Origin of the sequence: Bacillus proteolyticus (assembly GCF_001884065.1) — a bacterium.
Classification (GTDB): Bacteria; Bacillota; Bacilli; order Bacillales; family Bacillaceae_G; genus Bacillus_A; species Bacillus_A proteolyticus.
In genome coordinates this window covers 57,672-115,342 of sequence record NZ_MACH01000157.1, presented here as the reverse complement: position 1 = coordinate 115,342, position 57,671 = coordinate 57,672, and the positions used below count along the sequence as shown (strand labels likewise).

General features: G+C 36.4%; 59 protein-coding genes, 1 tRNA gene, 1 other RNA gene, 4 pseudogenes and 1 riboswitch (1 of these 66 only partly in view). Of the genes and pseudogenes, 24 read left to right on the top strand and 41 right to left on the bottom strand.

Annotated elements, in window-relative coordinates; translation table 11 throughout:
- Positions 1-245: 245 nt before the first annotated feature.
- Positions 246-305, top strand: a riboswitch (Fluoride riboswitch).
- A 54-nt stretch (positions 306-359) separates the two neighbouring features.
- Complete coding sequence (gene crcB, locus BAQ49_RS28775; RefSeq protein WP_071748075.1) at positions 360-764, top strand: fluoride efflux transporter CrcB; 405 nt, start codon at positions 360-362, stop codon at positions 762-764.
- Positions 761-1,117, top strand: coding sequence for a fluoride efflux transporter CrcB (crcB, locus tag BAQ49_RS28770; protein WP_071748074.1), 357 nt, complete (start codon positions 761-763; stop codon positions 1,115-1,117). The genes crcB (BAQ49_RS28775) and crcB (BAQ49_RS28770) overlap by 4 nt, the downstream gene beginning before the upstream one ends.
- Positions 1,118-1,149: 32 nt before the next feature.
- Here crcB (BAQ49_RS28770) and BAQ49_RS28765 read toward each other — a convergent pair whose 3' ends face one another.
- From BAQ49_RS28765 to BAQ49_RS28745, 5 genes are all read right to left on the bottom strand, one after another.
- On the bottom strand, positions 1,150-1,389 hold the full coding sequence (locus BAQ49_RS28765) for a DUF3947 family protein (protein WP_071748073.1): 240 nt from the start codon (positions 1,387-1,389) through the stop codon (positions 1,150-1,152).
- 133 nt (positions 1,390-1,522) lie between these two features.
- Positions 1,523-1,732, bottom strand: coding sequence for a DUF3955 domain-containing protein (locus BAQ49_RS28760; protein WP_071748072.1), 210 nt, complete (start codon positions 1,730-1,732; stop codon positions 1,523-1,525).
- A gap of 172 nt (positions 1,733-1,904) precedes the next feature.
- Complete coding sequence (gene speG, locus BAQ49_RS28755; RefSeq protein WP_071748071.1) at positions 1,905-2,420, bottom strand: spermidine N1-acetyltransferase; 516 nt, start codon at positions 2,418-2,420, stop codon at positions 1,905-1,907.
- 142 nt (positions 2,421-2,562) lie between these two features.
- The gene (gene psiE, locus BAQ49_RS28750) at positions 2,563-2,967 is read right to left on the bottom strand and encodes a phosphate-starvation-inducible protein PsiE (RefSeq protein ID WP_071748070.1); all 405 of its coding nucleotides are present in this window, start codon (positions 2,965-2,967) and stop codon (positions 2,563-2,565) included.
- A 52-nt stretch (positions 2,968-3,019) separates the two neighbouring features.
- The gene (locus BAQ49_RS28745) at positions 3,020-3,979 is read right to left on the bottom strand and encodes a nuclease-related domain-containing protein (RefSeq protein WP_071748069.1); all 960 of its coding nucleotides are present in this window, start codon (positions 3,977-3,979) and stop codon (positions 3,020-3,022) included.
- Positions 3,980-4,373: 394 nt separating this feature from the next.
- On the opposite strand from BAQ49_RS28745, the gene BAQ49_RS28740 reads away from it, so the two are divergent.
- From BAQ49_RS28740 to BAQ49_RS28725, 4 genes are all read left to right on the top strand, one after another.
- Positions 4,374-5,339 carry a DUF4822 domain-containing protein gene (locus BAQ49_RS28740; RefSeq protein ID WP_071748068.1) on the top strand — a complete coding sequence of 322 codons (966 nt, stop codon included), beginning with the start codon at positions 4,374-4,376 and terminating at the stop codon, positions 5,337-5,339.
- A 567-nt stretch (positions 5,340-5,906) separates the two neighbouring features.
- Positions 5,907-6,437: an RNA polymerase sigma factor SigX gene (locus BAQ49_RS28735; protein ID WP_071748067.1), complete on the top strand. Its 531-nt coding sequence runs from the start codon at positions 5,907-5,909 to the stop codon at positions 6,435-6,437.
- A gap of 3 nt (positions 6,438-6,440) precedes the next feature.
- Positions 6,441-7,388 carry a DUF4179 domain-containing protein gene (locus BAQ49_RS28730; protein ID WP_071748066.1) on the top strand — a complete coding sequence of 316 codons (948 nt, stop codon included), beginning with the start codon at positions 6,441-6,443 and terminating at the stop codon, positions 7,386-7,388.
- A 319-nt stretch (positions 7,389-7,707) separates the two neighbouring features.
- The gene (locus BAQ49_RS28725; RefSeq protein WP_071748065.1) at positions 7,708-8,070 is read left to right on the top strand and encodes a hypothetical protein; all 363 of its coding nucleotides are present in this window, start codon (positions 7,708-7,710) and stop codon (positions 8,068-8,070) included.
- Between the two features lie 261 nt (positions 8,071-8,331).
- Here the strand turns inward: BAQ49_RS28725 and BAQ49_RS28720 are convergent, their stop codons facing one another.
- Positions 8,332-8,763 (bottom strand): Lrp/AsnC family transcriptional regulator, encoded by a 432-nt coding sequence (locus BAQ49_RS28720; protein ID WP_071748064.1) that lies wholly within the window; start codon positions 8,761-8,763, stop codon positions 8,332-8,334.
- Positions 8,764-8,930: 167 nt separating this feature from the next.
- On the opposite strand from BAQ49_RS28720, the gene BAQ49_RS28715 reads away from it, so the two are divergent.
- The 3 genes from BAQ49_RS28715 to BAQ49_RS28705 all read left to right on the top strand — a co-directional run bounded on the left by BAQ49_RS28715 (position 8,931) and on the right by BAQ49_RS28705 (position 11,401).
- Entirely contained in the window at positions 8,931-9,512 is a 582-nt protein-coding gene (locus BAQ49_RS28715) for a beta-class carbonic anhydrase (protein WP_071748063.1), read from the top strand.
- A 31-nt stretch (positions 9,513-9,543) separates the two neighbouring features.
- Positions 9,544-9,993, top strand: coding sequence for a cyanase (gene cynS / locus BAQ49_RS28710; RefSeq protein WP_071748062.1), 450 nt, complete (start codon positions 9,544-9,546; stop codon positions 9,991-9,993).
- Between the two features lie 127 nt (positions 9,994-10,120).
- Positions 10,121-11,401 (top strand): purine/pyrimidine permease, encoded by a 1,281-nt coding sequence (locus tag BAQ49_RS28705; RefSeq protein WP_071748061.1) that lies wholly within the window; start codon positions 10,121-10,123, stop codon positions 11,399-11,401.
- A 51-nt stretch (positions 11,402-11,452) separates the two neighbouring features.
- Here the strand turns inward: BAQ49_RS28705 and alo are convergent, their stop codons facing one another.
- The 6 genes from alo to BAQ49_RS28675 form a co-directional block, all read right to left on the bottom strand.
- Positions 11,453-12,991, bottom strand: a complete 1,539-nt coding sequence (gene alo, locus BAQ49_RS28700; protein ID WP_071748060.1) for an anthrolysin O/cereolysin O family cholesterol-dependent cytolysin Alo — start codon at positions 12,989-12,991, stop codon at positions 11,453-11,455.
- A 449-nt stretch (positions 12,992-13,440) separates the two neighbouring features.
- Complete coding sequence (locus tag BAQ49_RS28695; protein WP_071748059.1) at positions 13,441-14,193, bottom strand: iron ABC transporter ATP-binding protein; 753 nt, start codon at positions 14,191-14,193, stop codon at positions 13,441-13,443.
- Positions 14,190-15,254: an iron chelate uptake ABC transporter family permease subunit gene (locus tag BAQ49_RS28690; protein ID WP_071748058.1), complete on the bottom strand. Its 1,065-nt coding sequence runs from the start codon at positions 15,252-15,254 to the stop codon at positions 14,190-14,192. Before BAQ49_RS28690 ends, BAQ49_RS28695 begins: the two co-directional genes overlap by 4 nt.
- Positions 15,251-16,267, bottom strand: coding sequence for an ABC transporter permease (locus BAQ49_RS28685; RefSeq protein WP_071748057.1), 1,017 nt, complete (start codon positions 16,265-16,267; stop codon positions 15,251-15,253). The genes BAQ49_RS28690 and BAQ49_RS28685 overlap by 4 nt, the downstream gene beginning before the upstream one ends.
- Positions 16,268-16,286: 19 nt before the next feature.
- Positions 16,287-17,300, bottom strand: coding sequence for a siderophore ABC transporter substrate-binding protein (locus tag BAQ49_RS28680; RefSeq protein ID WP_071748056.1), 1,014 nt, complete (start codon positions 17,298-17,300; stop codon positions 16,287-16,289).
- Between the two features lie 632 nt (positions 17,301-17,932).
- Positions 17,933-18,610 (bottom strand): response regulator transcription factor, encoded by a 678-nt coding sequence (locus BAQ49_RS28675; RefSeq protein WP_071748055.1) that lies wholly within the window; start codon positions 18,608-18,610, stop codon positions 17,933-17,935.
- A 518-nt stretch (positions 18,611-19,128) separates the two neighbouring features.
- On the opposite strand from BAQ49_RS28675, the gene BAQ49_RS33190 reads away from it, so the two are divergent.
- Positions 19,129-19,281: a hypothetical protein gene (locus BAQ49_RS33190; protein ID WP_165616087.1), complete on the top strand. Its 153-nt coding sequence runs from the start codon at positions 19,129-19,131 to the stop codon at positions 19,279-19,281.
- A 206-nt stretch (positions 19,282-19,487) separates the two neighbouring features.
- Here the strand turns inward: BAQ49_RS33190 and BAQ49_RS28665 are convergent, their stop codons facing one another.
- The gene (locus BAQ49_RS28665) at positions 19,488-19,853 is read right to left on the bottom strand and encodes a YxeA family protein (protein WP_071748053.1); all 366 of its coding nucleotides are present in this window, start codon (positions 19,851-19,853) and stop codon (positions 19,488-19,490) included.
- A 273-nt stretch (positions 19,854-20,126) separates the two neighbouring features.
- A pseudogene (locus BAQ49_RS28660) lies at positions 20,127-20,708 on the bottom strand (ATP-binding protein); the annotation flags it as partial.
- On the opposite strand from BAQ49_RS28660, the pseudogene BAQ49_RS28655 reads away from it, so the two are divergent.
- The 5 genes and pseudogenes from BAQ49_RS28655 to BAQ49_RS28630 all read left to right on the top strand — a co-directional run.
- Positions 20,701-20,946, top strand: a pseudogene (locus tag BAQ49_RS28655) (ABC transporter permease); the annotation flags it as partial. The pseudogenes BAQ49_RS28660 and BAQ49_RS28655 overlap by 8 nt on opposite strands.
- A 136-nt stretch (positions 20,947-21,082) precedes the next feature.
- Complete coding sequence (locus BAQ49_RS28650) at positions 21,083-22,240, top strand: hypothetical protein (protein ID WP_071748052.1); 1,158 nt, start codon at positions 21,083-21,085, stop codon at positions 22,238-22,240.
- A 686-nt stretch (positions 22,241-22,926) separates the two neighbouring features.
- Positions 22,927-23,301 carry a YxeA family protein gene (locus BAQ49_RS28645; protein ID WP_071748051.1) on the top strand — a complete coding sequence of 125 codons (375 nt, stop codon included), beginning with the start codon at positions 22,927-22,929 and terminating at the stop codon, positions 23,299-23,301.
- Between the two features lie 566 nt (positions 23,302-23,867).
- On the top strand, positions 23,868-25,343 hold the full coding sequence (zwf, locus tag BAQ49_RS28635; RefSeq protein ID WP_116733517.1) for a glucose-6-phosphate dehydrogenase: 1,476 nt from the start codon (positions 23,868-23,870) through the stop codon (positions 25,341-25,343).
- 28 nt (positions 25,344-25,371) lie between these two features.
- Positions 25,372-25,621: pseudogene (locus BAQ49_RS28630) on the top strand (cyclase family protein); the annotation flags it as partial.
- A 75-nt stretch (positions 25,622-25,696) separates the two neighbouring features.
- On the opposite strand, the gene gndA reads toward BAQ49_RS28630, so the two are convergent.
- The 12 genes and pseudogenes from gndA to BAQ49_RS28570 all read right to left on the bottom strand — a co-directional run bounded on the left by gndA (position 25,697) and on the right by BAQ49_RS28570 (position 38,004).
- A complete protein-coding gene (gndA, locus tag BAQ49_RS28625) occupies positions 25,697-27,106 on the bottom strand; it encodes an NADP-dependent phosphogluconate dehydrogenase (protein ID WP_071748049.1) in 1,410 nt (469 codons plus the stop codon).
- A gap of 208 nt (positions 27,107-27,314) precedes the next feature.
- Positions 27,315-27,640, bottom strand: a pseudogene (locus tag BAQ49_RS28620) (PDZ domain-containing protein); the annotation flags it as partial.
- Positions 27,641-27,939: 299 nt separating this feature from the next.
- Positions 27,940-29,286 carry a gluconate permease GntP gene (gene gntP / locus BAQ49_RS28615; protein ID WP_071748048.1) on the bottom strand — a complete coding sequence of 449 codons (1,347 nt, stop codon included), beginning with the start codon at positions 29,284-29,286 and terminating at the stop codon, positions 27,940-27,942.
- Between the two features lie 115 nt (positions 29,287-29,401).
- The gene (gene gntK, locus BAQ49_RS28610; RefSeq protein ID WP_071748047.1) at positions 29,402-30,937 is read right to left on the bottom strand and encodes a gluconokinase; all 1,536 of its coding nucleotides are present in this window, start codon (positions 30,935-30,937) and stop codon (positions 29,402-29,404) included.
- Positions 30,930-31,661 (bottom strand): GntR family transcriptional regulator, encoded by a 732-nt coding sequence (locus BAQ49_RS28605; RefSeq protein ID WP_071748046.1) that lies wholly within the window; start codon positions 31,659-31,661, stop codon positions 30,930-30,932. Before BAQ49_RS28605 ends, gntK begins: the two co-directional genes overlap by 8 nt.
- A gap of 246 nt (positions 31,662-31,907) precedes the next feature.
- Positions 31,908-32,262: a transfer-messenger RNA gene (gene ssrA / locus BAQ49_RS28600) on the bottom strand.
- A gap of 126 nt (positions 32,263-32,388) precedes the next feature.
- Positions 32,389-32,856 (bottom strand): SsrA-binding protein, encoded by a 468-nt coding sequence (smpB, locus tag BAQ49_RS28595; protein ID WP_001123920.1) that lies wholly within the window; start codon positions 32,854-32,856, stop codon positions 32,389-32,391.
- Positions 32,857-33,069: 213 nt separating this feature from the next.
- Positions 33,070-35,496 (bottom strand): ribonuclease R, encoded by a 2,427-nt coding sequence (gene rnr, locus BAQ49_RS28590; RefSeq protein ID WP_071748045.1) that lies wholly within the window; start codon positions 35,494-35,496, stop codon positions 33,070-33,072.
- Between the two features lie 211 nt (positions 35,497-35,707).
- Complete coding sequence (locus tag BAQ49_RS28585; protein ID WP_165616086.1) at positions 35,708-36,448, bottom strand: alpha/beta hydrolase; 741 nt, start codon at positions 36,446-36,448, stop codon at positions 35,708-35,710.
- Positions 36,449-36,609: 161 nt separating this feature from the next.
- The gene (secG, locus tag BAQ49_RS28580; protein WP_000557262.1) at positions 36,610-36,843 is read right to left on the bottom strand and encodes a preprotein translocase subunit SecG; all 234 of its coding nucleotides are present in this window, start codon (positions 36,841-36,843) and stop codon (positions 36,610-36,612) included.
- A gap of 94 nt (positions 36,844-36,937) precedes the next feature.
- Entirely contained in the window at positions 36,938-37,630 is a 693-nt protein-coding gene (locus tag BAQ49_RS28575) for an LrgB family protein (RefSeq protein ID WP_071748043.1), read from the bottom strand.
- On the bottom strand, positions 37,627-38,004 hold the full coding sequence (locus BAQ49_RS28570) for a CidA/LrgA family holin-like protein (protein ID WP_180237309.1): 378 nt from the start codon (positions 38,002-38,004) through the stop codon (positions 37,627-37,629). Before BAQ49_RS28570 ends, BAQ49_RS28575 begins: the two co-directional genes overlap by 4 nt.
- Positions 38,005-38,279: 275 nt before the next feature.
- On the opposite strand from BAQ49_RS28570, the gene BAQ49_RS28565 reads away from it, so the two are divergent.
- A complete protein-coding gene (locus tag BAQ49_RS28565; protein ID WP_071748041.1) occupies positions 38,280-39,230 on the top strand; it encodes a nucleoside hydrolase in 951 nt (316 codons plus the stop codon).
- A gap of 50 nt (positions 39,231-39,280) precedes the next feature.
- Here BAQ49_RS28565 and eno read toward each other — a convergent pair whose 3' ends face one another.
- The 10 genes from eno to BAQ49_RS28510 all read right to left on the bottom strand — a co-directional run bounded on the left by eno (position 39,281) and on the right by BAQ49_RS28510 (position 49,001).
- Positions 39,281-40,576 carry a phosphopyruvate hydratase gene (gene eno, locus BAQ49_RS28560; RefSeq protein ID WP_002124088.1) on the bottom strand — a complete coding sequence of 432 codons (1,296 nt, stop codon included), beginning with the start codon at positions 40,574-40,576 and terminating at the stop codon, positions 39,281-39,283.
- Between the two features lie 30 nt (positions 40,577-40,606).
- A complete protein-coding gene (gpmI, locus tag BAQ49_RS28555) occupies positions 40,607-42,136 on the bottom strand; it encodes a 2,3-bisphosphoglycerate-independent phosphoglycerate mutase (protein ID WP_071748040.1) in 1,530 nt (509 codons plus the stop codon).
- A complete protein-coding gene (tpiA, locus tag BAQ49_RS28550) occupies positions 42,133-42,888 on the bottom strand; it encodes a triose-phosphate isomerase (protein WP_002174167.1) in 756 nt (251 codons plus the stop codon). The genes gpmI and tpiA overlap by 4 nt, the downstream gene beginning before the upstream one ends.
- A 32-nt stretch (positions 42,889-42,920) precedes the next feature.
- Positions 42,921-44,105 carry a phosphoglycerate kinase gene (locus BAQ49_RS28545; RefSeq protein ID WP_002124084.1) on the bottom strand — a complete coding sequence of 395 codons (1,185 nt, stop codon included), beginning with the start codon at positions 44,103-44,105 and terminating at the stop codon, positions 42,921-42,923.
- Positions 44,106-44,244: 139 nt separating this feature from the next.
- Positions 44,245-45,249, bottom strand: coding sequence for a type I glyceraldehyde-3-phosphate dehydrogenase (gene gap, locus BAQ49_RS28540; RefSeq protein WP_000161237.1), 1,005 nt, complete (start codon positions 45,247-45,249; stop codon positions 44,245-44,247).
- A 27-nt stretch (positions 45,250-45,276) separates the two neighbouring features.
- Positions 45,277-46,305 carry a gapA transcriptional regulator CggR gene (cggR, locus tag BAQ49_RS28535; protein ID WP_071748039.1) on the bottom strand — a complete coding sequence of 343 codons (1,029 nt, stop codon included), beginning with the start codon at positions 46,303-46,305 and terminating at the stop codon, positions 45,277-45,279.
- Between the two features lie 135 nt (positions 46,306-46,440).
- Positions 46,441-46,686: a glutaredoxin family protein gene (locus BAQ49_RS28530; RefSeq protein WP_064476221.1), complete on the bottom strand. Its 246-nt coding sequence runs from the start codon at positions 46,684-46,686 to the stop codon at positions 46,441-46,443.
- 9 nt (positions 46,687-46,695) lie between these two features.
- Positions 46,696-48,003 (bottom strand): RNA polymerase factor sigma-54, encoded by a 1,308-nt coding sequence (rpoN, locus tag BAQ49_RS28525; RefSeq protein WP_071748038.1) that lies wholly within the window; start codon positions 48,001-48,003, stop codon positions 46,696-46,698.
- Between the two features lie 260 nt (positions 48,004-48,263).
- Positions 48,264-48,339: transfer RNA gene (locus BAQ49_RS28520), tRNA-Arg, on the bottom strand.
- Positions 48,340-48,638: 299 nt separating this feature from the next.
- Positions 48,639-49,001, bottom strand: coding sequence for a YxeA family protein (locus BAQ49_RS28510; protein ID WP_071748036.1), 363 nt, complete (start codon positions 48,999-49,001; stop codon positions 48,639-48,641).
- Between the two features lie 205 nt (positions 49,002-49,206).
- Here BAQ49_RS28510 and BAQ49_RS28505 point away from each other — a divergent pair, with 205 nt between their 5' ends.
- The 8 genes from BAQ49_RS28505 to clpP all read left to right on the top strand — a co-directional run bounded on the left by BAQ49_RS28505 (position 49,207) and on the right by clpP (position 53,795).
- Positions 49,207-49,413: a DUF1657 domain-containing protein gene (locus BAQ49_RS28505; protein ID WP_000216167.1), complete on the top strand. Its 207-nt coding sequence runs from the start codon at positions 49,207-49,209 to the stop codon at positions 49,411-49,413.
- Between the two features lie 93 nt (positions 49,414-49,506).
- On the top strand, positions 49,507-49,995 hold the full coding sequence (locus BAQ49_RS28500; protein WP_071748035.1) for a YhcN/YlaJ family sporulation lipoprotein: 489 nt from the start codon (positions 49,507-49,509) through the stop codon (positions 49,993-49,995).
- Between the two features lie 28 nt (positions 49,996-50,023).
- A complete protein-coding gene (gene spoVAC / locus BAQ49_RS28495) occupies positions 50,024-50,500 on the top strand; it encodes a stage V sporulation protein AC (RefSeq protein WP_071748034.1) in 477 nt (158 codons plus the stop codon).
- Positions 50,501-51,517: a stage V sporulation protein AD gene (gene spoVAD / locus BAQ49_RS28490; RefSeq protein WP_071748033.1), complete on the top strand. Its 1,017-nt coding sequence runs from the start codon at positions 50,501-50,503 to the stop codon at positions 51,515-51,517.
- The gene (gene spoVAE / locus BAQ49_RS28485; protein WP_000575919.1) at positions 51,514-51,864 is read left to right on the top strand and encodes a stage V sporulation protein AE; all 351 of its coding nucleotides are present in this window, start codon (positions 51,514-51,516) and stop codon (positions 51,862-51,864) included. Before spoVAD ends, spoVAE begins: the two co-directional genes overlap by 4 nt.
- 11 nt (positions 51,865-51,875) lie before the next feature.
- On the top strand, positions 51,876-52,082 hold the full coding sequence (locus BAQ49_RS28480; protein WP_071748032.1) for a DUF1657 domain-containing protein: 207 nt from the start codon (positions 51,876-51,878) through the stop codon (positions 52,080-52,082).
- Positions 52,083-52,102: 20 nt separating this feature from the next.
- Positions 52,103-52,972, top strand: coding sequence for a DUF421 domain-containing protein (locus BAQ49_RS28475; RefSeq protein WP_071748031.1), 870 nt, complete (start codon positions 52,103-52,105; stop codon positions 52,970-52,972).
- Between the two features lie 241 nt (positions 52,973-53,213).
- Positions 53,214-53,795 (top strand): ATP-dependent Clp endopeptidase proteolytic subunit ClpP, encoded by a 582-nt coding sequence (clpP, locus tag BAQ49_RS28470; protein ID WP_001049163.1) that lies wholly within the window; start codon positions 53,214-53,216, stop codon positions 53,793-53,795.
- Positions 53,796-54,092: 297 nt separating this feature from the next.
- On the opposite strand, the gene BAQ49_RS28465 is transcribed toward clpP, so the two are convergent.
- From BAQ49_RS28465 to BAQ49_RS28445, 5 genes are all read right to left on the bottom strand, one after another.
- Entirely contained in the window at positions 54,093-54,341 is a 249-nt protein-coding gene (locus BAQ49_RS28465; protein WP_071748030.1) for an HPr family phosphocarrier protein, read from the bottom strand.
- A 23-nt stretch (positions 54,342-54,364) separates the two neighbouring features.
- Positions 54,365-55,315, bottom strand: coding sequence for a DNA-binding protein WhiA (whiA, locus tag BAQ49_RS28460; protein ID WP_071748029.1), 951 nt, complete (start codon positions 55,313-55,315; stop codon positions 54,365-54,367).
- 88 nt (positions 55,316-55,403) lie between these two features.
- The gene (locus BAQ49_RS28455) at positions 55,404-56,357 is read right to left on the bottom strand and encodes a gluconeogenesis morphogenetic factor MgfK (protein WP_000712191.1); all 954 of its coding nucleotides are present in this window, start codon (positions 56,355-56,357) and stop codon (positions 55,404-55,406) included.
- Between the two features lie 3 nt (positions 56,358-56,360).
- Positions 56,361-57,242 (bottom strand): RNase adapter RapZ, encoded by an 882-nt coding sequence (gene rapZ, locus BAQ49_RS28450; RefSeq protein ID WP_000138460.1) that lies wholly within the window; start codon positions 57,240-57,242, stop codon positions 56,361-56,363.
- Between the two features lie 20 nt (positions 57,243-57,262).
- Positions 57,263-57,671: the 3' portion of an NUDIX hydrolase gene (locus tag BAQ49_RS28445; RefSeq protein WP_001190080.1), read on the bottom strand. The gene runs 50 nt beyond the window's last position; 409 of the gene's 459 nt are visible here — the last part of the coding sequence; its start codon lies off the right edge, out of view; the stop codon is at positions 57,263-57,265.

Below are 57,671 nucleotides of genomic sequence, written 5' to 3'. Positions count from 1 at the left end.
AAATAAAGATAGATTAAAGACACAAGAAATATTTTACCATAAAGAAAACTTCATATCATTATATTTAGCTAACAAATAATCGATATATCCCTCACTGCAATTATTTTGAAATTCAATCATAGCATTTAAGAAGGCACGACTGTAACGTAATTACACTTTCGGAGAATATAACAAATCCTACTTTCTGAACTTTTCATTAACATATTTATTGGTAATCCAAAATAATATTTAGTACACTGTAAATAGAACTTATAGGCGATGGAGTTCGCCATAACTGCTATGTAGCTAATGACTCCTACCAGTACGACTACTGGTAGGAGTCTATTTTTTTTGAGTAAACTATTAGAGAGGTGAAGAAATTGAAATATATTATTGTTGGCATAGCCGGTATATTAGGAGCTCTTTCCCGTTATTATTTAGGTTTTACTATTGATACACTTTGGCATCATTCATTACCACTTGCTACATTAACGATTAACTTAATTGGCTGTTTCTTACTCGCTTTATTGACCACCTATATCGCCCGGTTAAACGTCTTATCTTCTGAAATTATTACAGGGATTGGAACAGGGTTTATCGGTTCATTTACGACCTTTTCAACATTCAGCGTCGAAACTATACAGTTAATTAATCATTCACATTTTGGTACCGCATTTTTATATGTATCATGCAGTATGCTAGGCGGTCTAATTATGTCTGGACTTAGCTATAAACTTGGAGATTTTTTACTACAAAAACACCTTGAGGAAGGTGAACTATCATGATTAATGCTTTATTAGTAGCAACAGGAGGGTTCTTCGGTGCTATTACACGATTTACAATTAGTAATTGGTTTAAAGAAAGAAATAAAACTTCATTTCCAATTGCTACATTCCTCATTAATATAACAGGAGCATTCTTACTCGGATATATAATTGGAACAGGGATAACTACAAGCTGGCAACTATTATTAGGCACAGGATTTATGGGGGCCTTCACTACATTTTCAACGTTTAAATTAGAATCTGTTCAGCTTTTTAATCATAAAAAATTCGGCATACTACTCCTATACTTAAGTGCTACTTATATAATCGGTATCACATTCGCATTCCTTGGGATGAAATTAGGCGGAATATAAAAAAGAAAGCGACTCTTATCGGTCGCTTTCTTTCATAAAAAGTATGTTGCCCCATATGGAATTGAAGATAAACCAGCTGGATACACATCATAATGTATACTTTGCACAGGAAGCTGTGAATACGACATATACTGATTCTGCATCATTTGCGCTACTTGTGCTTGTTGTTGCATTTGAATAGCCTGATGCACTGCCTGAATTGTCATCTGTGCCCCGGCCAATGTAATAGCTGGACCTACTTGCCTTCCAGTGTAAAAATAATGGTTCATCATTATTCAGCTCACTTTTTATTTTTCTTCCATATCGTATGTTTCTATTTCATAGTAAGTGTTTTATCTCGCTTGGTGAAAGCTAATAATCAGTTGGGAATGAACAAAACCCCCACTGATTAAAGTTTCACTTTATCTATTGCTGTTTTTTCAACTTTGAAGTAACAAATCCAAATAGCGACACACCAATACCACTAAAGAACAGTAAATAACTTATTGGTACTAGGAAAAAGAACGGTTCTACAAGCAAGCCATTTTCCTCCACTTTACTAGTTGCACCTTGTATTAATAAACAAGTAACTCCTAACGATATTAGTACGATAGCTAATAAATATTTATTTTTCATAATATACTCTCCTTTAACTTCACAATTAATTTTTCATATTCCTTCGACTACCATCATAATAAGCCCCACCACATTATAAATCAACAACTTTTTATTGTTTTACAATAAAAAGTTGTTGATTTATATAACAAAACGGCTATAGACAATCATTGTCTATAGCCTCTTCACTCCATTATTTCGATCTAAAATATTCTTTTTGAAACATACACATTCTTATCGCATTATGGTAGTTGCCATCAACGAAGAACTCATCTTGAAGCTCACCTTCCACTATAAATCCGACTTTTTTATAAACGTGTACAGCTTTTTCATTCTCTTTATCGACAACTAAATATATTTTATGCATATTTAATACGGAAAAAGCGTAATCCATCGCTAAACGCGTTGCATCAGCTGCATAACCGTAACCTTGGTAACTCGGATCAATAATAATTTGGAATTCAGTTCTACGGTGAATATAATCGATTTCTACTAATTCGACCAATCCAACCATCTCATTATCTTTCTCAACGATAAATCGGCGCTCGCTTTGATCATGTATATGTTTATCATATAAATCCTGTAGCTCCACAAAGGCCTCATACGGCTCTTCAAACCAATACGACATAATATGCGCGTTATTATTAAGTTCGTGTACAAACTTTAAATCTTCTCGTTCTAATGGACGTAATTTCAATTCCTTATGCATTCCTATAACCTCCAAGTAAAAGAAACCTCTTCACTTAATTTCTCAATTTTTTTCAATTTCAAACGCCCTATTTACATTGTAAACTTTCAAGTAACTTGAAGGTCAAGGCATAAAAAAGCAGTGCAAACTTATATCTGCACCGCTACTCTTTTCTCAAATCTCTCAAATTTGATATGTATAAAGCAATAACTAAAACAAGAATGGAACCTGCATATAATAACGTCTCAAACGGTTCATCATGTGACACGATAATCAATCGAATTAAAGCCGTAATCCCGATATAAATAAAATAGCGTAACGGAAAATGATAATTCGATTTAAAATATTTAATAATTAATGCGATGAACTCAAAGTATAAGAAATAGACAATAATACTTTCCACTAATTTATAAGATGTATACTTCTTCGCCGAAAATATGTATTGAATAAAAGTAATCGTCTCGTTAATTAAAAAGATCGATAACACAATGGATAATATAATTAAAGCTATATTTAATATCCATTGCAAAACACTAGCTATAACATGATCGATATTAAATGACTTCATTTTCTCTTTAAACTCCCCTTCATATAAGTACCTATTTATTATAGCAAAATTATCATTGGAAAGAAGTTAAATCATATATTCGTCCTTTGTTTTCCCCGGTGTAGGGGATATTCATTGTTTGGAGGAGTCTTTTAACCGCAGAGCTAGATTGCATATTAAGAAAGTCCCTCAATTTGCTATTAGTAGTTATCATGTCAATCAGAAGTGTGTAATCTTGTAAAGCACGTAAATGAGCATGTTTAGACGTACTATTACAGTTTGAGCAACGCCATCCCTGTTTTTCTTCTAACATTGCCATTGTAAAACATTCCTCACACTGTACTCCCCTGAGCAATTCCTCTTTTTTAATTTTATATTGTGCAAGAATATTTTGTCGCTGTGGAAAGTTCTCATTCATAATTTGATTTATAAGTCCTTTTGTATTACCAATTGCTTCTTCTTTATATTGATTTTCAATTTGTTTGATTCTATTAGGTAAATTTGCACCGTGGATAATTTTACTAGGAAGTATTTCATCTGAAGTTTTAATAATTGTACGAGGTGAACTAATTACAACGAGGGATTCCATCGGGATATTATATAAGCCATGCAAACTCAGCCATTTTCTCAACTGTATCTCTTGCCGCTTCAGTTGTAAAATCGGATCTGGGAAACCTTCTTCCGAAGTACCATCTGCTATTCGAATGAGCTGATTAAACTTTGCATCAAAGATTAATGTACCAATAATATTTTTTATTTCAAGAAAAAGAAGAAAACGTGAGGAAACTATGAGGGTATCAATTTGGAAATAATGTTTCTGATCAAACAACCTAATATCATGTAAAATACTGTATTCTGTTTCAGATAAGAAACTAAGCGGATATTCAATCGCCTGCTCTCCTTTATAACCAGCCATAAATTTTGCTAGATTTTCAGCCACCATATTCCTTTTTGGATGATGGATAGGCAATCTTCTAAGGAGAGCGTCTAACTGAAGCAAATATACGGGCATTTTCCGCTCTTTCACAATCATTTTTATCCCCCTCCAAAATATATCAGCGCAACTCCAAATATATCAGCGATTTTCGAAATATATCGACTTACCGACAAAAAACGATACACACATCAAAAGCCTATACACAGTATAGCATCACATCAAAAATCGCACTGTAATCATAATGTTAATCCCCCCATTTGATTATGGCATTTTCAAAATGAAAGAGTAACATTCACCGCATGTAAAATTCCTTTTTATAAATATGAAAAAATTTTAGGAATTAGTTTATCTTTTTTTAATGATTTATTTAGCGGTAGTTTATACTCGGCTATTAACATAATAAACGTAGTAACTACTTTCAGAAAGACAAACTATTACTATAATCGCAAACCGTACTACTTAAATTCATAAAATGAGGAGACGATACAAAATGAACAAAAAAACGAAAGCACTATCATCCATACTGCTCGGATTCACATTAGCATTAACAGGTTGCACTGATACTAAAGCCGAAGAAAATCATAGTAAACAAAAACAAGAACAAACTGCTAAAGAGACAAAAAAGGAAAATAAGTTAACGAAAGGCCAAAAAATGGCTAACCTTCTTAGCGATACAAATTGGCAAGGTACAAGAGTGTATGACAAAGATAAGAATGACTTAACAAAAGAGAATGCAAACTTCATTGGCCTTGCGAAATATGATGCAAAGTCCGGCAGATATGAATTCTTTGATGCTAAGACAGGTGCAAGTCGTGGCGATAAAGGAACTTTCTTTGTCACAAATGATGGGAAGAAGAGAATATTAATTTCAGAATCAATGAAGTATCAAGCTGTTGTTGACATGACAAAGCTAAATAAAAATGTATTTACGTATAAACGAATGGGGAAAAATGCTAACGGTAAAGATGTAGAAGTTTTCGTTGAACATGTTCCATATAAAGAAAAAGAACTTTCTTTCACGGATCCGGACAAGCAATTGAACTCTACTACAGGCGATATCGTGAAAAACGTTGACGGAGATAAAATTTTAGGTGGAACCCTTTGGCATGGAACAAAGGTATTAGATGAGGCTGGTAATGATGTAACACAATTTAATTCAAATTTTATAAGTCTAGCAAAATTCGATGACAAGTCTAATAAATATGAGTTCTTCAATAGTGAAACAGGTCAAAGCCGCGGTGACTATGGCTATTTCGATGTTTTACATGAAAATAAAATAAGAGCTCATGTATCAATTGGTAATAACAAATATGGTGCCGCTCTTGAACTTACCGAACTGAATAATAATAAATTTACGTATAAAAGAACTGGTAAAGACCAAGCTGGTAAGGACATAACGATATTTGTTGAACATGAACCTTATAAAGGTGATGTTAAACCACAATTTAGTTTTTAATAAAGTTGGATTAAAAATCCTGTACTGAGCTGCAGGATTTTTCTTATTAAGCAAGAGGACGAAAAGAAAACAGATATACCAGACACAGAAATTAAACCTTATGAAGAAGTACAGAAAGGCTGATTTACCTGCAAAAACAAAAGAAAATTTAGGTGTAAAATAAATTCCTAAAAGTAAAAGGATCATCAATTAATTGATGGTCCTTTTACTTTCCTTACTGATAAAGTGTTAAATCATACTTCCTCCCTTTACTCTCACCGGTATATAGAACTTCCAATACTTGAAGTAACCTTTTCACGATTGAGCTTAATTGCACATTCAGAAGCTCTTCCAACTCACTATTATTAATCGCCTTTTCAATAAGACGTGTTTAATCTTGTAAAATACACTTACTTCTGTGCATAGTCAGAAACACTATTACAACTCGAACACTGCCATCCTTTCTTCACCTTAACAGATGAATATTTTTTTCGTACATAATAAAAAAATAAAAAATTTTGTCACAAAACCCGTTATTCCGGGTTCTCTATAATACAGGCATCAAATGAGAGTGAGGTTTTAACTGACATGTTAAAAATAAAAAAGGAAGACAGGCCTTTTTCGGATGTGACATTTGAAGATTTGTTTAAACAAAACTATGTTTACGTTGTGAAACAGATCGTATGGATTGTCAAAAATCAGACTATCGCTGAAGAATTAGCCCAAGAAGTCTTTTTACAGCTATATCGCAACGATTGGAAGAGAATTGAACACTTACCTGGATGGCTAATAAAATCTTCTACTTATGTAGCGTATAAATATCTACGATCTGAAAAACGACATCAGGCGAGAGTAGATAAAACCATACAATATCATGAAGTACAACATATTTCATCATTAGATGATGACTGGATTAGACAAGAAGAAATTACAAAGGTACAAATGGTACTCCGTAACATGGATGAACGAGATCGAACCATTTTATTGATGAAATTTTCTGGTTTTCAGTATAAGGAAATTGCCGAAGTGCTTCAAATCGACATATCTTCTATTGGAACATTATTGGTCCGAGCCAAACAAAAGTTTCGTAAGATTTATAAACAATTAGAGGAGGCTTAATAAATGAATTGTTATGATGTGGGATCTATTCAAGCATATATGGATGGGGAATTACCTTATGAGACAAGAAAAGAATTCACAAAACATTTAGATACGTGTAACGCATGCCAAGACTTATTACTAGAAATTAGTAAATTAAATCAATGGGAAAATGTCATGTTAGAGGAAGAAATAGTACATTCATCAAAGGAAATCAAAATTGATGTAGACCAAGCGTGGAAAGCATTTGAAAGTCGCGCAAAATTAGAAGATGTTTCTTATATCAATCAAAAACCTGAACAGAAGAAGGGATTATTTACAAATATGAATAAAAAATCAAAACGTTTCATGTATATAGCAGTAGCGGTAGCAGGGCTTTTTTCAACAGCCATGATTCCACAAGTTCGAGTGGCAGCTACAGGTGTTGCCTCTTATTTTTCCAATGCAATTTCAAATGATACGATTATCGATGAAGGAAGAGACGTTACAAAAGGGCAATTTATTCCTCTTGATGAAAAGATTACAGATCAAGGTGTTACAGTATATCTGAAAGAATTATATGTAGCGGATGCACGTATATCCGTTCATTACAAAATTGAAAAAGAAAATGGAAATGTAGTACCGTTTGAATTTGATACAACGGGGTTACAACTTGAAGATGACGGCAAAGTAAATGGTCAACAAGAAAAAAACCCAGAGTATAAGAAAGATGGGTACTTCGGACAATTAGCATTTATTCAAGGAGCAAATGGTGGACCATTCGAACTAAAAGCATCAGGTAAAGAATTAAAGCATATGGGTATTCGTTTTAAGGATAGACCAGAAGGTGTCATTACATTTATCGAAGGTCCTGAAGGGAAAAATTCTTTCAAACAACCACTTACATTAGATATCAATATAAGCAGAATTGGAAAAGTAGCTGGTTCTTGGAAAGGTCAACTTCAAATTGATCCTACCAAATTGAAAAAATAAAGTAAATTTGAATGAAAAAAAGAATAGAACGATGTGTATCCAATACCATGCTTATATTCTTCCTTGTGTTACTTACATTTATTTCATACCTGATTTCTACTCTATCATTTTTAATTTCATAATCATAAAAAGGTAGTATATAAAGTAGCCGGTTCCTTAACATACAGGGAATCGGCTACTTTTTGTCCAAACGCACAATTTTCTTTTTTCGTATGGTGCCCCTACATGCAAAACTTACATAAAATCTAGATGAACTCCAAATAAACTCCAGATACTCGTTTTATGCTAAATGTAATCTTAAACAAGGAGGTAATGGAAAATGTTTAAAACATTATTAGCAGGAACACTTTTAAGTACAGGATTATTAGCGGGTGGTGCAGTAGATACAAAAGATATGAAAACGAACAAACTAGAATCGAATAAAAAAATAGAATGGAGACAAACAAATAAAAATGAAAAAGAATCCGCAAAAAAGATGGACAAAGGTACAAAAATTGATCAAAATCAACCAATATCAGTTACAACAAGTGTAGATGGAACAACAACTTCTTCGCCAATCCATAATTCACCTGAAGACGCAGTGCCAGCAATTCCTAACGAAGATGTGAAATCTAACCATAATCAAACCTTTGAAATGCCTGAGGACACTAAATCAAAACCTGCACATGATTCTTCTAAATAAGCTATAAAATGAAATAGGATCATACCGTCAGATAAGTAATAATAGAATCTCTGTTGCATGCAGCGCAGGGGTTTTGATGTTAAAAAAGTTCCCTTCACTAGTCAAAAGTAAATAATGAAAAAAGAAAAATCAGATGTGAAATAATCAATAATTATTAAAAACAAATAAAAGGAGTATCTCTTATTAAATAAGAGATACTCCTTTTATTTGTTGAACCATGTCTTAGCCACAAGCAAAAAGAACCATAAACTTGCAGAAAGTTTATTTTAACTTCCCTATTGATAGGTTAACACGGTAATTCCCGTACTTTAATAGTCGTCCTAGAAAGTTATCCAACTCTTCATTGGAAGAAAAATGTGTTTTTAATAAATAACATCCATCACCACTTATACGATGTACTTCAGAAATCCCTTCTTCTCCTTGAAAGAAATTCATAAACTCATGATGGTTAGCTGTTGTTACGAACAAAGTAACAAACGCAGTCACTACTTGTCCTAATTTGATTCGGTTTATTGCGATTGTGTATTGCTCAATAATCCCTAAATCCTCTAACCTTCGAATTCGATTTCCTACAGCCTGCCCCGTCATATGTATTTTCTGACCAAGTTCTTTCCATTGTATTCTTGAGTTTTCTCCTAATAATTTTAGTATCTCAAAATCTGTTTGATCAATGATATAAACCAATCCTTTCACCGTGAAAGTAGAAAGCCAGAAAGTGTTTCGCCAGCTTATTCTGCTTATCGATACAATTCACTATACTTAGTTTATCCTCTTACATCACATTATTTATCAGTTATATTCACCTATAACATAGAGGACGCAACAAAAAAATACATCTAGATTTAAAGGAGGTTACAAATATGTTATTACAAGAAATCCTATCGTTCAATGAACAATTTGTAGAAAATGAGGAATACGCTCCTTGTGAAGCGACAAAAATGCCTAAAAAACGTATGGTTGTTGTTTCTTGCATGGATGCTCGTTTAATTGAGCTACTTCCAAAAGCTTTAGATATACACGATGGTGATGCAAAAGTTATCAGAAATGCAGGTGGTAAAATTGCTTCTGCTTTCGATAGTGTTATGCAAAGTGTTGTAGCATCAGTATATGATCTAAATGCAGATGAAATCTATCTTATCGGACACCATAGATGTGGTGCAAACCAAACTAATCCAAAAGGAACACTTCAAAAAATATTAGATCGCGGAGTAGCTTCACCAGAAATTTTATCAGCAATTGAATATGCTGGTGTTGACCTTGAAAAATGGTTATTTGGATTCGATGATGTCTGCGATTCAACTCAAGCTAATGTTGATTTAGTAAGAAATCATCCACTTATTCCAAAAGATGTTCCTGTACATGGTTTAGTTATTGATCCTCACACAGGTAAATTAGATTTAGTAGTTGATGGATATAAAACATTACATGGTATGAAAAATTAATTATTACTTAAATGAAGGGAAGTTATTAGATATGAATAGACAAGAAGCTACGCAAAAAATTATGGAAGCAAAAATCACAAAAGGTTTAACATGGGAAGAAATTTCAAAAGTAAGTGAAAACTCTGAGACTTGGGTTGTAACAGCATTATTAGGACAAGCTACAATGACACGTCCGGAAGCAGAAAAAATTGGTAAACTATTAGAATTAGATGAAGAAGTAGTTCAGGCATTAACAGTAGTTCCACTTCGAGGTCAAGTAATGCAAATGCCTCCTACTGACCCAATCTTATATCGATTATATGAAATGATGTTACAATACGCACCAACTCTTAGAGAATTAATCTTAGAAAAAGCTGGCGAAGGTGTAATGAGTGCAATTAACTTCAATCTAGGTGTGGATACACAAGAAGATCCAAAAGGTGGCGATCCTCGTATCGTTATTACACTTAACGGGAAATTCTTACCGTTCCGTACATGGTAATTAATTAAAAATCTATCTATATAATTAAAATGATTTTATAGATTTACAAAATCCATCCTTTTTAATCTAACTGTATAGAAAGGGTGGATTTTTACTATGAGATTCTTTTTCGGCAAAGGAGACTAATATGAATAAAAAATACTTTAATACGAGCTTTAGTATTCTACAGTGGTTTGTGTTTTTATTAGCAAATGCAATTGCATTGCCTATAATTATTGGTGGCATCTTCTATTTATCAATAGAAGATATCTCAACATTAATGCAGCGAACTTTTTTAGTCGTGGGAGTAAGTTCATTTATACAAGCATGGTTTGGGCATCGCTATCCCATAGCAGATGGTCCAGCCGGTTCATGGGTAAGTATATTTGTCATACTGGGACAAGTAGCTATGCATCAGGGCCAAAGCGCAAAAGACGTGTTGCAACTTTTAGAAGGCGGGTTAATTATTGCAGGTATATTACTCTTCGTTCTTGGTATAACAGGGCTTGTTCATCGAATTCTACGTTTATTTACACCTTTGGTTACAGGCACTTTTCTTTTAATATTATCTCTTCAGCTTAGTGGTGTGTTACTAAAAGGAATGATGGGATTACAAGGAGCTGTAACTCATCCTGATTATACAACGGCTACTATTGCGCTCTTTGTTTTTGCCCTTATTACTTTCTTATCAATTAAAGGGAAAGGATGGATGAAAAGTTACGCTGTGTTACTTGGAATTTCATGTGGTTGGCTTTTGTATGCTGTATTAGGAAAATCATCTCATATGCCTTCACACACACCGTTAGTTAAGTTACCAGAGCTATTTTCTTGGGGCACACCTAGATTCGATATTGGAATGACTCTAACTGCGACTTTATTTACCTTTCTTTTAGTTGCAAATACAATTGCTGCTATTTCGGCTGTAAAACAAGTGGCTCCGTTATCTAAAGAACATGAAAAGCAAACACTGAACCGTGGTGTATGGGTCGGAGGTATATCACATATTATCTCGTCATTGTTCTCTACAATTGGAATTGTACCATTACCTGCATCAGCAGGATTTATTCAACTAACAGGCCAAAAAAAAGTGAAGTCGTTTCTTATAGCAAGTCTTATATTAGCAGGTATTTCTTTTATCCCCTCAATTGTAAACTTTATATCCTTGCTACCAGGTCCTATTGCTAATGCTGCACTTTTAGCAACATTTGTCCAAGTAATAGGCATTTCATTTCAATCCATTTTACGTGAAGAATTAAATCAACGCCGATTAACTATATTAGGAATTTCATTATTAATCAGTTTGGGAATAATGTTTCTTCCAGAAAGTGCATTTAGCGGAATTCCTTCTTCCTTACAATATGTTTTAAGTAATGGATTACTTGTGGGTACCATGCTTGTCATTCTATTGGAACAGTTTTGGAAAGAGTAAAATTTGTGACTAAGTAAAAAAGCGCCCTGCTTACAGGGCGCTTTTTTATACCTAATGACTAATACTAGCAGTTGGGTATAATGTTGTTCCTCCAATTGAAACTTTTATTTCATTTGTTAATGGAACATTTTGTTCATTAATAATTGTTCTCCACCATTCCCATGCAAGACCTGTACATTCTCTTGCTACGCCCTTTATATTTTTTGAGTTCGGTGGAAGAGGGATAACTGTAGAGTAATGAGCCGTTTTGTCTTTTCCGCTATCATCCCATGTTTTATGTGTTAGTACTTCGTTACCATTTTGGTCAAATGTGAATTCATCCCAAGATACATCAAATTGAGCAACGTAAGCACCGTAATGATCAAGTGTCATTTTAGCACTTGAATATTCTGTAGTTGTCGTCTCAATATAATCTGTATTGTTATGAACAGCAGCAGTTGCATTATCTTTTAAGAAAGTACTTGTATATGAAATTGGGTATGCTGGATTTTTAAGACTTAATTCAGCATTATCTTTAATGATATTTCGGATTTCATTGAAATCTTTAGTAACAACCTTGTTATGCTCTTTCGCATCTCCACCTAATACTACAGCAGTAAAGGTACTTTCTTCAAAAATATCTTTATACTGTCCACTTGTTTCAACGCTGTTATCCTTAAGTAAGGCTTTAAAAGCAGCTTGTACATCTTTGCTCTTAGATGTTGTTTCTAATTTCACATAAATTGTTCTACCATAAGCTACATTTGAAACCATAACAGGTGGAGCCGAATTACTTACGCCTTTTCGAGTTAACTCACCAAAAGTAACACTATTATCAAAAAGGTCGGATGGATTGTTAGGTAGTTCAGCACTTACCGTATAAAATATTTGCTTATATGCCGCTACCATCACTTTTTTCTCTCCATTTGCAACCGCATTAAAATCAATGTTTAGACTGTTATCAAGATATTTAGCGTTAACATTAAGAGCACTTGCTATTTGTGATTTACTATAAACCATAGATTCCGTATACTGCATTCTTGCAGGTAACGTATGTGTTGTGGAATACTTTTCATTCCAAGTAGATACTAAATCGTCTACTGCTCCAGCTACATTACCATATGTCGGATTTTGAACAGTGATTGTATTTTCTTTTCTCATGCCAGGTAAGTCTATACTAATATTCAAAGGCTTTCTCTTAGCCACTAATAAACTCGGTTGATTGTCTGCAAAAGCTTTATTTGCAAGTTGTACAGCTCCTGGATACGTGCGATTCACTACAGAATCAATAATTGAAATATCGACTGGTGACGTTGTAAGTGATTTTTTCTCGTGTTCCACTACTACAAATTTACCATTTGAATTGATACTTTCTTTCGGAACAAAACTCTCTACTTTATCACCATTTACAGCTAAAACCTCTTGATTATTATATTTAAGATTTGCTATACCAGTATCAATGCCACTAGCATTTTGGGTTACATCAGTTGCATTACTTGCTTGTGTTTCTGCGAAGGAAATAGATGAATAATTAATAGTGCATAGACTAACTAATAAACATGCAAGGAACTTTCTTCTTTTAGTGTTTTTCTTAATATTCAGAAAAATCACCCCGTTCTTTTTTTAGTAAAATATGATAATGATTGATAAATGATAGCTAACTAATAAACCTACATAAATGCTTTTAAAAGTTCTTGAATTAACGGGATTACGCCACCTACAAATTTCAAAACTGCCATTGCGATTTCCATATTATTTCCTCCTTTTTATTGCTACGAAAATGTGATTTATCTTTATGCCCTCATTATAGTGACCCCTTACATTTTTATCAATACACTCTGATATGCAATATTACATATAAAAAACCAAGCTGAATTCTTTTAAAAAGCTATACAGAGATATTTTTTTCGTTTGGTACATACTTGAAAAGGTGAAGCATTCTTTTGCATTTTATGAGTAATCACATAAAAAAAGCTGCTGTCTATAAAATATAGACAGCAACTTCAACTAGAGTGGCTTGCATAATCTACGCAAGCTACAGTATTTTTTACATTTTATAACTAATAAACTGCGATCGGCCCATAAGGACCATTAATAATCTCTATTTTTGTTTCAAAAATATCTGTCAAAAGTGTTGGGTCCATAACCTCTTCTACTGTTCCAAAAGCAGCAATTTGTCCATCTTTCATAGCACAAATTTTATCAGAGTATTTGGCTGCAAAATTTATGTCATGCATAACAGTCAGAATTGTTCTTCCAAATTCATTAGCCGCACGTCTCAAGTGCTCCATCATTTGAACAGAACGAGCAACATCCAGGTTGTTTAGAGGCTCGTCCAAAAGTACATATTCAGTCTCTTGGCACAATACCATCGCTACATATGCCCTTTGTCTTTGACCACCAGAAAGCTCATCTAAATATCTATTCTCTAAACTAGTTAAGTCTAAGAAATCGATATATTTAGAAATGATAACCTCATCTTCTTTAGTTAATCTTCCCTTTGAATAAGGAAAGCGCCCAAATCCAACTAGTTGTCTAATAGTAAGCCTCGTTACAAAATGATTTTCTTGTCGCAATATAGTCAAAACTTTTGCTAAGTCTTTTGATTTGGATTCAGAAACATCCATATTCGCTACCTGAATTTGACCTTCATCCATATCTAAAAGTCTGCCAATCATCAAAAGTGTCGTTGACTTTCCAGCGCCATTTGGTCCAATTAAAGAAGTAAAGCCTGCTTTTGGTATTTCAATATCCAAAGGTCCTATTTTTACCTTATCAGTATAGAACTTTTTAACATTATCAATTTTTATCATAAAGCCCTCTTCCTTAAAACTATAGTTAAGAATATGATTCCACCAAATAATTCAATAATAACTGAAACCACACCTTGAGCATGGAATACATGATACATTAAAAAGTATGCACTCGTCATTATTAAAAATCCTATTGCAAAAGCCATTGGAAAAATATATCTATGATCATAAGTTGACGCCGCCTGATAACTCAAAGTTGCTACTAAAAAGCCGTAGAAAGTAAGTGGCCCAATTAGAGCTGTTGAAATGGACATTAAAATAGCAACTAATACAAGCGTATAAATTACACTAGGTTGATATTTAACTCCAAAAGAAGTAGCAACATCCTTTCCTAGTGACAAAACATTCAAATTCTTAGAATGAGCAAAAATTAATACTGCTACAATTATGACCATAGGAATTACAACGGGAAAATAAGCAGGATCTGCATGATTAACAGAACCAAATAATCTCGCTTGTAAAATATCAAATTCTGAAGGCGCAAGTAGTTTTCTCATGAAGGTTGACACAGAATTTAACCCGGTACCAATAATAATTCCAACTAAAAGCATAAGTTGTAAATTCCCGTATTTACCGGAAAGTAACCATCCATAAAGTATCAAACTCATGAAGACCATAACAACGACTTGAAATAAAAATGATCCAATTCCATTAAAATTGAGCAATGCACTAGCACCAAAGAAGAATATTGTACTCGTTTGAATTGCTGAATAAAGTGATTCGAAACCTAAAAGTGAAGGAGTAATAATCTTATTATTCGTAATAGATTGGAAAGCAACTGTCGATAAGCTATGGCAAACTGCAGCAATAATCATCGCAACAATAGCTACTATTCTTCTCTTAACAACTGGAATAAAAGAAGGTGAATCTATCGGAACTGGGTTGTTATAAACTAAAAGTCCATATGAAGAAAGGAGACCTAAAGCAATCAATGTTATCAGTAAAATCCAATACCGTCTTGCTTCCTTCTTAGAACGAAAAGCACTAGCTGATCTACTTTCATTATGAAGGCTAGAATCGATTTCGACATTTTCTTTATTCTTATATTCTAATGTGATCATCGCAGCCTCCTTGGTTTTCTTTGTCTCAATAAAATAGTAATAAACACAACTGCTCCCACTGTTGCAAGTATTAGAGAAACAGGGACTTCAAAAGGCTTTATAATTGTTCGAGAAATGATGTCACAGGCAGTTATTGTCCCCATTCCAATCACACAAACCCAAGGTAAATTACTCCTAAGATCATCTCCTCTAAACATTGAAACAATATTTGGCACAATTAATCCCAAGAAAGGTAAGTGCCCAATAACAGCTGCAACAATTCCAACTGCAACAGAGATAAGAGCAGTCCCAAAAAGAACAATTCTATTGTAATTAACTCCAAGGCTTGTTGCGACATCTTCTCCTAGTCCAGCTAAAGTCAATCTATTAGCATACATAAAAATAAGAAAAGAAATGATAACAATCAGCCATAAATATTCATATCTTCCCACCTGAATGTTAGCAAATGAACCTACAAACCAAGTTTCAATACTTTGCGTCATTTGAAAAAGAAGTCCCATAAAAGTAGACACTGCAGAAATAACTGCTCCAAGCATCAATCCAATAATCGGGACAATTAAAGACGAACGAAGTTTAACTCTTCTTAAAAATAAAAAGAAAATCATAGTTCCTATAAAAGAAAAAATGATTGCACCAGTCATTCTTTGAACTAAAGTCGGGGCAGGAAATAATAAATACACAAAAAGCAGGCCTAAGCCTGACCATTCAATAGTCCCCGTTGTAGTAGGTTCAACAAAACGATTCTGTGTAATGAGTTGCATTACGAGTCCTCCCATCGCCATCGCAGCTCCAGTAAGCATTAATGCAACTGTTCTCGGAACACGAGTTATGAAAAACATCTCCATTCCGTCCTCTTGTCCACGTATATCATAAACTCCAGTAAACAGTGATATAATCCCTAAAATTATAACAATCATAATCGCTATTATAAAAGGTTTTGTCCATATTTTGTTGTGATTATAAAACTGGGGTTGAGAAATATTCTCAACCCTAGAAATCATATTTTTTGACACTGTTTCGTACTCCTTTACACTACTTAGCTAAAGTTTTTGCGATATTTCCAAATAACTCTATATAAGTCTGAATTGATTCATTTGTGTAAGTATCTTCTGGTGCATAAATAACTTGTTTTTTAGAAACAGCAGTTGTGTTTTGAAGAGCAGGTGATTTAGAAATAACATCCTTAGCAGGAGCTGAAGTAGCTGCATCAGATGTTGCAGCATCACGATCTAATACGAAAATCCAATCAGGATTTGTTTGTGCAATTGCTTCAACAGAAACGTCATCACCTTTATGACCTGCAGTAGAATTCGAAACTTCTAATGCTGGAGTCCAACCGAAAATTTCATACATTGGTCCCCAAACACGACCAGAATGTGGAGCAGCAAAACCAATATTCCCACCAGTAACGATAACACTCATAACTTTATCTTTTCCGTTATAAGCAGATTTTGCTTTTTCAATAGATTTATCAAAATCAGCTACTAATTGTTTAGCTTCTTTATCTTTATCAAAGATTTTTCCTAAAGTAAGTGTAGAGTCTTTAAGACCTTTTACTAAGTTTTCGCCAGGCTTAGTAGCCTTCTCAGAAACATCAACATTAAGGTCAATAACTGCTGCATTTGGCACTAATTTTTTGATTTCTTCGTAATGGTCAGCGAATCTTTGACCAACGATTACAAGTTCAGGGTTTGCCGCTGCAATAATTTCAAGATTTGGTTCGCGGTGATTCCCGATATTTTGAACTTTTTCATCCTTTTTATATGCTGAATCTGCAGGCATGATATCCTTTGGAGCAGCCGCTAATTTAATTCCCCAATCAGATAAAGTTTCAAAAGTTCTATTATCTAAAGCAACTACATTCTTTGGATTTACAGGGACTTTAACAGTTCCATGAGCATCAGTGATTTCAACCGTTTTTGGCTTATCACTACTATCACCTTTATTAGCCTTCGAAGTTTCCTTACTTGAATCCGAGCAAGCTACTAACATTAAAGTGAAGATTGCTAGAATACTCACTAATTTTAAAAGCATAGATTTTTTCATACGTATACTCCTTATAATGTAATTTAGTTCGAAAATGATAAAGTCCATAGATTGAATTAGATAGTAACTTTTATGCACCCAAATCGCTATTGATAATCATTTTCATTTGAACATCCTGTTAATTAGTATAGTCATTAGTTCTGTGAAAATCTTGTGAATGGTGTGAGTTAATAAAATTAAATATAAATTGGATACGGTCTCAACTAATGCGCGCTAGAGTCGTCCCCTCCACACTAACCAATAGATAAGCACCTTATAAAGTGAAACTTTATAATCAGTGGTTTTTGTTCATCCCCCACTGATTATTAGCCTTCACCAATCGGGCTTTACGGACAGCACGCCCCCCACCTAACTTCTTTGCTTTCGCTGAATTTTGAGGTTGGGGTCTTACTACCCGGCAAATAGCGGGATAAACCATGATTTCTCCTACAAAGCACGCCCATTAATAGCTAATATTTTCATAATTCATTGCCTGATAGAAACATTCTTTTTATAGTTTCCGTCTTTTAATATTTCTCAGAAACTATTTGATTATCAAATTTAATACAAAAAAACGAGTAAAACTGAATGAAACAGTTTTACTCGTTTTTTCTATTATAACAAACTGCACTTTACCTATTATCTTATTTTTATCAATCAACCATTGAATAGCCTCTGCCATGTATCGTTTGAATATATCTGTCTTTCTTCTCACACTTTAATTTTTTTCTTACATACCCAATATATAAGTCTACTACATTGGGATTTACTACTACGTTATATCCCCAAACCTGATTCAAAAGCATTTCACGGCTCAATATTGTGTTTTTATTCTTGATTAAAAATACAAGTAAATCGTACTCGCGCTTCGTAAGTGAGAGATTTTCACTACCTTTTTTCACAATATTGCTAGATGCATCAACAAAGAGATCTTTAAACTGAAAAAAGTTTATCTCATTTTGCTGGATACAGTCAGTTCTTCTTAAAATCGCTTGAACCCTTGCTACTAATTCTTCTTTCACAAATGGTTTTCTTATATAATCATCTGCTCCTGCTTGTAACCCTGCTATACAATCCTTGCTAGAAATATTGTCGGTCACAATAATGATCGGTGTCGTTTTAACAAGTCGTATTTGTCTACAAATTTCTGGTCCGGATATACTTAATGAATCCCAATCCAATATGATAATATCCCAATCTTGTTCATATATTATATTTAAACCCTGGTTTTCATTGTGAAGTTTTAAAATGAAAGAGCCTTCTTGCGTTAGACCGCTTACGATTTTCTTCGCTAAAGACCGTTCATTCTTAATTACTAACACCTGCTTCACCGATGGTTCACCTCTACTTCAATATAACTTAGTTAGATAAAAACATAATTTAAGATTTATAAATGTTAAATCCCTAAAAAAAGCCATTATAACAGCTTATTAGGAGAACTCTATATAATCTTACAATAAATATGGATAGAAACACAAAGGATATGAAGATTTAAATACATATTATTTAATCATTAAGAGTAGCTATTATATAGTAACTGCAATTTGTTCCATCATTGATATTTATTATTTTATTTGGAATATAATAAAAGCATAGTCTACAGAAAAATTTCAACATATTAAAAGCCAATTTTCTATTAAGAAAGTTGGCTTTTTGATTAGTTAGATTCTTATGCAACATGAGCGAAATTATAAATTGTTCCGTAAATTGTAGTACAACTAAAAAGCCCTGTAGGTGGATAAGCTTTGCTAAAAAATCTTTTTAAATTTGCAAAAAGACGAAAACCATTTAGATCTCCGTCTTCACAATATTCTCACCTTACAGTTGATGATTTACAAAAGCCAAAATCATGCCAGCACAAAATGAAATAAATCCAATTAGGACTAAAGGAAGAGTGAAGCCCCCCCAAGCAGGTTTATTAACAAACGCCCTTATTCTAAAATTAATTCTTGCTAAAGACATGATAACGATACCTGCTATTGATAAAATTGTAGTTAGATAAGTCATTTATAACGATACTCCTCTTTTATATTGATTTCGTATTTCCGGAAATTATCTGTGCAGGTGTTACAGCCTCAATTCGCTCCTAATAAAAAAGGACAAACCAGACGGTTCGATCCTTTTGTTTTTATAACACACTCTCTTATTTTCTAAAATGTCTTAACCTCTTTGCTCTAACACAGCTACTAGTTAATTTGTCCTAACTCATTATGAGGCACCGTTCAATTTGTCTACGATACCTTTATCTATTTTTGCTTGATCTACTTTAGCTATTTTAGAAACAATCCCACGACGATCTTCCCAATCAATCAAATAATATTGATTTTTTTCCAATTTATCTTGTACGGAAATTTGCAGTTTTCTTTCTTCCCCTTTTTTATCGTACACCTTCTCATCGTAAACATGATACGTAAGAACTTCTCCATTACTCAATTTTTCGTTTTCTACTTTAGAATCCGTCATTACTTTTACATAATATTGTTTAGTTGAATAGTATCCATTCCCTGACTTCAGGTAGTAGAAAGCCCCTCCTACTATAGCTAATAATACAAAAATTCTCATGATCCATTTCATACGATAATACCTAACCTTTCTGCTCTACTTGTAAGATTTATATTCATTAACATATAAATCTTCCTTACCTTAAGTATGCTTTATCTAAAAAAAAGGGACAATGCAGTTTCCTTACACCCACATTACACTTTTGTAATCCTATCATTCTGGCTTACAACATTATTAGCATTTTATAAAAGAAGCATAATTTTGCCGCAAACAAAAAGACCCTTTGCTCATACTAAATAAAAGAAAGCATAACAAGAGCACTTACCCATAGAATAAGTGCTCTTGTTATACTTTCGCGATCGTATGATATTGATTGCCTTTAGGAAAGTGTAGTGTCACTTTTGTATATTCGTTCTCTTTCGATTCAATAGAAATATCATGCCCTAATTTATGAGACAATCGTTTCGCTAAATATAATCCTAATCCCGTTGATTTCGTATGAACTCGTCCATTCACTCCTGTAAATCCACGTTCAAATACTCGTCCAGCGTCTTCAAGCTTAATACCAATTCCATTATCTTGAATAATGAGACGCTTTTCATTTTCGCTTTCCTCTCCAATAAACTTAATTTCTCCATGCGAATCAGTATACTTCAATGCATTTGCCACAATCTGATCGACAATAAAAGATAGCCATTTTGTATCACTCTCTACTAAAAGTTGTAAGTTTGTGCGTTTAAATTGAATGCGTTTTGAAATAAATGACTTAGCATATTTTTTCATACTAGCTCCCGTAATCGCCTCTAGAGAAACTTCTTGAATAAAATAATCTTTTGAGAAGGAATCAAGCCGTGAATAATATAAAGCTTGTTCAACGAAGTGATCTATTTTCCCTAACTCATCCTCTAATTTATCAATTAAAATAGGAGTTCGTCGTGAGCTATTAGCGAGATCTATCTATAAGGAGTTATTGTTAGTATTCTTATTCCCAGCTACTATTGGCATCTCCCATGTAATTGTTGGTATGAATATGTTCTCCTTCATTATGGTTGACCCATACTTCCGTATTTGGGTTCCACTGGCGATTTTTGCGGTAATCTACACTGTTTATTACTTAATTACAGTTCAGTTGTATAAAAGTATTGTGCTTCCGAAAGAAAGATAATACAAAAAGCTGGTGACATGCTGTCATCAGCTTTTTTATACCCTTATTAATCATTTATCCACTATACTAATATATGAACTAAATTCTATTTTTAAATTTCAACAACTGATCTGAATAGACGAAAGGAGTTATTTTATTGCAACATGTGAAACAACTACTAAGAAATTCTCTACACTTTTTCTTTAGTAAACGGATTAGAAAATTTTCCGCCTATAACTTAAGCAAAAAAACAAATGCATTTATTTGTATTGCTATTTATATGTATATAGGGACCAAAATCATTTCTATTCTCTTTAACCCCAAGGAGTTTTATGGGCTATGGTTCGTTAATATGAGTTGGCTTATGGTCATGTTACTTTATCTATATTTCGCTAAAAATATTTACTTCGAAATGAAACAAGAACATCAAAAGGTGAAAGAATTGACCTTCTTTTCTCTCTTTGATTCCCATAAAGAATTACCTTATCGAAGGTACATTTACAAGTGCTATACAAAAATATTGTATAGCTTGCTCATCTCTGCATCGAGCTTCAATAGCTTATTACAAATTAATGCATCCATCTCATCTTCTTTTTCAGACCTAATCTCTAATGTGATGCAAATGATTTTACTTTTAAGTGCGGTAACAGTGACTAGCCTTTATCTTGCACTACAATGGACAAATATATTAATGACCATATTATTAATACTCTCTTCAGTTATCACTGGAACGATAATAAGTACTAGTTTATTATCAACGATAGGTAGTTTAACTCATTTTGACCTTTTAAATAACTTCTCCATCATCTTAACAATTTTCATCGGAATTATCGTCCAAATGGGAATTGTATGGATACGTCCTCCTTATCAACTAAGTCGTACAGAAAATGCTTTTTTCATATCCAATTCAATGATTGCAACAACGCTATTATTGCTCGTTATTTTTATTCAGGATGTTTCTGTACTACTTGGCGAGGAAATGAATTTTAATATGAGTGATTTTAAAACGAATTTAGAAAAGAAAGCTCAATTAGCTTTATTACCTTATACAATTGGCGCAACCATTAATTTTATGTATATAAAGTTAAAATCTAATCGTATCGCCCAAAAAGCAGAAATGAATATGTTAGAGGTTATTTATTTGTTAGAAGAAAATGACATCGATCGTCTTTCTCCTACACAAAAACAAACAATAGTTACTAAAATCAAGAAATGTGTCTATTACGGTGGAACATCATTCCGCTTACTTCTCCTTACAAATCCAGAAACGAAACAATTCATTAAAAAAATGAAGTTAGATGAGAGAACTTCCTAAAATCATCTACTTCAGACTTCGGCTATTCTTTCAATAGAATAGCCTTTTTTCATACTTCTGTAAGATTCCTTACAATACTGTAAGCCAATCGTTAGTTACTTCGATGTTTCCAATCTTACATTTTATATAAACTAAAAGTAGATAATCAATCAACAATAAAGACACTTTTAAAGGAGCGAATTCTCATGAAAGAAAACCAAGACTTATTATTCAGCTACATCGCTACCGTTTCTTGCTTAGGCGGTTTCATTTTACTATCTGGCGTTGCCGCTATTATTAAAATCACTCAACAACTTTTCATGTAATATACAAATTCATTGCAATCATACATTATTAAATCACTTAAAGGAGCGAATTCTTATGAAAGAAAACCAAGACTTATTATTCAGCTACATCGCTACTGTTTCTTGCTTAGGCGGTTTCATTTTACTATCTGGTGTTGCTGCTGTTATTAAAATCACTCAACAACTTTTTATGTAATATATCTTCTTTACTACTTTAAATTTAAGATCATTCAAGATGACTAAAAATCACTTTTTATATAGATAGATTTCAAAATAATGGTTCCTTACAAAAATGTAAGTTTCCAGTTAGATACATCGATATTTGCACATATGCATTCCTTGTAAACTAATAATTAGTTAGTCCAGTTTAAACATACAAATAACTTTTAGAGGAGTTTTTATATGAAAAAAATACTTGCTTCATGCGCAACTTTCGCCCTATTCGCTAGCTTTGCGGTGGGATGTGATATATCTTCTCCAAGTAAAATTGGTACAGAAGAATACTACGTTCAAATCCAAGGTGAAGGTGAAATTAAAGATAATAAACGTGTCTATACTTTACCTACTTACGGTGAAGATGGAGGCGAAAAAAAAGTTACTTTCGCTAGTCAAAAACCAAGTAATGAAAAAATGAAAGAAAATGCATTTTTACGCCTTTACATTAAACAAGAGGACAAAAAGAAAACAGATATACCAGACACAGAAGTTAAATCTTATGAAGAAGTACAAAAATCAGATTTACCTGCAAAAACAAAAGAAAAATTAGGGATAAAATAATAAATGATTATCAAAAACAAATAAAAGGAGTATCTCTTGTTAAGCAAGAGATACTCCTTTTATTTGTGGAAGCATAAGTTGGCCGTGTGTTAATTATTAACCCATAAGCTGACCGTGAATTTCACAAAACAGCAAATAAAAATACCTATTAGCAGCATAGGATATTCAAAATTACTAGCTTATTCATTAGAATCTTTATATGATACACCCATGACCTCTAACAAAGAAGAGGAAATTGATAAAGTCTTGCCGTGGTCAATGGATTTACCATCTAGTTGCAGAGTGCCGAAAAAAAGTGAAGTAAACAAAAAATAACTCTAAAATCAACTTTTATTGTATATTTTGGAGTTACTTTACGTTTACAATTACATGGTAGAGATGATTTCGTGCTTTTTCTTTTGATTTTCTACTTTGCCTTAATAAAAGATTTATTCCTGCTTTCCTACACATACTTAAAAGTAGGAGACTTCTTTCAAATTGTGTTAAAATTTTGTGAGATACTATTCGATATACATTAATAAAGGTGAGGGTACCCAGTGAACAATAACGACAATACATATTGCACTATGGTTATATTTGGAGCAACAGGAGATTTAGCGAAGAGAAAATTATTCCCTTCTATATATAGCCTATATAAAAAAGGACAGCTCTCTAAAAATTTTGCTGTTGTTGGTGTAGCAAGACGTGAATGGAGTGATGATGTATTTCGTAAAAATATACTATCCTCTATTCAAGAGTCAAAAATTGAACCAGGGAATGATTTAGATGAATTTTTAACTCATTTCCGCTACTTAGCGTTTGATGTTACGAATACTGCTTCATACCAAGATTTGAATGCATTAATTACTAACCTTGAAGAACAATTCACTATTCCAGGAAACAGAATGTTTTATATGGCGATGGCTCCTGAATTCTTTGGAACAATTGCTTCTTACTTGAAATCAGAAGGCGTGACAAACTCAAGCGGCTGGAATCGATTGATTATCGAAAAACCTTTTGGACATGACTTGCCATCCGCACAAAAATTAAATGAAGAACTTCGTCACGCATTTGCGGAAGATGAAATTTATCGCATTGACCATTATCTAGGAAAAGAAATGGTTCAAAACATTGGCGTTATTCGTTTTGCAAACGCAATATTTGAATCATTGTGGAATAATAGATACATCTCTAATATTCAAATTACATCCAGTGAATCTTTAGGCGTAGAGGATCGCGGAGGATACTATGACAATTCCGGTGCCTTAAGAGATATGATACAAAATCATATGTTACAAATGGTTGCTTTACTGGCAATGGAACCGCCAATTCGTTTAACAACAGAAGAAATCCGAAGCGAAAAAATTAAAGCATTACGTGCACTTCGACCAATAGCAGTAGACGAAGTGGATCAATACTTTGTGCGAAGTCAGTATGGTCCAGGAACAATCAACGGAAAAGAAGTTCCTGGGTACAGAAGCGAAAATAAAGTGGATCCAAACTCAAGAACGGAAACATTTGTGGCGGGTAAATTATTAATAGACAATTTCCGCTGGGCTGGTGTGCCGATCTACATTCGTACGGGTAAACGCATGCAAGAGAAATCAACAAAAATCGTTATTCAGTTTAAAGAATTGCCAATGAATTTATATTCTAAATTAGAAAACAGCGTTCATCCGAACCTGCTTATTATTCATATTCAGCCGGATGAAGGAATTTCTCTTGTTTTAAATGGTAAGAAAATCGGTACTTCTGAAAAGACGAAACCATTTAAACTTGATTACTGCAATGACTGCGTAGACGGAGTAAATACACCAGAAGCTTATGAGAAGCTGATATATGATGCAATTCAAGGCGATGCAACAAACTTTACTCACTGGGATGAAGTAGCATTATCATGGAAATTTGTTGATGTTATTTCTAAAGCATGGAAACAGGATGTATCAACCGATTTACTTACTTATGAATCAGGATCAATGGGACCTCAAGCTTCAGATGATTTGCTTGCAGAAAACAGCTTACATTGGTGGCCAATTTCCGATGATAGTGACTATTCAATCTAATCCTAGCAAAGGCAAAAAGAGAATTTTTATGAAAAAAGTATATGACATTACAGTACCTATTTACGAAGGAATGCCTGTATATAAAAATAAACCAGAAAAAACAGCCTCAACTTTCTAAAGTTACAAACGGTCATGTAACAGAATCCACATTAAAAATGGATGCTCATACAGGAACGCATATGATCAATGACGGAGACACGTTTGAAACACCTGATATCGAGAAATTGGTGGGCGAAACAAAGGTTTTTGACCTGACACATGTTGAAGGTGGTATTACTTCAATAAAATGAAACTGCCCGTTAATGCAGAATAAAAAAATGGACCAAGATTTCAATCTTGGTCCATTTTTTATTTTATATCCATTTCGTATGGAATGTACCTTCTTTATCTACTCGTTTATACGTATGTGCTCCAAAATAATCGCGCTGCGCTTGTAACAAGTTTGCAGGTAGTGTTGCAGTACGATAGCTGTCATAGTAAGAAATCGCTGCTGAAAATGCAGGTACCGGAATACCTTGTTGTACAGCCAATGAGATAATTTGACGTAATCCGCCTTGGTATGACTCCACAATTTCTTTAAAGTATGGGTCAAGTAAAAGATTCGGTAAGTCAGTGTTCTTCTCATAAGCTTCTTTAATGTTCTGTAAAAAGGCTGCACGAATAATACATCCGCCTCTCCAAAGCATAGAAATGCTGCCAAAATCAAGGTTCCAGTCATATTCCTCAGAAGCTGCCTTTAATTGCGTGAATCCTTGCGCATAAGAACAAACTTTACTCATATATAAAGCTTGGCGCACTGCTTCAATTAATTCTGCTTTTTCAATTCCAAGCGCTGGTTTATCTTTAGGGCCAGATAATAATTTGCTTGCATGCACACGCTCTTCTTTTAAAGCAGAAATACAACGTGCGAATACAGATTCTGTGATAATCGGAAGAGAAATACCTAAATCAAGTGCACTTTGGCTTATCCATTTCCCTGTGCCCTTTTGTCCCGCAGTATCAAGAATAACATCCACTAATGGCTTTCCAGTTTCTTCATCTTTCTTCGTGAAAATGTCTGCTGTAATCTCGATTAGATAACTGTTCAGTTCGCCCTTATTCCATTCAGCAAATATTTCATAAAACTCTTCTGCAGTCAAATCAAGTGTTTGTTTCAAGAAGAAATATGCTTCACAAATTAATTGCATATCTCCATACTCAATACCGTTGTGAACCATCTTTACATAGTGGCCCGCACCATTAGGTCCGATATAAGAACAGCAAGGCTCGTCATTCACTTTTGCAGAGATATTTTCAAGCATATCCTTCACTTTTTCGTATGCAGCCTTCTGTCCGCCCGGCATAATAGACGGTCCCTTCAATGCCCCCTCTTCTCCGCCTGACACACCTGCTCCAATGAAATTGATTCCATTTTCGGCAAGACGTTTGTTTCGGCGAATTGTATCGACAAAGTATGTATTACCGCCGTCAATTAAAATATCACCTTTATCGAGGTGAGGAAGCAGAGAATCAATCGCCTTATCTGTAATTTCCCCTGCATTAACCATTAATAAAATTTTTCTAGGTGATTCAAGTGAGTTAACAAACTCTTCAACCATGTGAGTACCAACCATGTTTTTACCACGGTTTTCCTCAATGATTTCATTTACTTTTTCCTTTGAAATATCATATAGGGCAACAGAATACCCTTTACTTTCAAAGTTAAGTGCGAGGCTTTTTCCCATAACGCCCACACCAACAACTCCAATTTTTTGCTTTGGCATATTTCATCGTTCCTTTCTATGCATGTTACTCTGTCTATATTATAGTATATATACCTAAAGTAACACTTTAATCAAATAATCCATCTTATTCATTTCAATATGCTCCGCCAAGATGCGTGTAAAAGATCATAGGAACACGGCACATCGCCATCAAGTTAAAAAATAAAGAGAAACTTCCATCCTTATCAATTAATCATGAAAAATCACATCATCCAACTTCCGTATCCCACTTATGATCTTGCTCTACAAACACAATGCCTAATTCATGATGTCCACCGCGCTGTTTGAGCAAGGTGAAGCTAACCTTTTGTATCAAGTACTTCTAACTTACACAATGCCCCTGTCGTCTTGGACTGCAGCGCATCATAAAACTCCTCTGTACTTTTAGGAATCACGCCGTTTATTTTCGTAATAACCTCTCCGGGCTTCAGATTAAATTCTGCACCGACTGTATTCGGGATCGTGCCTAACAACTACTAATCCATCATTGCGCGCTGTAAAATACGCTGGACGCGTTTCATCAGCAAATCGTTCCCTCATTGGCATACGACAACGATCCGGACATTGACCCGCCACATCTGTAAAAAATAGAATTTTTGTATCTTTTTACTTTCCCAAACCCGAAATATTCTATTTAAATTGTTTTTTAACAATATACATTTTAAATTCATCTCGGTAGAGTGTACTTAATTGGGACGGTAGACTATTTGCCAATTTCCCTAAGGAAAGAGTATCCCATATGACTTATCCCAAAAGTTTAATTGGAAAAATTTTCAGATGTGGCGGGTTATTTTTTGAATCGTTTCCGTCCCCCTTTTACTGTCTAGAAAGGTCTATACAAATAAGCTCAGTAATAAAGTAAATCCTAATCCGGCTACGGAAATGATAGTCTCAAGCAAGGTCCATGTTGCAAATGTTTCTTTCATGCTTAAACCAAAGTACTCTTTGAACATCCAGAAACCAGCATCGTTCACGTGTGAAGCAATTAAACTACCAGCTCCTGTTGCAAGGACAACTAAAGCAAGGTTAACGTCAGAGTGACCTAACATTGGGATCACTAAACCGACAGTTGTTAATGAAGCAACCGTAGCAGACCCTAATGAAATACGTAAGATGGCAGCGATAATCCATGCGAGCAAGATCGGTGATAATGAAGTTCCTTTGAATAATTCGGCTACATAGTTACCAACGCCGCCATCAATTAATACTTGTTTGAAGGCTCCGCCTCCGCCAATAATTAAGAGCATCATCCCAATATTTGAGATCGCTGTTGTACAAGATTCCATCACGTTCTTGATTGGAATATTTCTTGCCAATCCCATTGTATAGATCGCAACTAATAAGGATATTAACATGGCAGTATCCGCATTCCCAATAAACTGGATCGCTGCTAGTAAACTATTATCTTTAAATCCCATTGTTTTTTGCAGCAAAGTAATAATTGTAGCGATTGCCATTAAAATAACAGGCAGTAAAGCGGTAAAAACACTGATTCCAAAGCCAGGAGTTTCTTCAAGTTTAAATACTCTCTGCTCGCCTAAAGATTTGATATTACCAGTTTTTGTGAATGCTTCAGGTACTAGTTTTTTTGCAATTTTAGTAAATACAGGTCCCGCTAAAATAACTGTTGGAACCGCTATCATAAAACCATAAAGTAATACTTCACCGATGTTTGCATGCAACTCACCAGCGATAGCAGTTGGTCCTGGGTGTGGCGGTAAAAATCCGTGTGTTACAGATAAAGCTGCTGCCATCGGAATACCGAGATATAAGATAGAAACTTTTAATTCTCTTGAAATAGCAAATACAATCGGAATTAATAATACTAATCCTACTTCAAAAAATAATGCAATACCGATAATAAATGAGGCAGTCACAACAGCCCATTGAATGTTCTTTTCACCAAATTTGTTCACAAGGGTCATGGCAATGCGTTGTGCGCCCCCAGAATCTGAAAGCAACTTACCTAACATCGCACCAAGTCCAAAAACGAGTGCTAAATGACCAAGTGTTCCGCCTAATCCTGCTTCAATGGTTTTAACAATTTTTTCTGGCGGCATTCCAAGTGCTAAAGCAACGCCGAACGATACAATGATTAATGAAATAAAGGTATTTAATTTAAAGCGCATTATCAGTAAAAGTAATGCTAAAATCCCAATTGCTACAATGACTAATGGCATCGTAATTCCCCCATAATATTAGCTGTATTTGTGTTTATCCCCTATTTTTTTGGTAGTAACCCCCAACCTCAAAATTTAAAGAGAGATGAGGAGTGGGGGATCACTGATGAAAGTTTTACTTTATTAAATTTCTTTGATAATTAGCAATTCGTGTATAATCGTCTTCTAATACTCTTGATAGGTTGATAAATATCGGTAGTAATTGTCTATATTCTTTTGTTGCTTCTTCTTTCGGTGTGTGTTTGTAGGTGCTGCCAACCATTTCGGAAACGATTTCAAAAGAATCAATTTTTCCTGTAGCATAGAGACCTAATATACATGCACCTAGACAGGAGCTTTCGTAGCTTTTTGGAACAACGACTTCAGATGAGAAAATATCGGACATCATTTGTCGCCAAACGTCAGACCTTGCGAAGCCTCCTGTTGCTTGAATACGGGTCACAGGACCGTCCATGCATTCGATTAATGCTAAAAATACCGTGTATAAATTATAAATAACGCCTTCTAAAGCTGCACGAATCATATGTTCCTTCTTATGTGACATAGTTAAGCCGAAGAATGATCCACGTACATCTGGATTCCATAATGGCGCACGTTCACCTGCGAGGTATGGGTGGAATAATAATCCGTCTGCGCCAGGTCTCACTCGTTCAGCAATTTTGGTTAATACATCGTATGGATCAATTCCTAGTCTTTTCGCAGTTTCTACTTCTGATGAAGCAAGTTCATCGCGAATCCAGCGAAGGACCATCCCTCCATTGTTTACCGGTCCACCAATTACCCAATGTTTTTCCGTTAAGGCATAACAGAATATTCTTCCTTTTTCATCTGTTTGCGGCTTGTCAATGATGGTTCGAATGGCACCACTTGTCCCGATTGTGACTGCAATCTCACCTTTTCTAATTGCATTCACACCTAGATTAGAAAGCACTCCATCACTGGCACCAATGACAAACGGTGTTTGTGAATCGATACCAATCTTTTTAGCTAAATCCGGATTGCAGTTGCTAAATATTTTGGTGGTTGGTACGAGCTCAGATAATTGAGCAGGTGTTACACCAGCAATTTTTAAAGCTTCTTCATCCCAATCTAGTGTTTGTAGATTCATCATCCCCATGCATGAAGCGAGAGAATGATCCACAACATATTGATCAAAGAATTTTTTAAAGATATATTCTTTTATTCCGATATATTTTTTCGTTTTGACTGCGATTTCAGGGTGGTCATTCACAATCCAAGTAATTTTACTTAATGGTGACATGGGGTGAATGGGTGTTCCTGTTCGTCTATAAACTTCATGGCCCTTCAGTTCATCTTTGATTTTATGTGCCCAGGCCTCACTGCGATTATCTGCCCAGGTGATACAAGGTGTCAGCGGATGGTCATTTTCATCCATTGCAATGACACTGTGCATGGCGCTGCTAAATGAAATAAACGATGGTTTTTTATCTGAATGATGTCTCGTTATATTTGAAATCGCTCGCAAAACAGCTTGAAAAATCTCTTCTGGATCTTGTTCCGCTGTGGATATATCCGGTGTGCGAAGTGGGTAACCAATATTCTCTGTTTGGACGACTTCGCCTTTTTCAGTAAATAATACTGCTTTGGTACTTGTTGTACCGATATCTATACCTAGCATATAGCTACTCATGTTCTTGCTCTACTCCTTTAGATAACATTTGCTGTGACATCCAGAGGTCTTCAACTTTCCCTTGAACATCATCAAAGTTTTGATGTAAGACCTCAATCATGAGGGCTCGATCTTTTGATTCAATCGCTTTTATATAAAGCTCATGATTTTTGATAATCCGTTCAAAGTCTTCGTATTTTTCCTTGAAACGGGTACGCATTGATAAAAGGACTAAGCTTTCCATAACAGGCTTTAAATTATTCCACATCATCAGGATATGGGAATGATGAATAGTGCGAATAATCGTTTCATGGAATAAGACATCTTGATAAGAAAACTCATCAGCATCATGATATTTAATGGCGATTTTCATCATTTCTATAATTTTATTCAGTTCCTTTACTAACTCGTTTGTGTCCATTTTTACAAGCCGTTCAAAGATAAACGTTTCTATGAGTAAACGAACATCGTATATTTCTTCAATTTCTTTTTCGGTTAAACCAATGACAACTGCGCCCATTCTTTCTAAGCGAATGATATTTTCTGAGGCCAGTACTTTTAATGCTTCACGAACAGGTGACCGACTTACAGAAAAATCGGCGGCTAATTTATTTTCTGATAGAATGGTACCGTTTTCAATTTTACCTGCAATAATACGCATTCTAAGTTCGCTCGCAACACGATCACCAGTAGAAGCTTTTGAAAGCCATTTTTCAGGATAAAGAAATTCCATTGATTCCGTCATAACGTCACCTTCTCATGTTAATCAAGTATACTTGTATACAAGTATTATAACTCAGATTTTTAATTATGCAAGCGCTTTACTTTTTGTGTCGATTTTTTAGGAGGACAGCCGAGATATTGGAATTATCTTGAATTTTCAAATCAAGAAGCATAAGTTGGCCATAAACTAAAAGAAGCATAAGTTGGCCAAAACGGCCATCTTATGCTTCTTGTTATATACAAAATAAAAAAACCACCAAATATGTATTGGTGGAGACGGTGGGAGTCGAACCCACGTCCAAAAATATCGGCACTTAAGCTTCTACGAGTGTAGTCGATATATTAGTATTTCGCAAACTCTTCGGCCTATCGACAGGCTTCCAAGTTGCTAGTCTGATTGTTCTCTTCCTTCGCCCTCAGACGGCGAACTCCGGCGTAGTCCACTTAGTTTGAGTCCCTTACCCTACCACATGGACGATGGAGGGAGGAACCTTTAGTGCAATTAAGCAGCTAAAGAAAGATTGTTTTGTTTGCCAATTATAGGCTTTGACGTTTTAACGAGGCCGATCCCCTCGACTCGCAACCTAAGCTCGAACTATCCCTGTCGAATCCGTAACGTCCCCATGATAAAAATGGAGCATACGAAGAAAATATCGTGATAGCTACTAAGAGCTGTTTTTCAATGTGCAACAACCTTACATAAGTTATTATATCATACGCGCGCCGTTTTACAAATGTAAATATCTGTATTACATCTTTTGGCGATCACGGAACACGCGTGCAATCTCACGTTTAGCTTCTTTCTCTTTTAAATCGTGACGTTTATCATATTGCTTCTTACCTTTTGCTAAACCAAGTGCCATCTTTGCAAATCCATTTTTCAAATAGATTCTAAGTGGAACTAATGCGTAACCTGTTTCTTTTGCAGCTCCCGCTAGTTTATCAATTTCTTTTTTATGCAGAAGTAATTTTCTCGTACGAAGTGGATCATGGTTGAAACGATTCCCTTGTTCGTACGTATTAATGTGCATATTATGAACCCATACTTCACCATTATGTACACGTGCAAACGCATCTTTCAAGTTTACGCGACCAGCGCGAATCGACTTAATTTCCGTTCCTTGAAGGACAAGCCCTGCTTCGTATGTTTCTTCGATGAAATAATCATGAAATGCTTTTTTATTTTGTGCAATAACCTTACCTGTACCTTTTGGCATATAACGTCCCTCCTCTATTTTTACTATTGTAACAAATGTAAACAAAAAGCGAAAGTGGCTCGCTCAGAATGTGAGGTGGATGGAGCTTCTGACCTTGAGGCGCTCTTTGCCTCTAGGGAAGAAGCGAAGCCGCCGAACATTCTAGCCACTGTAGCTGGATTACAATAAAAAAGAAAAAGCCCCGCTTTTCATCAAAGCGAAGCCATCCTTTTCTTACTTACGCTTTTTCTTTTTCTTCTTGAATCCTGGTACATTTTCAAAGAATCCTTTTTTCTTCTTACCATTCCCATCTTTTTTCCCTGACTGGCTAGCAGATGTGGATGTGGAAGCGGATGCGGATGCTTTTCCTTTACCGCCACGGTCAAACTTTCTTCCTGCGCCGCGTTCGCCACCGCGCTCATTACTACGCTCGCTACGTCCACCGCGTTTCTTTCTGCCTGTTCTTGGCTGTTCGATAACGACTGGACGATCTTTGAACTTACGACGAGGTGTTCCTTTCATGCCAACGATTTCAAAGTCGATTGCACGCTCGTCTTTGTTTACATTAATAACGCGAATTGTAATTTCGTCACCGATGCGGAACACGTTACCTGTACGTTCTCCAATCATTGCGAAATGTTTTTCGTCATAACGGTAGTAATCATCTGTTAGGTAGCTAACGTGTACAAGACCTTCGATTGTATTTGGAAGCTCTACGAATAAACCGAAGTTTGTTACAGAGCTAATCATACCGTCATACTCTTCGCCAATCTTATCAACCATATACTCTGCTTTTTTCATTTCATCTGTTTCACGCTCTGCTTCAACAGCACGGCGTTCCATATTAGAAGAGTGCTCTGCAATCTCAGGTAAGTTTTCACGCCATTTCGCTTGCGTTTCGTTGTCGACTTTACCGTTGATGATATATTCACGAATTAATCGATGAACAATCGTATCTGGATAACGACGAATTGGTGATGTGAAATGCGTGTAGAACTCCGTTGATAAACCGAAATGTCCTAAGCTGTCCGAATCATAACGTGCTTGCTTCATAGAACGAAGCATAACTGTTGAAATAACTACTTCTTCAGGCTGACCTTGAACCATTTCAAGAATTTGCTGCAACGCACGAGGATGTATTTCATTCGCACGTCCTTTTACTGCATATCCGAAGTTTGTTACAAACTCAAAGAAACGCTCAAGCTTATCTTCTTTCGGATCTTCATGGACACGGTACATAAACGGTACGTTCATCCAGTGGAAGTGCTCTGCTACTGTTTCATTCGCAACAAGCATAAATTCTTCAATTAACTTCTCTGATACAGAACGATCACGCATTACAACATCAGTCGGTTTTCCTTCTTCATCTACTAATACTTTCGCTTCTTTAAAGTCAAAGTCAATTGCACCACGGCGCATACGTTTTTCACGTAAAATTTGAGCTAATTGGCCCATCTCTTTAAACATCGGTACTAACGGCTCATAGCGTTTGATTAACTCTTCGTCCTCATCTTCTAAAATGCTTCTTACGTCAGCATACGTCATACGCTCTGTCGTTTTAATAACACTTTGGAAAATCTCGTGCTTTACAACATCACCTAGATTGTTGATTTCCATTTCACAAGATAGTGTCAGACGGTCTACTTTTGGATTTAACGAACAAATACCGTTTGATAAACGATGCGGAATCATCGGAATTACACGGTCTACAAGATATACACTCGTCGCTCTCTCTGCTGCTTCAACATCAATTGGAGAACCTTCTTGAACGTAATGACTTACATCCGCAATATGAACACCAAGCTTGTAGTTACCGTTCTCAAGCTTCGTTACTGTAACAGCGTCATCTAAGTCTTTTGCATCTGCGCCGTCAATTGTAACAATCATTTGATCACGTAAATCACGGCGATCTTTTAAATCGCCTTCTGAAATCGTTTCTGGTACACTGTTTGCATGTTCCATAACTTCTTCAGGGAACGCCAACGGTAAATGATGTTTATGAATAACAGATAAAATATCTACCCCTGGATCATTTTTATGACCTAGAATTTGAATAACTTCACCTTCTGCACTTAAACGGTTCTCTGGATAGCTCGTAATTTTCACAACTACTTTATGACCTTCCACAGCGCCCATAGATGCACTTTTCAAGATGAAAATGTCACTCGTCCATCGCTTATTGTCAGGTATGACAAATCCAAAGTTTTTCGACTCTGTATATGTACCAACTAGTTCCTTCGTTCCACGCTCTAAAATACGTACAATTGAACCTTCTTGGCGTGATCCACTTGATTGTGAGCTAACACGTGCTAATACTGTATCGCCATGAAGTGCACCGTTCAACTCTGTAGGCGGGATGAAAAGATCATCGTCTCCCGTTTTCTTCTCATCTGGTACAACGAATGCAAAGCCACGTGCGTGTCCAATTAATTTACCGCGTACTAAGCTCATTTTTTCTGGAAGACCGTAGCGATTACTACGTGTGCGGATAACAAGTCCCTTCTCTTCCATCATTACAAGTGCCTTTACAAAATCTTTAAAGCCTTCAGAACCTTCAATTCCAAATGCCGCTTCTAACTCTTGTATTGTTAACGGTTTATACGCTTCTTCTCTCATAAATAATAACAACTTATCAATATGTTCTTGTATGATTTCTTCCAAGCAGAAATACCTCCTTTAAACCCTTATATTATTTAGTGTATCCGAAAGATGGGGGATGTATAAAGCGAAACTTTAATCATCTCCCAATGATTTTTTACAGTTTTCATAAAATGAAACTTTAATCAGTAGAGGGTTATCCATCTTCACTGATTATTAGCCCACAACCACCGGGATAAAAAATTCCCTTATGAAAAAAAGAGGCAACTAGACCTTACCAATCTAGTTGCTCCAAGAAGTTATATACATCCTCATGTAGCTCTTCACGCTGTTTATCAAGTGTGATGACATGCGTAGAGTCTTCATACCATTTAATGTCTTTTAACGTAGATTCTACACCGTTATAAATAATGTTAGCACTATCTGTATTAATCATTTCATCATGGCGTGCTTGTACAACGAATGTTGGCGCATAAATCATATCCACATTATTGCGTACGTCACGAATTAACTCTTGTAATGCTTTTAATGTATTCATCGGTGTCTGTTTAAATTCAAACATTTCCTTTTCAATTTGCTCTGGTGATTTTTGTTCACGTTTTTTATATTCGCGTGCATATGCCAATATACCTTGGTACATAATTTCTTCACTTTTAATGTACATCGGTGCACACATTGGTACAACACCTAAAATCGGTAATGTATAAGCAAGTTTTAATGAGAATACTCCGCCTAATGATAATCCAACCGCAGCTATTTTCTCGTAACCTTGATCTTTTAAATGCTGATAGGCATTCATTACATCTTTCCACCAGTCTTCAGGACCTGTATGAACAAGCTGCTCTGGTGGTACGCCGTGTCCCTTATAAATTGGCGCATGACAAGTATAGCCTTTCTTCTCTAAGAAACGCCCTAGCATGCGTACATCAGCTGAGTTCCCTGTGAATCCATGTAATAATAAAACAGCGCGGTCTCCACCTTCAAATGTAAATGGTTTTGGAGATGCTAATTTCATCATGTACTTCTCCTCTTTCTCTTCTGTAATCTAGTCGTATTCTTTCTATATCTAGTGTACCATATTTATATTTCTATAATCTAATTAGAAACATCTTTCAAATGGCAAAACAAAAAAAGAAGAACCATTAGTACATCTTACTAACGCTTCTTCTTTCAATTCTATAAGTTTAAGTACGTAACACCAATTGTTAATGCGAAGAACAATACAGCTAAAACAATTGTAATGCGGTTTAATACCGCTTCAATTCCACGTGCTTTTTGCTTACCAAATAATTGCTCTGCACCGCCTGAAATTGCACCTGAAAGGCCTGAGCTATTACTAGACTGCATAAGTACCATAACAATCATTAAAATCGATACAATAATAAGTAAAACGGATAATAACGTATGCACTTGGCGTACCTCCTACAAAGATTCAGTTATTCCAACTGTAGCATAAATCCTATAGAAAAGCGAGAGCTATAGGGTCGCTCTCGCTTTTCTTCTATTACATAAACATCATTGCAAATAATGGTCCGAGCACGCATGTCAAAATTGCTGTTAATGTCATTGTTACCGATCCAATAACACCTTCATGCTCATTATTTTTCATCGCTCTCATAACACCCATAATATGAGACGCACATCCAAAGCCAATCCCTTTACCAACCGAGTTTGTAACGCGGCTCCATTTTAACAAAATTGGTCCTGTAATCGTTCCGGTAATCCCTGCGATAACGACGAAAGCCGCTGTTAAGGATGGGACACCACCCACTTGTTCAGATACACTCATCGCAACTGGCATTGTCACTGACTTTGGTAAAGAAGATAAAATTAAACTTTTATCTGTTCCCATAAGTGTGGCGATAGCCATATCACTTGCAATCGCCACTGTCGTTCCAACAATTACACCACCAGCAATTGGTACAACATATTTTTGCAGAACATGACGTTGTTTATAAAGCGGGATTGCAAATGCTACAACACCTGGCCCAAGTAACTTCGCAATCCAGCCACCACCACTTTCCATATAATTTTGATATGGTATATCAAGCACTATAAATAAGAAAGCCATTAATCCTGTCGCTACAAGCATTGGAATGGTAAATGGTGTTGGAAATAATTTATAGATTTTTTTAGATAATTGATATAATAGCACCGTAAAAAGAACCCAACCGATTCCGATTAATATTTGGCTCATTGTGTCTCTTTTTCCTTTCTATTCGCAAGGTATTGTCCTGTATGTCCTGCGACAATAATGATTAAAAATGTACTCGCTATAACTGTAATGAAAAGAGAAATTCCTTTACTCATAAAAAAAGCACCGTAATTCATTAGGCCAAGCGTTGGCGGAATTAATAAAAACGGCATAATAGCAACGAGTGTTTCTGCTCCTAAATCAAACCATTTCACTGGAAGTACTTTTAGGCTAAGTAAAACAAGTAAGAAAAACATCCCAATCAAACTTCCTGGAATGGGCATATTTAACATTTCTTGAACCCAATTTCCAACCATATAAAACACGTAAAGAGCAGCAATTTGGACAAGAATCTTTGTGAATTTCATGTTCATCATCCCTCATGTTTATACGATCTTCTGTTAATATCTTTATCATAGTATAAATTGTAAAAAGCTGCAATTTATCAAATCGATAACAAAAAACCGACATGATATACGCTTACACCCTTGATATGACTGTGTTTCCGAATGAATTTTATGTCAAAAACCTTGACCTATTATGTAAAGTTTATATTTTCTGAATTTAAGGGGTTATTATTTTAAGAAAATAATCTTTTTATTCTTCTCATCCCAAATCTTACATATATATAAATAAGATAGGTGGTGAACCTATGCCAAAAAAAGTTCTCATTTTTTGTGATCCTGGAATTGATGATACGATGGCTCTTCTCTTAGCATTCTTTATCGATGAAATAGAAATCATGGGTATTGTTGCAGATTACGGCAATGTTCCAAAAGAAATGGCCGTGCAAAATGCTCATTTTCTTAAGCATGAAATAAAGAATAGAAACATTAAGATATTCGGTGGTTCAGAACGTCCTCTTACTGGTTCCCCTCCTGCTTTCTTTACGGATGTACATGGGAAGCAGGGGCTCGGGCCAATTATCCCTAAGAAAAATGTGACTAACGGAGAAATGGAGAATTTTTTCGAAGTTATTCCTCTTATTGAACAGTATAAAGATGAATTAATCATTGTAAGTTTAGGAAGACTTACCTCCCTAGCAATTTTATTCATTGTATGTAAACAGTTAATGAAGCAAATTAAATCTTATTACGTAATGGGTGGTGCCTTTTTGCATCCCGGTAACGTTACCCCTATTTCAGAAGCAAACTTTTATGGTGATCCTACTGCTGCTAATATAGTCCTTCAATCCGCAGCTAACATGTACATATACCCATTAAACGTAACCCAGTATTCCGTCATTACACCAGAAATGGCTGAGTACATTGACGCAAAAGGAAAAGCCCCACTTGTCAAACCGTTATTCGACCATTATTACTACGGATATTATAAAGATATCTTGCCGCATTTAAAGGGAAGTCCATTTCATGACACAATACCAATACTAGCTTTATTTGATAACTCTATGTTCACTTATCACCAGTCACCAATTGTTGTCATGACAGAATCTTATGCACAGGGGGCAAGTATTGGAGAATTTCGTTCTTTAGTGCAGCCAAAGCCATTTATTGATTTGCCGAGTCATCAAATCGCAATTGATTTTGATTATAACCGCTTCTTTAAATATTTTATGTCGCTTATGACGGGTGAGCAATTTTAACATAAAAAAACAGACCGTGATTTCTCACGGTCTGTCGTTATTTTCTGCAATTATCGTTTGATATTGTAGAAAGATTTTAAACCATCGTAAACAGCGATTTCGCCTAGTTCGTCTTCGATGCGTAATAATTGGTTGTACTTAGCAATACGGTCAGTACGGCTCATAGAACCAGTTTTGATTTGGCCAGCGTTAGTTGCAACTGCGATGTCAGCGATTGTAGCATCTTCAGTTTCACCAGAACGGTGAGATACAACTGCTGTGTAACCAGCACGTTTAGCCATTTCGATAGCTTCGAAAGTCTCAGTTAAAGTACCGATTTGGTTAACTTTAATTAAGATTGAGTTAGAGATACCTTTTTCGATACCTTCAGCAAGTTTTTGAGTGTTAGTTACGAATAAGTCGTCACCAACTAATTGTACTTTATCACCGATACGCTCAGTTAATAATTTGTGACCATCCCAGTCGTTTTCGTCTAAACCATCTTCAATAGAGATGATTGGGAAGTCTTTGCAAAGCTCTTCGTAGAAATCAACCATTTCTGCAGAAGTTAAGCCAGTACGGCCTTCGCCTGCAAGGTCATATTTACCAGTTTCTTTGTTGTAGAACTCAGAAGAAGCAACGTCCATTCCTAAGAATACGTTCTCGCCAGCTTTGTAACCAGCTTTTTCGATAGCTTCGATGATTACTTCTAGAGCTTCACGGTTAGAACCAAGGTTTGGAGCGAATCCACCTTCGTCACCTACTGCAGTGTTAAGACCTTTGTCATGTAATACAGCTTTAAGTGCATGGAATACTTCAGCACCCATACGGATTGATTCTTTGAATGTTGGAGCACCAACTGGTAAGATCATGAACTCTTGGAAGTCAACGTTGTTATCAGCGTGAGAACCACCGTTGATGATGTTCATCATTGGAGTTGGTAATTGTTTTGCATTGAATCCACCAAGGTAACGGTATAATGGAAGACCTACGAAGTCAGCTGCTGCGTGAGCTACTGCCATAGATACACCAAGGATAGCGTTAGCGCCTAGTTTACCTTTGTTTGGAGTGCCATCTAATTCGATCATAGCACGGTCGATACCAGCTTGGTCAGTTACGTCGAAACCAACGATTTCTGGAGCGATTGCTTCGTTAACGTTGTTTACTGCGTTCATAACACCTTTACCAAGGTAACGAGATTTGTCACCGTCACGTAATTCTACTGCTTCGTGCTCACCAGTAGATGCACCACTTGGTACGATAGCGCGTCCGAAAGCGCCGCTTTCTGTGTAAACTTCTACTTCTACAGTTGGGTTACCACGAGAGTCAAGGACTTCGCGAGCATAAACATCAATAATTGTTGACATAATAAATTCTCTCCTTTTTATATAAGCAAATTATTTAATAATTGTTTTACCTGTCATTTCTTTCGGTTGTTCCACATTTAAAAGCGTAAGCATTGTTGGAGCGATATCTCCTAAAATACCACCTTCACGAAGCTCTACATCATTTTTTGTAACGATAAAAGGAACCGGGTTAGTTGTATGAGCTGTCATAGGCCCACCATCAGCAGTTAACTCCTGATCAGCATTACCATGGTCAGCAGTAATAAGTGCTACACCATCTTTTGCAAGAATCGCTTCTACAACTTTTCCTAAACATTCGTCAGTTGCTTCTACTGCTTTAATTGTTGGTTCCATCATCCCAGAATGGCCAACCATATCACAGTTTGCAAAGTTAAGAATGATAACATCATGTTTATCATTTTCGATTTCATTTACTAAAGCGTCCGTTACTTCGTAAATGCTCATTTCAGGTTTCAAGTCATACGTTGCAACCTTCGGTGAGTTAATTAAGATACGCTCTTCTCCTGGGAATTCAGCCTCACGACCACCGCTAAAGAAGAATGTAACGTGCGGATACTTTTCAGTTTCCGCGATGCGAAGTTGCTTTAATCCCGCTTGCGCAACAACTTCACCTAAAGTGTTATCAAGATTCATTGGCTTGAATGCCACGTAACCATCTACAGTTTCACTGAAGTGTGTCATACAAACGAATTCAGGAATGTGAGGTACTTTTTCACCACGATCGAACTCACGGAAATCTTCGTTTGTAAATACACGAGCAATTTGAATTGCACGGTCTGGACGGAAGTTATAGAAGATAACTGCATCATCATCATTGATTGTTGCAACTGGCGTGTCATCTTCGTTAACAATTACAGACGGCAATATGAATTCATCATAGATACCATTTGCATAAGAGTCTTCTACACACTCTTCTGCTGATTTATAAGTAGGGCCTTCACCATTCACCATAGCACGGTAACATTTTTCTACGCGATCCCAACGCTTGTCACGGTCCATGGAGTAATAACGACCAGAGATAGTCGCGAATTGTCCTACTCCTGTTTCTTTAATTACTTCATTTGTTGCATCGATATAACCTTTTGCTGTTTGTGGTCCAACATCGCGGCCATCTAAGAATGCATGGATATAAACTTTCTCCACGCCTTCTTTTGCTGCTAAACGAAGAAGAGCAAACATATGGTTCATGTGACTGTGCACACCACCATCAGAAAGTAAACCGAATAAATGAAGAGCAGTACCTTTTTCTTTCACGCTTTTAATTGCATTTTGGAAAGTTTCGTTCTGATCGAACTCACCTTCACGAATTGCAACGTTTACGCGTGTTAAGCTTTGATATACTATGCGGCCAGCACCGATATTTAAGTGACCAACCTCAGAGTTACCCATTTGACCTTCTGGAAGACCTACTTCCTCACCACAAGCTGTAAGCGTTGTATGAGGGAATTTGTTCCAGTAACCATCAAAATTAGGTTTTTTAGCTTGTGCTACAGCATTCCCGTGAGTTTCTTCACGTAGTCCGAAACCGTCAAGGATGATTAAAGCTGTTGGCTTTCTCATTTTACCGCCCCCAGAAGACCTAAGAACGAAGCAGGCTCTAAGCTAGCACCGCCAACTAAAGCGCCGTCGATGTCAGATTGTGCCATATACTCTTTAATGTTTTCTGGTTTTACGCTACCGCCGTATTGAATACGAACAGCTTCTGCAGCTTCTGGAGAAACAGCTTCTGCAACAACTTTACGGATGTGCGCACATACTTCATTTGCATCTGCAGAAGAAGAAGATTTACCTGTACCGATAGCCCAGATTGGCTCATAAGCGATAACAGTTGCTTTAACTTGCTCTTCTGTTAAACCTGCAAGTGCTTTTGTCACTTGACCTGCTACTAGATCAAATGTTTTTCCGCTTTCGCGCTCTTCTAAAGTCTCACCACAACATACGATTGGTGTTAAACCATGTTCAAATGCTGCAAGAGTCTTTTTATTTACTGATTCGTCTGTTTCAGCAAACATTTCACGACGCTCAGAGTGGCCAAGTACTACGTAGCCTACTTTTAAGTCGCTAAGTGCTACTGGGCTAATTTCGCCAGTGAATGCACCATTTTTTTCGAAGTGCATGTTTTGTGCACCTACTTGTAAGTCAGTTCCTTCAGTTGTCGCTACTAAGCGCTCTAAGAATAGAGCTGGAGAGCAAACTACTGCATCAACAGCTGAAGCTGCTGGGATTTGACCTTTAACTTCCTCTACGAAGCTAACTGCTTCAGATAGAGTTTTATTCATTTTCCAGTTACCTGCGATAATTGGTTTACGCATGCTTTGCACCGTCCTTTTTCTTTGGCTGCTACTTATTTGTCGTTAAGACACACTACACCTGGAAGTTCTTTACCTTCCATGAATTCTAATGACGCACCGCCGCCAGTAGAAATGTGGCTCATTTTATCAGCCATACCGAATTTTTCAACAGCTGCTGCAGAGTCACCACCGCCGATAACAGAGTATGTATCTTCTGCATCTGCTAATGCTTGTCCTACTGCTTTTGTACCTTCTGCGAATGGAGTCATTTCGAATACACCCATTGGTCCATTCCATACAACAAGCTTAGAGTTTTTAATTACATCTGCATAAATTTCACGTGTTTTAGGACCGATGTCCACGCCTTCCCATGTAGAAGGGATAGAGTCGATACCAACGATTTGAGTTGTTGCAGTTTCAGAGAATTCCTCAGTGATTACAACATCAACTGGCATGTAGAAGTTTACGCCTTTTTCTTTTGCAAGTTGCATAAATTCTTTAGCTAGTTCAATCTTGTCATTTTCACATAGAGATTGACCAATTTCATGACCTAATGCTTTAACGAATGTGTAAGCAAGTCCGCCACCGATGATTAGGTTATCTACTTTGTCTAATAGATGACGAATTACACCGATTTTATCTTTTACTTTCGCACCACCGATGATAGCTGTGAATGGACGTTCTGGGTTAGAAAGTGCTTTACCTAATACATCTAACTCTTTTTCCATTAATAAACCAGATACTGCTGGTAGGTAGTCTGCGATTCCTGCTGTAGAAGCGTGAGCACGGTGAGCTGCACCGAATGCATCGTTTACGAAGATATCAGCAAGAGCTGCAAATTCTTTCGCAAGTTCTGCATCGTTCTTTTCTTCGCCCGCATAGAAACGTACGTTTTCAAGAACTAATACGTCGCCTTCGTTCATTGCTGCAACCATTTCTTGTGCAACTGGTCCGAATGCTTCGTCCGCTTTTTTAACATCTTTACCAAGAAGCTCGCCTAAACGTGCTGCTACTGGAGTAAGACGTAATTCTTCTACTGCTTGACCTTTTGGACGGCCTAAATGACTTGCTAAAATTACTTTCGCACCTTGCTCTACTAAATATTGAATTGTAGGAAGAGCTGCACGGATACGAGTTTCATCTGTAATTTTGCCTTCTTTCATAGGTACGTTGAAATCAACGCGGCAAAATACACGCTTACCTTTTAAATCTACGTCACGAATTGATTTTTTGTTCATTGGATTTCCCTCCGACTACTAGTTAGGATTGACAAAACCCATTCAAAAGCTTAACACATTTGCTTCTAAAACGAAAGAAGAGAGAGAGGGAACAAACCCTCTCCCTCGTTTTGTCATTGATTACTTATATACTTAAGAATTAAAGACCTTTAGAAGTCATGTATGCTGCTAAGTCTACTACGCGGTTAGAGTAACCAGTTTCGTTATCGTACCAAGAAAGTACTTTAACCATGTTACCTTCCATTACCATTGTAGATAATGCATCGATTGTAGAAGAAGCTGTACATCCGTTATAGTCGATAGATACTAATGGCTCTTCGCTGTATCCAAGGATACCTTTTAATTCACCTTCAGAAGCTGCTTTGAATGCTGCGTTTACTTCTTCAACTGTTACTTCTTTGTCAAGTTCAACAACTAAGTCAACAAGAGAAACGTTAGCAGTTGGAACACGTACAGCGCCACCGTTTAATTTACCTTTAAGTTCTGGTAATACTAATGCTACAGCTTTAGCAGCACCAGTAGATGTTGGGATCATGTTTTCAGCTGCTGCACGAGCACGACGTAAATCTTTGTGTGGTAAGTCTAAGATTTGTTGGTCGTTAGTGTAAGAGTGAATTGTTGTCATCATTCCGCGTTTTACGCCGAATTTTTCGTTTAATACTTTAGCGAATGGAGCTAGACAGTTTGTAGTACAAGAAGCGTTAGATACTACGTTGTGGTTAGCTGCATCGTATTGTTCGTGGTTAACACCCATAACTACAGTGATATCTTCGTCAGAAGCTGGAGCTGAGATGATAACTTTCTTAACTGATCCACCTAAGTGTTTCTCAGCGTCTGATTTTTTAGTGAAACGGCCAGTAGATTCTACTACTACTTCTACTCCGTAGTCGCTCCATGGTAATTGAGCTGGGTCACGCTCAGCGATAACTTTAATTTCTTTACCGTTAACAACGATGCTGTTTTCGTTAGCAGATACTTCTGCATTTAAAGTTCCGTGAACTGTGTCATATTTTAAAAGGTGAGCTAATGTTTTAGCATCTGTTAAGTCGTTGATTGCTACTACTTCTACCTCAGAGTTGTTAAGAGCTGCGCGGAATACGTTACGTCCGATACGTCCAAATCCATTAATACCAATTTTAGTCATTTGAATTTCCTCCTTGGGGGATTATATTTAAAGGGTAATACCCTTTGTTAACTGTTTTGCTGCACCTTCATCTGTAATTAGAATTGAAGTGTGCCCTTGCTTTATTACAGCCTGTATTGCCTTTGCCTTTGAAGAACCTCCAGCGACTGCAACAACGTGAGATACATTTTGTAAATCTTCAAGTTGCATACCAACCGTTCTTACTTTATGAACAACATTTCCTTGTTCATTAAAGTAGTAACCGAAAGCTTCGCCAACTGCTTCGCTTGCCTGAATCTTTAACCAATCTGCTTCTGAAGTATTTCTGCGACGTGCCATTGTTAACGCATCACCAATTCCATGAATGACGATATTGGAAGATCGAATCAACTCAAGAACTTCTTTCACGGAGGGCTCTGTTACAATGGACGCATATGCTTCGCTACTAACGTGATCCGGAACATACAATAAGCGATAATTACTCATCGTATTTTGTGCCATTTTGGCGCAAATGGTATTGGCTTCTAACTCAACACCTTCTCCAATTCCACCACGTGCTGGGACAAATAGCATATGTAAATCTTTGCAATCAAGTTGCATCATGTCCGCAGCAGCAGCTAGCGTAGTTCCTCCAGCCACAGCAACGATATTATTCACTGTCAGACGGTCTTTTATACAAGTCACACAAGCACGGCCCATCTCCAGTTTGACCCAAGGTGATTCATCACTATCACCAGGGACAACGAAAACTTCATCCAAGTCTAATGTTTCCTTAAGTTGTTTTTCTAAAACCTTTAACCCGGAAATTTCTTTCATAAAGTCTTCCAAAGCAAGAACTAAAGCTGTTCCTTCTTCTGTCAAAGTCATTCCAGAAGAAGCGACGTGAACTAAGTTTTGTTCTTTCAAAACTTGAACTTCACTTCGCAATACTCGTTCTGTCATACCGAGACTTGCTGATAAGTTCCTTCTTCCAATCGGCTGCATGAGCCTGATGTATTGAAGAATTTGCATTCTCGTTTGCATAACAGGTAGCAGATCAGGTAATAATTTTTTTGTGTTCTGAATCCATGAGCGCATATCTTTTCTCCTCACTACATTGGTTCATTTACCCTTGTGGTCACTTTGTGTCCCGTAGTGACATTTTATGTCCCACATAGGTTAAAAAAATAATCCCTGCTACGTGTATTATTGTAACAGGAGATAGAAACTTATTCAACTCTTAACTGCATTGTTTATATAGTTTATTATGACACCTTTGTGAATGTTACCATATTCTACCTGTTTTCCGCCTATTTCTACAACCGGAATCATTAAATGATATTTCTCCAAAAGGTCATTATCTTCATATATATCTATTTCCTCGATTTGAAAAGAATATTCACATTGTACTTCCTGTAAAACTTGTTTCGCCTGCACGCAAAGGCCACAATCTTTTTTTGTATACAGTACAACTTTCATCTTCTTCACCTATCCGATCGTTTTTCGTAATGACGACGCTGGAATATGCATTTGTTCTCTATACTTCGCCACTGTTCTTCGAGAAATAACGATTTCATGCTCTTCTTCTAATAATTTTGAAATCTTTTGATCTGAAAGTGGCTTCTTCTTATTCTCCGCTTCAACAAGTTTTTGAATAAATTGTTTTACACGCTTTGTAGAAACTGCTTCATCTTCAGTAGTCGAAACGGCATTGCTAAAGAACGATTTCATCTCAAATAAGCCGTGTGGTGTTTGCACATATTTATTTCGCGTTGCACGACTAATTGTAGATTCATGCACACTTAATTCTTCTGCTACTTCTTTTAAAGCGAGCGGTTTTAAATATTCTGGACCTTCCCAGAAGAAATCACGCTGTTTTTCCATTATAATGCCCATTACTTGTAAGAGCGTTTGTTTTCTCTGTTTCAAACTGCGCATAATCCATTGCACATGCTGATATTTCTCCGATACGTAAGAAGCAACTTCACTTTCACTATTATTTAGAAGTGCACTATACTCAGAGTGAATTTCAATTCTTGGCATATTTCTCTCATTCATTTGTAAAACGAGACGATCACCATCTTTTTTCACCGCCATATCAGGCACAATATAAAGTGGTTTATCAGAAGAAAATGCAAGACCTGGCTTTGGTTGTAATGACGTTATACAATTTACCGCGCTCTGCAATTCCTCATTACTACACTTCAGCACTTGAACGAGTTTTCGCCAATCTTTCTTCACGAAATAAGCAAAGTGATCCTCTATAACCTCTTCCGCTAATCCATTTCGCCTTTGTAAGCGCTTCAATTGCAAAGTTAGACATTCCCGAATATTACGTGCCCCTATCCCTGCTGGCTCGAGTGATTGGACAAGCTCAACAGAGCGGTCGACTACATGAATCGGTGCGGAAAGGAGATCTGCTAACTCTTCATTCGTTTCTTGTAAATACCCATTTCCATCCATGTTCATAATAATGAAGGAAGCTACTTTTCGCTCTTCTTCTTCTATTTTATAATACTGTATTTGATTTAATAAATGTTGCTGAATCGTTGTTGAATCCACACTGTAGATTTCCATCTGATTCTCGACTTGTTTGCTGGTACTTTTACTGTTGTTAGAGCTCTTTTTCTTCTCCCTCTCAAAACCACCTAACTCAATAAGGGGATTCTCTAACGATTGCTCATATAAAAACTCCGATAATTCTTGTACATTATACTGGAGCATTGTAATCGCTTGCCTTAACTCTTGTGTCATTGCCAAACGTAAGCTTTGTTCTTGTAAAAGACTTGCCTTCAAACTAATCTCCCCCTTGTTTCTATTGTACAATAAGTTTGGTAAAAGGAGAATGCTATCACAGACACCCATTCCAAAATATTATTAATTTATATGTATTAATGAGATTTACAACTTACAACCGAAATTTGAATAATATTGAAATAAAATAATAACGTACAAAAAATTATTACCACATACTAATAGTAAATCTTACTACCAGATATAACAAGAGAGAAATAAAAAAAGGTCCTAACTTACATTTGTAAGTTAGGACCTTTTTACGCGCCCAGAGGGATTCGAACCCCCGGCAGACGTGGTACCGGAAACCACCGCTCTATCCGACTGAGCTATGGGCGCATGATTATAAAACAGACTTCATTTTCTTCTCATAATAATAGCAATAAAAACCATTTAAATCAACAAAAACTCTTTGATAACGCATTATATGTACGCTATTTTCTGCATAAAAACGCCTCCTGATTTTTACATTTAGGAGGCCATTCTTATCTGTCTTATTTATCCCGCCATTTGTGGGCAGTAAGACTCCCACCTCAAAACTCAGCTGGAGCAAAGAAGTTAGGTGGGAGCCCTGCTACCTGTAAACGCCTGATTGGTGAGGGCTAATAATCAGTGAGGATGAACAAAACCTCCACTGATTAAAGTTTCACTTTATCTAGTTTCTCTTTAATCTCTTTTGGAATCTCATTCGGCTGTACTTCTTGGTATGTTTCAATATATTCACCTTTTGTTTTAACCTTTACATACGCTCCCTCTCTAAGCCCACGAGGTGCATAAAACTTAACATCTCTTCCTTCACCTGAAGTGTAATAACCAGTAAGTTTATAGTCTCCAGCTACCTCTCCAACTGTGGATAGTCGGCCAGACTCTTTCGCTTTTACATATACAAAGTCTTCTTTCACAAGCGGATTATATCTATCAGTCACCTCATTATGAGAAAAGCTTGCCACACCAATAACTAATATAAAAATTCCAATTAAACCTAATAATAATTTCTTCATTTTTCTCTCCTTAACATATCCTTTTAACTTGCTTTACGTTCTTTATTCTAGGAGAAAAAGGTTTTTTCCACTATCGCTTATCCTTACATATTCATTACAAAATTGTAATCTACACGTATAACAAACCTAAATTTTCCAATCATAAATTCACCTCAACTCACAAATTATAATCTTTGAATTGATATTCCAAAGGGGGCTTCATTCAATGACTGTAATTACTAAACTAAAGCAAACTGTTTCTGGATTAAAAAGTGCACAAGCTAGCTTAGAGGGATTCGCTCTTGATACGGATAACCAACAAGCAAAGCAACTTTTCCAAACAGCTGCGCAGCAAACACAAACAATTATCGATTCTTTAAACCCACGTGTTGAAGAAGTTCAGCAAGAAGAACCACAATACACACAGCAATAACGAGTCAATCTTGCTGTGAAATAGAAAAAGGATGATATGCAGTCATCCTTTTTCTATCACATTACATATTGCAATAGAAATGGAATGATTATAATGCGAAAACTCGGAATCATAACCGCGTTATTTATGCTCCTATTCGGTTCACTTACCGGATGTGATAATAGCCCGTTAGATAAAAAGGTAAAAAAAGAAGAAGCTAAACGAACGGAAGAAGACAAGGGCCCTAAATTAACAAAAATGAGTACAGAATCATTTAATCAATCTATATCGCAAGACGCTAAGAAAAAAGCTCTTGCTATGGAGGGAATTATAGAAGCTACCGCAGTTAATACAAATTTAGATCTTTACATAGCCGTCAAGCCTGAACATCACGAAAGATTTGGTTTAAAACCTTTACGAAGTAAATTAAAAAAGAAACTAAGTGATGAAAATCCTACTCTCGATATTCGTGTAAGTACAGACAAAAAGATTTTTATGCTCATAGAAGAACTTGAAAACAAAATTAAGAAAAAGAAAGTAAGTAAAGATGGGATCAAAAAACAATTGAAACTCATTCAATCAGAAATGGGATCTAATATTTAAGCTTTTTAAAAGAAAAGGAAGGATTCAAATGTCTAGTAAAGATAAAAATTTAACACCTGTACAACAAGAATATAAAAAATTCGAACAACAGCGCGAACCGAAGCGCCCCGTTTTAAAAAATTGTATAAAAGCTTTTCTCGTCGGGGGATTCATTTGTCTAATAGGCCAACTGATTTCCACCTTTTATATTACGTATTTTGATTTCACTGAACGCTCTGCCGGGAACCCTACCGTTGCAACTCTTATTTTTATCTCCATGCTACTGACGGGATTTGGCGTCTACGATCGCCTGGGACAATTTGCTGGTGCTGGTACCGCAGTTCCCGTTACTGGATTTGGTAACTCTGTTATTGCCGCATGTATTGAACACCGTACAGAAGGCTTCGTTCTCGGTGTTGGTGGTAACATGTTTAAACTAGCAGGATCGGTCATCTTATTTGGCGTATTTTCAGCTTTTGTCATCGCTCTTATTAAAACGATTCTCTTTCAATGGGGAGGGCTGTAAATGTTACAAGGACACCGAACATGGGTATTCGAAAACAAACCAGTTATCATTTCAACAGGTGTAGTCGGCGGCCCATTTGAAGCAAATGGAAAAATCCCTGAAGACTTCGATACCCTGCATGAAGATTTATGGCTCGGACAAGATTCCTATGAAAAAGCACATAAAATTTTGTTTGAAGAGGCTTGTAGCCGCGCTACAGAAAAAGCCAGACTTAGGAAAGATGATATTCAATTCGTCCTCGCTGGAGACTTAATTAATCAAATAACTCCAACGAGCTTTGCATGTCGTACACTCGGAACACCTTATCTCGGATTATTCGGAGCTTGCTCTACTTCTATGGAAGGATTAGCACTCGGAGCAAGTATCGTAAATGCAAAAGGTGCAAAATATTTATTAACCGGTGCATCAAGCCATAACGCTGCCGTTGAAAAACAATTCCGATATCCAACTGAATATGGTGGTCAGAAACCTCCTACCGCCCAGTGGACAGTGACGGGTGCAGGCGCAGCTATTTTAAGTGATACAGGAGATGGTCCAAGAGTAACATCTGCAACGATTGGTCGGGTTATTGATATGGGATTAACAGATCCATTTAATATGGGAGGCGCGATGGCTCCAGCTGCTGTCGATACAATTGAAGCCCATTTACGCGAACGACAAATCGACGCCTCTTATTACGACTTAATCGTAACAGGTGACCTTGGACATGTTGGTCGCGAAATTGCTTACGACCTGCTACATAAACACGGAACAAAAGTAAAGAGCGAGCAATTTCAAGATTGCGGAATCATCATTTATAGAGAAGGACAACCTGTCATAGCTGGTGGAAGTGGTCCTGGATGTTCCGCAACAGTCGTTTACGGGCATTTATTAAACCGAATGAAAAGAGGAGAATTTAATAAAATACTTGTCGTTGCAACAGGTGCTTTACTATCCCCTCTTACATTCCAACAAGAAGAAACGATTCCGTGTATCGCTCACGCTGTTTCGATTGAATTTGGAGGTGCAACGCAATGATTTTTTTCTGGGCTTTCGTTATTGGTGGCCTTATATGCGTAATTGGACAACTTATGTTTGATGTCGGTAAACTTACCCCTGCACATACAATGGCAACACTCGTTGTTGCTGGAGCTATATTAGATGGATTCAATTTGTATGAACCACTAATTGACTTCGCTGGGGCCGGGGCAACAGTACCAATTACAAGCTTTGGCAATGCCCTCGTTCACGGTGCGATGGAAGAAGCGGCTAAACACGGAATCGTCGGCGTAATTACCGGTATGTTTAAAGTAACGAGTGCTGGTGTATCAGCCGCTATCATTTTCGGATTCATCGGAGCATTGCTATTTAAACCGAAAGGATAAGAGGTGTTTTCATGACTGTTATCGCTAGTGTAAAAACATGCCTCGCTAGTTTAAGGGGCGCTCAAGCAAGCTTAAGTTCCCTTTCGTTAAATTCAGAAGACGAAGAAACAAAACGCGTCTTTCATGAATGTATGTTAGAAATGGACAGCGTCATCGCTGATCTAAAGGATAGAGTTTCAATATTAGAACGTGAAGAACCTCAATATAAAGGTTTTTAAGCAGACTGGAGGAAATCGCTATGTCTCACCTACCTGAATGGGCACTTGTCATTCTTCGTTCTGTATTTATATTAATCATTTTATTCGCTATTACGAAATGGTTAGGGAAAAGACAAATCTCTCAGCTCTCCTTTTTTGAATACATAGCTGGAATGACAATCGGTGACATCGCTGCCCAAGTATCTACAGGGCTCGATTCAAAATTTTTCCACGGCGTCTTTGCGATACTCATTTTCGCTGTGGTACCTTTTTTCACAGGAATCCTCTCCTTAAAGAACAAAACAGCTCGGGACTTCTTTGAAGGGAAATCTACCGTATTAATAAAAGATGGAAAAATACTCGAAGATAACTTAAAGAAAGAAAAATATACAAGTGACGAATTACTTGAACTACTCCGGGGAAAAGATGCGTTCAGCGTAGCAGATGTTGAATTTGCAGTATTAGAACCGAGCGGAGAGTTAAATGTATTACTGAAGAAAGATCGCCAACCACTCACAGCAAAAGACATCGGTTTAAAAGTACCGAATGAAAAAGAACCACAAACTGTTATTATGGATGGAAATGTACTAGATGAACCTCTTTCAGCAAGTGGACATAACCGTGCTTGGTTACATTCTGAACTAGAAAAACTCGGCGTTGTCATTGAGAATGTCTTTCTCGGTCAAGTTGATTCGTATGGACAACTTACTATCGATATATATAATGATAAACTCCAAATGCCTTCTCCTCAAAACAAGCCTTTATTATTAGCATCCTTAAAGAAATGCCATGCTGATCTTGAATTATTCTCTCTAGAAACGAAATCAAAATCAGCAAGTGATATGTATAGTAACAACGCAAAACAAATCGAGAAAATTTTAAATAAAGTAACCTATCTTTTAAAAGAATAAAGAATGAAAGAACGCTTCTATACAAAAGGCGTTCTTTTGCCTTTTCTACACCTTTAATCACGTTTAAATTTATGTAATTCGGTTATGATGTTGAAGATACATAAGCAGGGAATTTCAAAAACATAGCGAATAAATCATGGTACAACTACATATTTTTTTGATTTAAAGTGGTTTCGTTTGACCTTTATTGACCATAATTGTATTATAAGACTAAGAAAGCTTTAGAAGGAGGAAATAACAGATGAATTTAATTCCTACAGTAATTGAACAAACAAATCGTGGAGAACGCGCTTACGATATTTACTCTCGACTATTAAAAGACCGCATCATTATGCTTGGTAGTGCAATTGATGACAACGTAGCAAACTCAATCGTTTCCCAGCTTTTATTCTTGGAATCTCAAGATCCAGAAAAAGATATTCACATCTATATCAACAGCCCTGGTGGTTCTATCACAGCTGGTATGGCAATTTACGATACAATGCAGTTTATTAAACCACAAGTATCAACAATCTGTATCGGTATGGCTGCATCTATGGGTGCATTCTTACTTGCAGCAGGTGAAAAAGGAAAACGTTACGCACTTCCAAACAGTGAAGTTATGATTCACCAACCACTTGGCGGAGCACAAGGTCAAGCGACTGAAATCGAAATCGCTGCAAAACGTATCCTATTCTTACGTGAAAAATTAAACCAAATTCTTGCTGACCGTACAGGTCAACCACTTGAAGTTCTACAACGCGACACAGACCGTGACAACTTCATGACAGCAGAAAGAGCTCTAGAATACGGTTTAATCGATAAGATCTTTACAAATCGTTAATAGATTTAAAGCGGAAGCGCCCTATTACAGGGCGCTTTTTTATCATGTACCCCCGCACACATACCCCACCCAGTATTTACCGAGATATATCAGCGATTTTTCAATTATATCGAACACAACTCAAATTATATCGGCGATTCTTTAAATATATCGACGTTTCGACACAACATATCGACTTACCGACAATTCCCGACAAGCACGAACCACCAACATACCCCCACTTATCGTTAGCACGCACCAATCAGAATGCCCGCAAGTAACAAAACAAAAAAGCTATCGCACATGCGCGATAGCCATTTATTGTACATATGCAGCTAAGGCTTCTAAAGCTTCCTCTGCATCTGAACCTTCTGTTGTGATTGTAATCATGCTACCAGTTCCGATTGCTAAGCTCATAATCCCCATTATGCTCTTTGCATTAACTGTCTTTCCATCTTTCTCAATGAAAATATCAGAATGAAAGTGATTTGCCTCTTGTACAAACAACGCAGCCGGACGTGCTTGTAAGCCGTTTTTTAATGCAACTTTAACCAATTTTTGAACCACAGCTCCATTTCCCCTTTAACCTCTTATTTTTTTGCTACTGTTTCCCCCGCGCGTAATTTCTCTGCAATATCATCGATTTTACGCAAACGATGATTAATACCCGATTTACTAATTTTCCCCCCGGATACCATCTCACCTAACTCTTTCAATGTTACATCTTGATAATCTCTTCGTAACTGTGCAATTTCTCTTAATTTATCTGGCAAAATATCAAGCCCAACCGTCTCATCAATATAGCGGATATTCTCGATTTGCCTTAGCGCTGCACCAATTGTTTTATTTAAATTAGCTGTTTCACAGTTAACTAAACGATTTACTGAATTACGCATATCGCGAACAATTCGAATATCTTCGAATCTTAAAAGTGCATTATGAGCACCTATAATATTTAAAAACTCTGTAATTTTCTCAGCTTCTTTCAAATACGTAATGTACCCTTTTCTTCTTTCCAACGTCTTACTATTTAAATCAAATCCGTTCATCAGTTCACATATAGAATCATTATGTTCCTTATATAACGAAAAGATCTCTAAATGATAAGATGATGTTTCTGGGTTATTTACTGAACCACCTGCTAAAAATGCACCTCGTAAATAAGATCGTTTACAACATTTCTTCTCGATTAATTCCTGCGATATATTTCGAATTAACGAAAAGTCATCTCGAACAATACGAAGATCTGCTAATATTTCGCGAGACTTCTCAACAAGCCGCACGATATATACATTATTTTTCTTCAATCGCATTTTTTTACGAACAAGTAATTCTACCGTCACATCATATCCTTTTTTCAAAAGCGTATAAATCCTTCTTGCGATTGCTGCATTTTCCGTTTGAATATCGATAGATAAGCGACGGTTTGAAAAAGAAAGCGACCCGTTCATTCGAAGCAACGCTGATAATTCAGCTTTCTCACAGCATTCCTTCATTTCAAGGTTGGTCAACTCTTTCTTGGTTTCCGATGCAAATGACACAGTCAACACCTCCTTATACGATTATTTTGGAACAAAAATCTTGTCCTATATGAATGAGGAGCGTTACCTCAAACGAGGCAACGCACCTTTATAGCAGTGAATATAAAATAGAAGCTAACTTTAATGTATCATGTCTTACAACACGCTCATCATACTTCGCTAATTGATCTTGAATGATTTCGATATTATTTGCAGCAAAACGATCTGTATCCACTACAACTGGTCCCGACATTTCTTCCTCATATAACTTACGTAATTCACAAGGAATATCACGATTATTTACAATTGCAGTGTCGATAAATGGTTTACCTAAATGATCATGTAACGCCTGCACATGATCGAACGCAGTATACCCCATCGTTTCACCCGCTTGCGTCATAACATTACACACATATACCTTCTTTGCTTTTGCAGCAAGAACAGCGTCCCCAATTTTATTAACAACTAAATTCGGTAATATACTCGTGTACAGACTTCCTGGACCGAAAACAAGTAAATCAGCCCGTTTAATTTCCATCAACGTTTCATATAGCGGTTCTACATCTTCTGGAGTTAAAAAGACACGATTAATCTTCTTCCCGAAATATGGGATCTTTGATTCACCTGTTACAATTTCCCCATCTTCTAACTCTGCATGAAGTACCGCACTTTGATTCGCTGCTGGCAATACACGTCCTCTGACATTTAATACTTTACTTGTCTCCGTAATCGCGTGGTAAAAGTCTCCTGTAATCGAAGTCATACCTGCCAATAATAAATTTCCTAACGCATGACCTTTCAGTCCGTCTCCAGTTGTAAAACGGTGCTGGAATAAAGCTTCCACTAATGGTTCTACATCCGATAACGCAACAAGTACGTTACGAATATCACCTGGGGGTGGAATTTCTAGCTCATCACGTAGTCTACCTGAACTGCCTCCATCGTCGGCTACTGTTACAACTGCCGTAATATCAACAGGATATTGTTTTAATCCTCTTAATAAAACAGAAAGTCCAGTTCCTCCTCCCATGATGACAATTTTAGGTTTTCTCTCTTTTTTCATCCCTTAATGGCCCTTTCTCTTCTCCACATCACGATGAGATACATGAACGCTATACTCTGGTTTCAAATGTTTCCCAAGGTACTCTGTAAGCGTAACAGAACGATGTTGTCCCCCTGTACATCCAATCGCAATTACAAGTTGACTCTTACCTTCTCTTTTATAATGAGGCAGCATGAAAGTAATAAGATCCGTCAATTTCTCTAAAAACTTATGTGTCTCATTAAATTTCAGCACATACGACGAAACTTCTTCATCCAGTCCTGTTAATGGCTTCATATGTGGAATATAGTATGGATTTGGTAAAAAACGAACATCAAATACTAAATCAGCATCAATTGGAATTCCGTACTTAAATCCAAATGACATAACATTTACACGGAACGCTTGCTCAGTTTCTGTTGAGAATATGTGAACAATTTTTTCTCTTAATTCTTTCGGTTTCAAATCTGATGTATCAAGCACAATATTCGCACGCGCCTTCATATCAGTTAATAGACCACGCTCAGCTTCAATTCCCTTTAACGGCAAGCCAGTTGGCGCAAGTGGATGCGAACGTCTCGTTTCTTTATAACGAGTTACAAGCGTGCTATCTTTCGCATCTAAAAATAAAATATGAGGGATAATCCATGTACGTTCTGATAAATCATCAAGCGCTCCCCATAAATACTCAAAAAACTCTCGGCCACGTAAATCAATACCGAGTGCCACTTTATTCATTTTACCTTTTGAATCCGCCATAAGTTCAATAAACTTCGGCAATAACATCGGTGGTAAATTATCTACACAAAAATATCCTAAATCTTCAAAACTTTGTAACGCTACCGTTTTTCCAGCTCCAGACATCCCTGTAATAATTACCATTTTTATATCATTATTCTCTGTCATCGTATCCTCTCCTTGCAGATTTAACTCGGATCTAATCGATATGAAAGCAACTCAAAATCTGGGGTATATACAAATGTACCGTAGATTATACCATTCCCTTTAATTAAATAATCAATAATGTGATAATCTCCTGGTGCCATTGCTAAGTCATCAATTTTATCAAATGTATGCCAACCAATGATGCCTTCTTCGCTCTCTAATTTGTTTTCTCCTGCAAAATCTGTTGCTAAAAAGGAGAACATCATCCATTCAGAAACAACCTTATCACCTTCTTGGATGACAAAGGTGAAGACCCCTTTTAATGCTGGGTTCTTTAAATAAATACCTGTTTCTTCACGATACTCGCGAACAACGGAATCTCTTACCGTCTCACCACGCTCCATCTTTCCGCCTGGTGCAACCCACCAATTTCGGCGAGGTTTTTGGAGT

Coding starts and splice junctions, on each gene's coding strand:
- crcB (WP_071748074.1), top strand. CDS start 761: ATGATTAATGCTTTATTAGTAGCAACAGGAGGGTTCTTCGGTGCTATT.
- BAQ49_RS28765 (WP_071748073.1), bottom strand. CDS start 1,389: ATGATGAACCATTATTTTTACACTGGAAGGCAAGTAGGTCCAGCTATT.
- BAQ49_RS28760 (WP_071748072.1), bottom strand. CDS start 1,732: ATGAAAAATAAATATTTATTAGCTATCGTACTAATATCGTTAGGAGTT.
- speG (WP_071748071.1), bottom strand. CDS start 2,420: ATGCATAAGGAATTGAAATTACGTCCATTAGAACGAGAAGATTTAAAG.
- psiE (WP_071748070.1), bottom strand. CDS start 2,967: ATGAAGTCATTTAATATCGATCATGTTATAGCTAGTGTTTTGCAATGG.
- BAQ49_RS28745 (WP_071748069.1), bottom strand. CDS start 3,979: ATGATTGTGAAAGAGCGGAAAATGCCCGTATATTTGCTTCAGTTAGAC.
- BAQ49_RS28740 (WP_071748068.1), top strand. CDS start 4,374: ATGAACAAAAAAACGAAAGCACTATCATCCATACTGCTCGGATTCACA.
- BAQ49_RS28735 (WP_071748067.1), top strand. CDS start 5,907: ATGTTAAAAATAAAAAAGGAAGACAGGCCTTTTTCGGATGTGACATTT.
- BAQ49_RS28730 (WP_071748066.1), top strand. CDS start 6,441: ATGAATTGTTATGATGTGGGATCTATTCAAGCATATATGGATGGGGAA.
- BAQ49_RS28725 (WP_071748065.1), top strand. CDS start 7,708: ATGTTTAAAACATTATTAGCAGGAACACTTTTAAGTACAGGATTATTA.
- BAQ49_RS28715 (WP_071748063.1), top strand. CDS start 8,931: ATGTTATTACAAGAAATCCTATCGTTCAATGAACAATTTGTAGAAAAT.
- cynS (WP_071748062.1), top strand. CDS start 9,544: ATGAATAGACAAGAAGCTACGCAAAAAATTATGGAAGCAAAAATCACA.
- BAQ49_RS28705 (WP_071748061.1), top strand. CDS start 10,121: ATGAATAAAAAATACTTTAATACGAGCTTTAGTATTCTACAGTGGTTT.
- BAQ49_RS28695 (WP_071748059.1), bottom strand. CDS start 14,193: ATGATAAAAATTGATAATGTTAAAAAGTTCTATACTGATAAGGTAAAA.
- BAQ49_RS28690 (WP_071748058.1), bottom strand. CDS start 15,254: ATGATCACATTAGAATATAAGAATAAAGAAAATGTCGAAATCGATTCT.
- BAQ49_RS28680 (WP_071748056.1), bottom strand. CDS start 17,300: ATGAAAAAATCTATGCTTTTAAAATTAGTGAGTATTCTAGCAATCTTC.
- BAQ49_RS33190 (WP_165616087.1), top strand. CDS start 19,129: ATGCCAGCACAAAATGAAATAAATCCAATTAGGACTAAAGGAAGAGTG.
- BAQ49_RS28665 (WP_071748053.1), bottom strand. CDS start 19,853: ATGAAATGGATCATGAGAATTTTTGTATTATTAGCTATAGTAGGAGGG.
- BAQ49_RS28645 (WP_071748051.1), top strand. CDS start 22,927: ATGAAAAAAATACTTGCTTCATGCGCAACTTTCGCCCTATTCGCTAGC.
- zwf (WP_116733517.1), top strand. CDS start 23,868: ATGGTTATATTTGGAGCAACAGGAGATTTAGCGAAGAGAAAATTATTC.
- gndA (WP_071748049.1), bottom strand. CDS start 27,106: ATGCCAAAGCAAAAAATTGGAGTTGTTGGTGTGGGCGTTATGGGAAAA.
- gntP (WP_071748048.1), bottom strand. CDS start 29,286: ATGCCATTAGTCATTGTAGCAATTGGGATTTTAGCATTACTTTTACTG.
- gntK (WP_071748047.1), bottom strand. CDS start 30,937: ATGAGTAGCTATATGCTAGGTATAGATATCGGTACAACAAGTACCAAA.
- BAQ49_RS28605 (WP_071748046.1), bottom strand. CDS start 31,661: ATGACGGAATCAATGGAATTTCTTTATCCTGAAAAATGGCTTTCAAAA.
- smpB (WP_001123920.1), bottom strand. CDS start 32,856: ATGCCAAAAGGTACAGGTAAGGTTATTGCACAAAATAAAAAAGCATTT.
- BAQ49_RS28585 (WP_165616086.1), bottom strand. CDS start 36,448: ATGAAATTAGCATCTCCAAAACCATTTACATTTGAAGGTGGAGACCGC.
- BAQ49_RS28575 (WP_071748043.1), bottom strand. CDS start 37,630: ATGAGCCAAATATTAATCGGAATCGGTTGGGTTCTTTTTACGGTGCTA.
- BAQ49_RS28570 (WP_180237309.1), bottom strand. CDS start 38,004: ATGATGAACATGAAATTCACAAAGATTCTTGTCCAAATTGCTGCTCTT.
- BAQ49_RS28565 (WP_071748041.1), top strand. CDS start 38,280: ATGCCAAAAAAAGTTCTCATTTTTTGTGATCCTGGAATTGATGATACG.
- eno (WP_002124088.1), bottom strand. CDS start 40,576: ATGTCAACAATTATTGATGTTTATGCTCGCGAAGTCCTTGACTCTCGT.
- gpmI (WP_071748040.1), bottom strand. CDS start 42,136: ATGAGAAAGCCAACAGCTTTAATCATCCTTGACGGTTTCGGACTACGT.
- tpiA (WP_002174167.1), bottom strand. CDS start 42,888: ATGCGTAAACCAATTATCGCAGGTAACTGGAAAATGAATAAAACTCTA.
- BAQ49_RS28545 (WP_002124084.1), bottom strand. CDS start 44,105: ATGAACAAAAAATCAATTCGTGACGTAGATTTAAAAGGTAAGCGTGTA.
- gap (WP_000161237.1), bottom strand. CDS start 45,249: ATGACTAAAATTGGTATTAATGGATTTGGACGTATCGGACGTAACGTA.
- cggR (WP_071748039.1), bottom strand. CDS start 46,305: ATGCGCTCATGGATTCAGAACACAAAAAAATTATTACCTGATCTGCTA.
- BAQ49_RS28530 (WP_064476221.1), bottom strand. CDS start 46,686: ATGAAAGTTGTACTGTATACAAAAAAAGATTGTGGCCTTTGCGTGCAG.
- BAQ49_RS28510 (WP_071748036.1), bottom strand. CDS start 49,001: ATGAAGAAATTATTATTAGGTTTAATTGGAATTTTTATATTAGTTATT.
- BAQ49_RS28505 (WP_000216167.1), top strand. CDS start 49,207: ATGACTGTAATTACTAAACTAAAGCAAACTGTTTCTGGATTAAAAAGT.
- BAQ49_RS28500 (WP_071748035.1), top strand. CDS start 49,507: ATGCGAAAACTCGGAATCATAACCGCGTTATTTATGCTCCTATTCGGT.
- spoVAC (WP_071748034.1), top strand. CDS start 50,024: ATGTCTAGTAAAGATAAAAATTTAACACCTGTACAACAAGAATATAAA.
- spoVAD (WP_071748033.1), top strand. CDS start 50,501: ATGTTACAAGGACACCGAACATGGGTATTCGAAAACAAACCAGTTATC.
- spoVAE (WP_000575919.1), top strand. CDS start 51,514: ATGATTTTTTTCTGGGCTTTCGTTATTGGTGGCCTTATATGCGTAATT.
- BAQ49_RS28480 (WP_071748032.1), top strand. CDS start 51,876: ATGACTGTTATCGCTAGTGTAAAAACATGCCTCGCTAGTTTAAGGGGC.
- BAQ49_RS28475 (WP_071748031.1), top strand. CDS start 52,103: ATGTCTCACCTACCTGAATGGGCACTTGTCATTCTTCGTTCTGTATTT.
- clpP (WP_001049163.1), top strand. CDS start 53,214: ATGAATTTAATTCCTACAGTAATTGAACAAACAAATCGTGGAGAACGC.
- BAQ49_RS28455 (WP_000712191.1), bottom strand. CDS start 56,357: ATGAAAAAAGAGAGAAAACCTAAAATTGTCATCATGGGAGGAGGAACT.
- rapZ (WP_000138460.1), bottom strand. CDS start 57,242: ATGACAGAGAATAATGATATAAAAATGGTAATTATTACAGGGATGTCT.